Here is a 57671-nt window from a genome sequence, read left to right as displayed (position 1 = left end):
CTCTGACAGCTGAACAAATTAAAGATATTTGGAGGCAACATCCATACGCACAAATTGCATTACGAACAGATAAATTCTTTGTTGTTGATATTGACCGCAACCATGATGGTGAAATTGATGGTATGAAATCAATAGAACAACAACCATCTGAATATTATCCAGAAACATTAATGCAAACTACCCGACATGGTGGTCAACAATGGTTCTACTTAAAACGTCATGATATGAAGGTAAATCAATTAATTGGTTATCTTCCTGGTGTAGATGTCAAAGCACACATTAATAACTATGTAGTGGTTGCACCGAGTGAAGGTTATAAATGGTTAAACAAACATGCTATTGTAACTGCTCCAAAATCATTAGTCATAAATATTAACCAGATGCGGGCCAGTAATCGTCGAAGTAGTCCCGATGATTTAGTCTTAAAGCCTCGTCAACGTAATTCAACCACTGATTTACTAGAAACAATTGCGAATGGTTTAGGCGATAAAGGATTGAGAAATAAAACGTTAGCAGGTTTGGTTGGAGCAATTTTATTTCGGGGAGTACACCAAAAAGAAGCTTATCAATTAGCTTTAATGGCAAATGAAAATACGCCCGATCCACTTCCGGAGGAAGAAGTAAATCGGACGTTTAGATCAATGGTAAAACGAGATATCAGAAATGGAGGTGCAAAGAGTGGCAACGAATAATATTGTAAAAAAGCCAATTCCGTTTGAATTAAACGGTCAAGGCAATCCTAAATCTAACAGTCTTAAAAATATTGGCTTGATTCTTTCCCAAGATTCCATTCTTCATGACACCTTCAAATACAATGAATTTGCTTATTCAATTGATGTTGTCCGAGATATTCCGGAATTATTCATTGAAAAAGGACAAATGGATGATAGTTATATGGCAATGATTCTTCGCTACATAGAAGACTCGTATAACATCATGTTTCAAGAGCGATTGCTCACTATGGGAATTACAGTAGAAGCTCGTCAGCACCCTTACAATCCAGTTAAAGACTACATGGAGCAATGCTATAAGGATTGGGATCACAAAGAACGAATCAAGGACTTTCTGCCAGTTTATTTAGGTGTTCCAACTAGTGAAGTAACAACACTTCAAACTAAATTGTTTTTAGTCGGTGCAGTCATGAAAACTTATAAACCTGATAGTAAGTTTGATTGGGTGTTTGACTTAGTTGGAGGACAGGGAGTAGGTAAGACCACACTGTTAAAAAAATTAGCACACGGCTGGTATACAGACCAGTTTACTGATTTCAAAGACAAGGATAATTACGCAAACATGTTGCGAGCTTTAATTGTTAACGACGATGAAATGACAGCAACAAATAACTCAGACTTTGAAAATCTAAAGAAATTTGTTTCAGCTGAGGAGTTAGAGTTCCGGCCACCCTATGGTCGACATACAATTCGCCGACCAAAGAATTTTGTCATGGCCCGGACAACTAATGAATCAACTTACTTAAAGGATAAAACTGGTGAACGGCGATTCTTACCGAATATGGCTGATAAAAGTCGAGCCGTTGCTAATCCGGTAACTGATTTAGATGATGAAGAAGTAGCAAGAATCTGGGGAGAAGCAGTAGCGCTTTACAAAAGCGGTTTTAGTTTCATCCTCAACAAAGAACAACAGAAACTAATTGAAGATAACCGGAAGTCATTCATGTACATTGATGAAACAGAAAACCAGATTGAACGGGTATTAAGTACCTGGTCTGATGACTGGATTGAAAGTTCTGAAATAGCTCAAGAACTAGGAGAAGATAATCTAGTCCGTAACCGTTCGCTAGCGAAGAAAATTAAGTATGTCATGGATAATCGTAACGATTGGAAAGCAGGATACAAGAAATTAAAAAATATCGTTCATAGAGGATATAGAAGAGTTAAAAGTTTACAGTAGTTGACACTGGTTTACAGTAAAAATCAAGTAGTGTAAACCCTTATAAACGTTGTCATATCAACACTTATCTATAGTAGGTTTACACTACTACACTATTTCTATAATAAAAAAATAATATATATATAGTATATAAGTACTATATAAAGTTGAAACTAAGTGTAAACCTGTAAACCATAGTCTAATGTGTTGAGAGAGTAAGGGTGAAGACACTTTTGCTAGTGTAAACTTAGTGTAAACCATATCGTAACGATTGGAAAGCAGGAAGTAAGAAAGTTAAAGGATTATCTCGTAGAGGATATAGAAGAGTTGCGACTAGTTGACAGTGGTTGCGACTAAAAATCGGTTAGTGACAACCCTTATAAACGTTGTCATATCAACACTTATAAGGTATAGGTTGTTACTACTACACTATTTCTATAATAAAAAAATAATATATATATATAGTATATAAGTACTATATAAAGTTGAAACTAAGTCGCAACCTCGCAACCGAGGGTTAATCCCTTGGGAGAGTAAGAACAAAGTGGTTTACAGTAGTCGCAACCTAGTGACAACCTGGAGGAATGAATTATGGAAGAAAAAATTTTACGTATGAAGTCAGGAAAAGTATATCGGTTAGAAGGCAAAGCACAAACCCCAATGGGGATGTCTATTGATCATCTTATTGATGAGTGGATCAATCATCCAGATAAGATAATGATCTTTGAAGATTCAGAACACCGTAACGTTTGGACTCGGCTTGGCAACATTGAGGACATTGAAAACTCTAATGACTAGTGAGCATAAAATTCAAAACGATATTCGGGTGGCATTGTCAAAGCATCATTGCACAGTGTTCCGGGTGAACGTTGGTAATGTTAAAACCGCCGATGGGAGATTTTTCAGCGCTGGTGTGCCTTCGGGACATCCTGATCTTTATTGCTTTAAGTGGTCAAACGGAAAAGTTTGTTACATTGAAGTGAAAAATGAAAAAGGTCGATTAAGGCAAGATCAGTTGGCTTTTCATCGGGTACTAATGAAACATCATATTATTCATTGCTGCGCTCGTAGTGTAAAGGACGCTATTAAAACTATTGATGAAGAATTAGTCGGCTATGGTTATCCTGACTGGAGGGCGTAATTATGAAGAGTTGGTTGGCTATGGTTTCAAAAACTATGGAGGAAGAATAATGACCAAAAAAGAAATTTTATTAGAACTTATTAGCCGTGTTTTAACTGGCGAGTACGAGCTATGTGAGGTTCGCCGGTCTAATCATTACGAATTACAAGAGTACGACTTTGTAATAAAAAAGGCCTCCTCGAAAGGAGACCGGGCTAGTAAAAAACCTATGACAAAAGAAGAATTTGATAGGCTTTAAAATCCTAATGTTGTGGAAATTAATAAAAAATCAAATGGATAAGCAAAATATTTCAGCTTATCGGTTAGCAAAAATTACAGGGCTTAGTTTGAATACTATGCAAAATTACAAGAATGGGCATGAGCCAAGCTTTACAAACATGGTCAAAATAGCCGATGCCTTGGGTGTTAGCTTGGATGAATTTAGGGAGAAGAAAAATGGATAGTGTGTTATATGCGTTTCTGTGGTTTGCAATTGTGCTGATCACAGTAACAACAATGAAATTTGCCGGTGGATGGGTGTTATTGCCGGTTGTGCTAGTAATTATTTTGGCATTCATTGCCGGGAAGATGCGAGAGGAATGGTAGTGAGGACAAACAAAGATATTGAATCAATTGAATATGGAGTGAAGGTAGGTAAGCGAAAATGATTTATCCAAAGATAATTAGGGGTTATAAAGCAACTCCTCATAAAATTGTCAGGAACATTGATGGCGAATGGTATAAATCATGGCCAACTAAAGAAATCTGGCCTGCAGGTAGCAATGTACCTGATGTTAATGGCGAATACGATGGTGGCTATGAATGTGCATATCGGTGGTTTCCAATTGGCAAAGATTATCCAAAGGGCGAATGGTATGAACTCAAGCCACATTTTTATGGTTGGTATGAAGATTTAAAACCGGGTCAAAAGCCTTTAAGTGCATATTATTGGCATATAGGGGAGCCTGAACCAACCTTTCACGAATACAAACACGTTGATGGAATTATAAAGCACGTTAAAACAACTTATAAAGAGTTACCTTTTTAGGGGGTCAGCAAAGATGAAGATTAAGGAATTTATCGAAAAAGTAAACGAAGTAGCGTATGCAAAAAAGGACGGTGACTGTATTTACATTTGCGATGGAGAAACTACTAGCTACCAAGACTATTATTTTTTGGCATTTTTAGTTACTTCAAAAAGCATGGACTTGGACTGGGAATGGAGATACTTGAGGTACACTGATGCCTGCAAGTTACGGACCATATTGAACCTCGTAAAAGAGTTACAGGATACTCCAGTCAAAGATCGTTTTTCTGAAAAGAGGTATTATTTGCGTTGGATTGATGACAAGGATGGTAACCAAAATTATATAGAATTTGATTCTAATATGGGTTGGTATATGTGGGGCGATAAAAATGCTACAAATACTTTTACCAACTCACAGCTAGAACAATTAAAGAAAGACTATCCACGTTTTGCATCCATAATTGATGTAATGAAAGAAGAGGTCAAAGACGATGATGGGGAGGAAGAATAATGAAAGTACATTATATTCATGCAACTGATCCAGAAAAATTTGATAAAAACGTAAATGAATTTATTAAGGATAAGAAAGTAATTGATATTAAGCCTTATCCTATGGTGGATACTAATATCACTGGTGGATTTGTAAATAATATTCTTAGAGACTTTTATCTTGATTGCGTTGTTATGTATGAGGAGGAAGAATAATGACAAAAGAAGAAATATTCAATGACTTTATCCAAAAAGTAAAGTTGGATAATTTTCAATAGAATGAATCGACTAGATGAGTTCATGGATACAGAAGAGTACAGACATCTGAGTGATAAAGAACAGCGCTTGATGATTATTCAGTACAACGCTATGCAAGTATACGCTGATGTACTTTTACAAAGAATTAATGAGATTAAGGAGCGACTGTAATGGTAAAATTAAAGAGCAAAAGCAAAAACCGCCGATGCAAGAAACGTCAACGGCGAGAAGAAAATAAATTAAAGCGGGAGGAAAAGAAAATGGCAATTCCTAAAAGGCTGTCTGAAGCAATGAATTCATTAAGTAAGAATAGCGAGTGGGGTGAAGCTACCGAAATGCCAGAAGATGTACTAGCACCCAGTGATTGGCGACTCCAAGAAATTATGAAGTTTCGCAAAAACTTGGAGTTACGAGAAGCTAGAAGGATTAAAGAATCCGAATGGCGAATTAAGCAGTATTTTCACAAGCACAATATTAATAACCCTTTTGCTCAAGCTTATATTTTGCGGAAAATTGAAGCTAAACAGTCTACTATTCTAGAGATTACAGGGCTATCAAAACCAGAATACTATCGTCACATAGGAGTGTTATTTCGTAACGCAGGTAGATACAGGCAACTAAGAATCACAGATGTAGAAGCGGCTTTGATGCAAGAAAAATTATCTGACATTTTGAAAGACACAAATAGCAAGGTTACAGAATAGATATGTGTTGTCTAACACTAACAATATGGTTGCATGTATTTGCATTCTATGTAACATAAAAAAGACGCTCTACTGTGAGAACGCCCTTGAGATATAAAAATAAGCAAAACTATTATATCACAAGGGGAGCGAAATATCGTGGAGTTATTTCCAGAATTAAATGAGAAGAAAACCATTCAAAATGTCCGTAACTTTTTCAATAATGATAAGAAATATCAAAAGATTCGTTTGAATGCTTGGAACGATGGGATCAAAGAGCAAAAAAATGATGTGACTGGTATTCATGGATCACGTAAAGGCAATGGATCAGAAAAGATGATGATTTACTATGCTGAATGTGCAAGAGCAAAGCGAGCCGTTGAGAAAGCGATTAGTGCTTGTAGCGTAGGAAGCCAAGACATACTCAATTGGCACTATGTTAAGCAATTGACAGTCGTAGAAACTAAACTTCATATTAATCATCACTTGGGGCATTCAACCTTTAAAAATGCTGATGAGGTAGCTTGTTTAGAGTTTGCTGAAGCTTGTGATCGAATCTCAATGCAAATGAATTGTAACCTCGAAATTCTCCCCTTATTTCTCGATTTTGATGACGATGACGAAAAAGCGGGAACAAATCAGGAACAAAACGGGAATAAAACAGGAACAAATTAGGAACTTTTCGGGAACAAAATGGGAAGTTCAAGGTGATATTATAGTATTGTCGAAAAAATAACGATAACTCCATGATAGTTTTAGATGTGCTTTAGATCGATAATGTTTAGAACTTGGTCTTGTTAGACTGTGTGGAATCCGGTAACCAAGCCGACGCGATGGTGGCAGAGACCATAATCCACGTTGAGACTATCATTTACAAGTTTTACGGTAACAATTAAATTTGGCTTGTACGTCTTAAAAATCTCCTTTAGATCATTAAATTTACATGCTACTCTGATAGTCTCGTAGCAACCGTGCTATAATCAGCAGAAGAGTACGTAATCTAACTCAACGGCTAACAGGTTACAACAATTAAGGACAACAATACCGTTACAGGAGTAGGCGGAAAACTACGACCGGGTGCGGTGATTGTGTGGTCCTAATTATGCGAATACGTAGATTAGATACCGAGTTAATTGCTCGTGGGGGCAGTTCCCAATGTTCGCAATTTATCACGGTTAAATTAACTATGATAGGAGATGAAAGCTCCTCTTTCGTAATTACATAGTACTTTTTTGTCCAGCCGTGATAGTAATACAGAGATGCAAAGAGTAACAAAATTCAAAAACGATTAGTGGATGCAAGCATTTCTGTATTATGCTGACGTAGCTCAACGGTAGAGCGTCACCATTGCTCCGTTTCAACGTGAAGATAACAGTTCAATTCTGTTCGTTAGCATTGTCCGCAATGACGTTAAACTATCTATTTTCACCTTAGGCTAGTCTTTAAGGCTGGCCTTTTGTATTATGATTAATCGGTTTTTTTCATATCAAATTGATATGAAATAACCAGATATGGTAATATATAGTTGTTAAAAGATGTAAGGAGGTTTTTAAAATGCAAGATTTCTTTAATTTAACAATAAAGACAGTTAATGATCTTATTATGCTTCCAAACATCCTTGGAAAAGTAATTGGGGTTAATCACTTTAAATCGCATAAGCCGTTAAACGAAACTTATGGAGGCTTCACTAATAGCGATTGGAAAAAGGTTGGAAATGATATGAAACGAGGATTAATTTCTTTTGGAAAAGAAGCAAGATCATAACTTACCTAAAACCAATAAAGACAATACGCAGAAACAAATTAGTAAAGATGATCAAGAAATAATTGATCAAGTAAAGAAATTACCACTTTCTGAAAAACAGCAAGAAGATATTATTGCTACAATGGAAATGTATAGTGGCCCTATTCCCCATCCTAAGATTTTGGCTGGATATCAAGCTCTTTATCCAAATGCTGCCAAAAAGATTATCGAGAATGGACTGGATGAATCACGACACAGACGTCACTTGGAAACCGCTCGTCAAAAAAGGCGAGGGCGTTTAGCTTGGGCATCAATGATATTATTAGTGATTGTTTGCTTAATTTTTATGATAGGATCATTTTATTTGATACTAAGAGGTCATCAAATAATAGGTTCAATATTTGGAGCAACATCGTTTTTAACATTGGTGGGATCATTTATGAGTAATATTAATGTGCTCTCTAGTAATGATGATATTGCTAAGCAAACTCAGGATAAAAATAATGATTAAGTCAGCTTAACGGCTGGCTTTTTTGTTTGGAGATAATTATGAGAAATTACAAGAACTGGGGCACTGTTAGCAGCGGTGCTGAATTGTATATGTTAGCTCATGCTGAACGCACTAGGAAACAATTGGCAAAGAAAAAGCCGACAGGTCAACGCTTGCCGGCTTTTAAAATACACAAAAATATTAAACACTAAGTTTTTCTTTTAGCGCAGTCGTCATTACTTCGCTAAAGTTAATACCATTTTCTTTACCTAATTCATTTAAGTAATTAGGAATGGTGATAGTCTTCTTAATTACTTTGTTATCATGCTTGCGCTTGTATTCTGAAACGTTAATGGTAACAAGAGTAACGGTTGCACCATCTTTAGCTTGAGGCAATTTGGTATTTGATTCAGGTAACTTATCTTCAAGGGAATAAGTACCAATGTAGTCTTTTGCCATTTCCATTGCATCTGCAATTGACTTACCTTCAGTCATTCCGTCAATATCTGGAATTTCGACAAAGTAAGGGTAGTCGCTGTTATCGTCTTTAGTAATGATAATCGGAAATACTTTAATGTCGTCCATAGTGATCCTCCTTAATTTTGGTACACAAAAGCTCGGCTCAATTAAGAGCCTTGCTTTACTACTTTAGGTTGAATTTTCTTATCAAAGCATTGTATAGCTTATCGCTAAACTTCGGGTGACGTGGCAGTTGGGTTTTAATTTTACCGTTTGACCAAATGTCGTGATTACCACCATGTCTAACGAAGTACCAGCCATTATCTTTGAATTTCTTTTCAACCTTGCGACGTTGTACCAAATGTTTCACTTCCCTTCAACACTTATTATAATACACGTATTCAATACGTGTGTCAATGCAATTATACATATTTTACACGTATTTTTTCAGAAAGGTGGTGTGGTGATATGCCAAGAGTTAGACGATGTAGGCAAACATAATGCAATGGTTAGCAATCATACTAACAGCACTGTTCGTAGCCGCTAAGTTAGTTGGATTAGTTACGTGGAGTTGGTGGTTGGTATTCTTACCATCATTAATCCTGGCTGGTTTGTGGTTGCTGTTCTTTATTGTAGCGTTTGTGGTAGCAATGATGGAGGATTACTGAGATAAAACAGGAGGAAATAACAATGATTAAAAAGAAGATTGGTTTCAAAGTATATGAAGATGATTGGTCTGAACGTCAACATAAAGACCCAATGAGTTTTGGAATGGAGAAATGGCTCAATGATTTAGCCGAACAATATGATGATGTGGAGGTTGTTGGCTTTCAACACGGTCAAAGCGTTGATGTACCTGTGACTCAACCTATTGTCTATGGTGATAGTAATAAACCTTATGAGACCGTTTATGTAATTGCTAAGGTAATTAAGTATGTCTAGGTTTAGACGTTGTAGGCAACCTGGCTGTCATGCAATGGTACAGTTCCCTAATCACTATTGTACTCAGCATTATGAACATGAAGCAGAGTATCTAGCTAACAGGCAACGATGGGCACGATCACATGACAAACAGTATCAACATAAGTACAACCATGTCACTCGATATCGTAACGATGTTAAGAGTGAACAGTACAACTTCTATCGAACAACAACCTGGGTAAGACTAAGACAACAAGCACTTGATCGTGACCACTACGTCTGTCAGTACTGTGGTCAACCTAACAGCAAGACTGTCGATCACATTGTACCGATTGAGTATGACAAGCAACTCAAAGATCATCTTGATAACTTAGCAACCATCTGTCGTAAGTGTCACCGATTAAAGACTGACTGGGAACGCTCATGGTACGGAACTGGGAAAGGCAATCAACTAAAAAACGTTCCAGAAATTTTAGAAGTTTCAAAAATCAAAAAGCTTTTTCCAAAAACAGAGTGAATAAAAACATCCCCCCCTTACCACTGGGCTTGGAAGAGCGCACACATTGGACTGTTCTTTCATGCAAGCGATAATTTTTAAATTTTTTGACCCGGGGGGGGGGGGGGCTAACCAGAGCAGAAAGGAGGGCATTGAATGGCTAAAAAGGTCTATTATCAGCAGAATAACGGGCATTTGCCGGCTACACCACCGCATTATTTAGGCACTTTAGCTAGTGCCTGTTGGCGTAAAATCGTGCCCTTTTTAGAATCAACTGGACGAGTTGAACGAATCGACGTTGGCTTAGTCGAACAATACTGTGCAAACTACGAAATTTATCGTAATGCATATCAGGACATTCAAGATAACGGGATCCAAGCGAAGATTTTTACTTCTTTGCAGGACTCAACCGGGAAAATTGTCGGTAAGGATTTTGCGGGCTTTAGAAAGAACCCGGCGGTGGCCACGATGAAAGATGCGTTGAATCAGCTCAACTCAGTCGGTATTCAATTAGGGCTGTCACCTAAGAGCCGACAAGAGCTGATGAGTATTGCTAGTCACAAGAAAGAAAAGTCAACGGCAGAACAGCTTAAGGAGGCCGGAATTGTATGATCGATTTAACGCAAAGCCATGACGTACTAGGGGCATATCACAGTATTGATTTTAATGGTATTCGTAAGAAATACACTGATCCAGCTACAAAGTATGCTTTTAAAGTGCTGAATGAGGAAGTTGTGACCGGCTATCTAATCAAATTGGCCGCTTTCCGACATTTACGAGATTTGCAAAGATCAGAAGAAGCCTCTTTTAGATACCACTACGACCTAAAAGAAGCGGAAAAAATTCTCAAATTTGCGGCTATAGCGCCTAACGTTGACACCGACAAGCCAACTAAGCTAATGGATTGGCAGCAATTTATTTTTTGCTTAATTTTTGGTTGGCGAGATGACCTAGGAACCAAACGCTTTACTCGTGTGATTTTATCTGTCGCTCGTGGCCAGGGTAAGACTTACTTAATGGCTATCTATATGACTTACTGCTTTTTAATTGAATCAATGGGACTGGCTAACCAAGATTTTTTGGTTACTGCATCAAACTATGATCAAACCGGTAAGCTATACGGATATATCAACCACATGTTGAAGCAGATTATTGCAACCCAACCTGTCTTTGCCACCTTAGCAAAAGAACAGGATATAGTGATCCATGATCATAGTGGGATTAACATGCGAAAGCCTAATAATAACTTGTGGCCAATGTCGATGAACGCGGACAAATACGATAGCAAGCATTTTACAACCGCAATCTTCGACGAGATTGGTAACGTGCCTACTCGTAAGGGCTCAGAGGATATTATGTCTGGGCAATCCAAGATTCCTAATCATCAATATATTGAAATTTCAACGGCTTATCCAGATCCGACATACCCTTTTCACAGTGACCAAAAGGTTGTTCAACAAATTATGGAGAAAGACTATAGCCGTGACGGTGATAGAATGCTGGGACTAATCTGGTCACAAGATAGCTTAGACGAGACCTTTAAAGAAGAAACATGGTACAAATCAAACCCACTGCTTTACCTTCACGGGCAAAAAGATGTGCTTTTAGAAGGGCTTCGTGATAAACGTGATTCAGATATGCTAACTGGGGCTATTCATGATTTTCAAAACAAGAGCCTTAACCTCTGGTTGCAGGAAGCAACTAATAGCTACTTGAAACTATCTGACATTGAACGAGCAATTATTCCGAGTTTTGATATTCGTGGTCGTGACGTTTATATCGGGTTTGACTACTCGATGTTCTCTGATAATACCGCAATTGCTTTTGTCTATCCTTATCAAGATGGGGATGGACGGCAAAAGTGGCACATTGAGCAACATAGTTTCATTCCTTGGGAAAAAGCCGGCTCAATTCAAGCTAAGGAAAAGCAAGATGGAATTGAATATCGTGAATTAGCTAGGAAAGGCTACTGTACAATTACCAGTCATCCACAAGGATTAATTAATGATGACCAGGTTTATCACTGGTTATTATCCTATGTTGAAGAAAATAACTTGCACGTAATTTTCTTTGGTTATGATGCTTGGGGTGCTACTAACGCAATTAAGCAAATGGATATCAACACTGATTTTCCGCTTGAAGCAATTCGGCAACGGACTAGCGAACTGAAAGACCCAACGAAGTTCTTGCAGAAGTTATTTGTTGAAGGCAACTGCAGTCGGTTAGACGATAAAATCATGGAAAAGGCGTTAATCAACGCTGAAATCTATGAAGACAAAATTGGAATTCAAGTCGATAAAGCAAAGGCAACTCTTAAAATTGACGTGGTCGATGCGATTATTGACGCACTCTACCAAGGAATGTATCACTTTGAAGATTTTGGGATTGCTAATGATAAGAGCCAGCAAGTCGATCGAATGACTGCAGAACAAGTTAAAAAATGGTTTGAAAGTAAGGACAGTGGTTTACTCGATGATTAAAGACATTTTTACAAGTATTTGGAAGTATTTTGATGTTATTTGTTTTCTCGGTGCGATGTGTTTTGCTATTTGGGGATGTTTCTTATTAAGTTTCATTGCTGGAATATTTAGTGTTGCTATTAGCTTGATAATACTTGGTTATCTATCGGAGAAGATAGCTAACCTTCATTGAAAGGAGGTGAATGATCTTGCCTTTATTTAATCAAAAGGTTAGTCCGGGATTATCAATTGCAGATGATACTGATGTTCTGCACTTCTTAAATCCTGATAATTCAGATAAGTATGTAGACGCTCGGACTGCTTTGAAGAACTCTGATATTTATTCAATTGTTTTTCAACTAAGTTCCGATTTAGCAAATGGGCAATTGCAAGCTAATATGCCACGAGCGCAAGGCATATTAAATAATCCAACTCAAACTAGCAATGCGCATGCTTTTTGGCAATCAATGTTCGCGCAACTACTGCTAGGCGGTGAGTGCTTTGCTTATCGTTGGCGAAACCAAAATGGAACTGATATGACATGGGAGTACCTGCGACCTTCGCAAGTGACTCCTTTTCTTTTGGAAGATGGTTCTGGATTAATCTACAACATTACCTTCGATGAACCTGAAGTTGGCGTGATGCAAGCTGTTCCACAGTCTGATTTAATCCACATTCGACTGTTATCGCAAAATGGTGGGAAGACTGGGATTAGTCCTTTAAACGCGCTAGTTAATGAACTACAAATTAAGGATGAGTCAAATAAGCTCACATTAAGCGCTCTGGGACGTTCTATTCTTGCTCCGGGTATTTTATCGATTAAGCACGGAGGATTGCTCAGCGATAAGGACAAGGCTTCTCGTTCAAGGAAATTCATGAAGCAAACGTCTGACTCAAAGAATGGGCCGATCGTTCTTGATGACTTGGAAGAATATACGCCGCTAGAAGTTAAAAGCAATGTTGCCCAGTTACTTAATCAAGTTAATTGGACTGGTGCTCAAATTGCTAAGGTCTATGGTGTTTCAGACTCTATCATCAACGGACAAGGGGACCAGCAATCATCTATTCAGATGATGGGTAATGCTTACGTTAAATCATTATCTCGGTATGCTAAAGCAATCACCGGAGAATTAAATAATAAGCTTAATGCCAACATCACTTTGGACTTACGTTCTGCAATTGATCCATTAGGCGATGAATACGCTTCTACAATTGCTAACTTGCAGAAGAACGGGACACTTGGTGCTAATCAAGCAGCTTGGTTATTGCAACAAGCAAACTATCTTCCAGACGACCTACCTGAAAAAGAACAACCAAAGGTACAAGTTCAACCGGTTCAGATGGTTTCTTCTGATGATAAGCAATCAACGAAAGGAGGTGATAACGGTGACCAAGATTAATGTAAAGGGTGCAGTTGTAAGTAACGATGATGCAGAGATCTACAACTGGTTGGGGTATGACAATGTTAGCCCTAATCAAGTAGAAGAAGCACTGAATAACAGTGATGGTGATGTTGAAGTCAATATTGCTTCTGGTGGTGGCAGCGTGTTTGCCGCTTCGGAGATCTATACCATGCTAAAAGCATACTCTGGCAAGGTGGTAGTTAACATCCAAGGACTAGCTGCTTCTGCCGCGTCTGTAATTGCAATGGCTGGTGATGAAATCAATATGTCGCCTACCAGTCAGATGATGATTCATAAAGCCTCTACTATTTCCATGGGGAATGCAGATGATTTTGCACACGATTCTAAGATGTTAGATGTTACCGATCAGTCGATTGTTAACGCTTATGAAGCAAAAACAGGAATGGATCGGGACGATATTCTCCAGTTGATGGCTAATGAAACTTGGATGACTGCTCAAGATGCAGTTGACAAGGGCTTTGCTGATAATATCTCGGCTGGTTCAGCACAACCACAGGTAGTTAATGCAATCGGGGCACCGGTTCTAAGTAATAATGCAATTAGTAAAGTGAAGAACCTTTTGGCTAAGGTACGTAGTGCTAAGCCAGAAAAAAAGGTGGAAACGCCTAAGAATACTGAAAAGAAGCCAGCTCCTAGTCTACGTGACCAGAAACTGGCAATTTTAATGGGAGATGAAATTAATGGAAATTAATAAGCTTAATGATGCTTGGATCGCTAAGGGCCAAGTAGTATCAGACTTAAACGATAAGTTAAACGCAGCTGTCCTTGATGATAACTTTTCCAAGGATAAATTTACCGAATTAAAAGAAAAACGGGATAACGCTAAGATTCAACGTGATGCCCTTAAGGCTCAACTTGATGAAGCCCGTGCCAACGAAGTTTTCCGCATGAAGGATGAAGACAAGAAGCCACTGGATAACAAGCGACTTGATTTGAAGGACAAGTTTGTACGGGACTTTAAGGATATGGTTACTTCCGGTAAAACTAGCGCTGGCAATGCTGGCTTGACTATTCCAGACGACATCCAAACTACAATTCACACATTAGTTCGTCAGTACGCTTCATTGCAAAATTTGGTTAATGTAGAGCGAGTTACCACACCAACCGGTTCTCGAGTTTACGAAAAGTTCTCTGAAATCAAGCCGTTAGCCAACCTTGATGATGAAACTGCACAAATTGGTGACAATGACGATCCAGAGTTAACTACAATTAAGTACCTTATTAAGCGTTATGCAGGTATTACTACTGTTACTAATACTTTACTTAAAGATACTGCCGAAAACATTCTTGGATGGCTTTCAACTTGGATTGCTCGTAAGGTAACCGTTACTCGTAACCAAGAAATTTTAAAGGTCTTAGATACTGCTTCTAAGAAGCCAACCGTTGCTAATTTTGATGATATTAAGGATTTACAACTTAATACCCTCGATCCAGCAATCATTGCTACTTCAAGTTTTGTAACTAATCAATCTGGTTTTGCTGTATTGGCTAAGGTCAAGGATGCACAAGGTCAATACATGATTCAACGTGATGTTACTAATCCAGAACAATATCGAATTGGTGGAAAACCTGTCACTGTAGTTGCAGACCGCTGGTTACCTGATATTTCAGGTTCTCACCCACTTTACTACGGTGATTTTAAGCAAGCTGTAACTTTATTTGACCGTGAAGACATGTCATTACTCTCAACTAATATCGGAGCTGGATCCTTTGAACATGATGAAACTAAGATTCGTGTTATTGACCGCTTTGATGTTGAACCAATTGATGGCGAAGCTTACGCAGTTGCTTCCTTTAAAACAGTTGCTAACCAACAAGCAACCACTCCAGAAGCTTCTGGTGCAACTAGTCAAAAGTAGAGGTGAATGAAGAATGAGCGGTGAAAATCAATCAGCGTTAGACCCTTTAGTGCCTCGTGTACGGGATATGCTTTACTTAGATGATGACAGCGATGATATGTTACTTAATTCATACATCAAGGCCGCTCAATCGTTCATTCATAACGCTATTGGCGATGATGTGAACGGCTTCTATGATGATGCAACAGTGTCATCGCTGGTTGAAGTTGCTGTAATGTCTCTAGCAGGAACGTATTATCAGAATCGGTTAGCTATCTCTTCGACCTCCAATTACGTTGTTGATTTAACAGTTAATAGTATTATTGGTCAATTACGAGGATTAAGAGATAGTTTTGCTGAAAAGGAGGATAAAGATGGCGTCTAATTATCGTTATTCTCTGTATCGGATGCGTCATAAAGCTAAATTTGGTGTTCCTGCAGAAACTGAAAATGCGATGGGAGTAACTATCCCTGGATTTAAAGAGCTTTTTACATTGCATTATGCAAAGATTCAATTAACTTTTAACCAGCGATATGGTGCATTAGGAACATCACTACAAAATAAGATTATTATTGCGGTTCGTCATAATCCTAAGATAAAGCAGCCAATGTTTGTAAAGCTTTCTGAAGATGAAAAGTATGAAATTGTTGATATTTCTACTAACAGTGATGATTACATTTCGTACGATTTACTCACCCTCCAAAAAACAGATAAAGTAGGTGGTTCAAATGGCCGAATATGAAGGTATGGATGACTTCCTACAAATGTGGTTGAAAAAGGTTAAGCTTATCTCTACCGAGTTAACGCCGAAGCAACAAGCAAAAATCACTAAGGCCGGTGCCGACGCATACATGCAGAAACTTCGGGCTGTCACTCGTGAAAAGCACTATTCATCTCATAAGGATAAAACCTATGGTCACGCGGCTGATCACATTACTAATCAGGCTAAGGATGTTGACGGAAACGTTACGGGTGTATCATCAATTGGCTGGGATAATCCCTATCATGCGATGAATATGACGCGCTTGAATGACGGAACACGAAAAATTCGTGGAGATCATTTCATAACTAACCTTCAGCAATCTGAAGAAGTACAGGAAGATGTGCTTAAGGCTGAGTCAGCAGAGTATCAAAAATTAATACAAAAAGAAGGCGATGACTTATGATGCCAACCAAACGAGCGAAGGCACTAATTGAGTCAGCGTCTTTTTCTATGCTCAACAAAATCTATACTTACAACATTCCTGAAAGCGAAACGGATAACGTTGACTCCACCATTTGTTTAATTACCGATGTCAGAACAGATCCGGCACTTTCGGGGAATCTTGATTTCCATGCGTTTAATCAAGAGGTTGAAGTACAGATTTTTTATGCATTGAATGCTTCTGATCCAACTGAATTTGAATCACAACTTCAACATCTTTTTATTCAAAACGGCTGGAGTGAAATAGGCAACCATGGTCATACATTTGACCCGGATACAAAGCAACTAACAGTAACTTACTATTTTGATTATTTTGAAATTGAGACTGCTAAATAGCGGCCTTTTTTAGTTTAAAGAAAGAAGGAAAATAAATGCTTATTCATGGTATTAAGAAAGCATGGGTAGGTCTGAAAACAGCGGATGGTAGAAACTTGGCCACCGGTGATTCAGGTTTATCACAAAACGGTATCTATGAACTTGACCACAACGTTTTAGGCGTAGCTAGTGCTGAATTAAAAGGACTAGACGGCTCTAAACTTGAAAAGATTTCAGGTAACAACACCGTTCAATACAGTTACGCTGATCCACTTAACCCTCAAGCAACTATTTCTATTAACAACATGCCAATGGAAGCTCTAGCAAAATTGATAGGTATGGAAAAGCAGGGAACTGGTATGCAAATGGCTGATACTAAACCAGTTGGTTTCTTTGTTGTTCAGGCGCCGTCTATGACAACTAACGATTCAGTTTACTTTGCTTTTCCATCTGGTAACTTTCTGATGGGTGACAAGAAGTTGGATACTGATACAGATACTAAGAAGACACCGGTAACAGATCAGCTTACTTTTGCGGCTATTGATGATCCTAATATCAATGACTTGTATCGAATTTACTCAACTGCAGATCCAGACTGGAAGGACGAAGACACAATGTTTAAGGAACTATTTCCTAATTACACTGCTTCTGCTTCAGCAGCGCCCACTCCAGCAGCGTCTGCTCACAATGCTTAATCATTTATCTTAATTAAATAATTTATCTGGACTAATTTAGTCGCGTAAGAAATACACAGTAACTTTAACGTCGCGGCTTTATTGGTCTTTTTTGGAGGTTAAAGTAATGAAAATTCACGTTGATAAGTTAAAGAAGACTTTTGATGTTAAGACAACTAATAAAGTAATGCGGTCAGTTTATCAATTTCAGTTAGATTCAGCCAAACTTGCAACTAGTCAGGGCAAGGATGGAGTCAGTATCTTTAGCGACGCGATTGCCTTAATTGACCGAATGGAAAGCTTTCTGGTTAAGACACTAGGCCTTTCAAAACAAGATGCTGAGAAATTAGATGATTACTTCAGCTCAGAAGATGTTCAAAAAATGGCTAACTATGTAGCAAGCCGGTTAATGGGGATGTCAGACAAAGAGATTAAAGAAGGCACCGATAACGCCGAGGAAACTGACTCAAAAAAATAAATTGGAAGAAGCGTATTTGGGAGTTGCAAAATGCGCTTGAAGACTTTGACGTAAACGAGAAAAACATAATTACTAACCTGCACTGGTCGATTGAACAATTTGATAACGCAGATTACTACGAGCTTTCACGGATCTTACAAGCGAAGGAACGGAGTGAACGTCCTGTTGACCCAATTACTTCAATTATTGGAATCCGTGCCGCACAAGCTCAACGAAGTCACAAATGATTAGTCCAGATAATCACTTAAAAGAAAGGTAGATGATTCTTATATGGAAAAAGTTCAAGCTAGAATGGCAACTGAGGTTGCTCTTGATTTAGTACAAGCTTCTACTGCTATTAAGAATCTAACTTCAGTGGTTTCATCATCGACTAGCGCTTGGAAAGCACAAGAAGCCTATTTACGTTCAGTTGGCGATTCTGCTGGTGCTGCTCGAGCTAAATATACCGGCTTGGGCGAAGCAATGGATGCACAACGGCGAAAAATTGAAGCGTTACAAGATAAGCAACGTTCAATGACTTCAATGACTTCTGAGAGTGCAGCAAAGTATCTGAAATTAAAGGAGCAGATCGATGCAACTCAAGAAGCAATGGGTAAGCTTGATACTTCAACTGAGGCTGGTAAAGCGGCTGAAAAGAGTATGCAAACTACGATTGAGCAGCTAACCGCTCAACAATCAAAGTTAAAGGTCGGAACTGCTGACTCTGCTCGTCAATATCTTAATTTTGGGAAGCAGATTGACCGTGCTAATGCTAAACTAGCTTCGATGCGCGCACAACAACAGCGTGCTGCTCAACAAATGGATATTGAAGATTCGGGCGTTAGAAAGCTTTCATCTTCAATGCGTGTTCAAGAAGGGCTAGTAAGTGCTACTGTTGAACGATTAAAAGCTCAAGGTCAAAGTTACCAAGCACTTCAAACTTCCTTAAACGGTGCTCGTCAAAAACTTAGTTCCCTAACTGAGATTCAGCGTCGGGAGATAGTTCTTCTTGATCAGACCAAACAGCGTTTTGGAGAAAGTTCTGAGCAGTATGCTAAACAAGCCACTGAGGTACAGAAACTGGGTACCCGAATTAGCGAGACTCGGCAACGAATTAACGAACTAGATGGTCAACTTGGTAAACAGCCTACAGCTTGGAATTATGTACGGAATAGCATTCTGGGTGTAGATTCAGCTGAAAAGCGAGCCAAGGACAGTGCTATTAACTTTGGAACTGTTTTAAAAGCCAATATTTTTGGTGGTTGGATTCAAGCCGGTTTTTCAACACTGACCGCACAGTTTAAGAGCATTATTACCAATGGTACTCAAGCTGCCCAAGTCGGTGCAGCAATGGCAGCTCGGTGGAAAAACATTGGTGTTAGTGCTGGTGGAATAAAACAGTTATCTAATCAAGTTACTGATTTGAAAACTAATACTAACTTAACTGCTCAATCGGTTAACGCCTTACAAACCCGTTTTTATGGAATGACACATTCCATTAGTCAAACCAGAACGTTAACGCAAGGGGTCGCAAGTTTATCAGACCAATTGAAGCTTTCTGATCAACAAGCTAATGCTTTTGCTGGCGGTTTATCACGGGTTGAAAGCTCTGGTAAAGTCACAAGTTCATCTTTGGGGCGCTTGGAAAAGCAAGCACCTGGTTTAACGGCAGCTTTAGCTAAAGCATCTGGCATGTCACAAGCTTCGTTTAAAGCCTTGGTTTCATCTGGGAAAATGACTAGTGACCAGTTCAATCAGTTGCTAGCTAAAGCTTCTAAGGACTATGATCAGAACTCAAAAGCTTTTGGGCAAAGCTCTGGTGGTGCTTTGCACAAGCTGCAACAAGAATGGGCAACCACTCAAGCCAAATTGGCAAAACCATTGCTTAAAGTATCCTCAACTGGGTTGAATGAACTGAGTGATGCACTTAACAATAAGCAAACTCAACAAGGCTTGCAGATACTAGCTAAAGGGTTAGCTGATTCGGCGGTTAATGCGGCTAAATTCATTGGTTTCTTAGCTCAGCACCAGAATACTGTTAAGATTTTTGGTGGGGCACTTCTTGGGCTAGCTGTAGCCTTTAAGGGGATGCAGGCAGCTTTAATTGCTAAAGATACCATTAGTGGTTTTGTCAAGATGGTTGGTAAAATTCCACGACTTCATACCACTAAGATTAGAGTTAATGAAGCTAATTCTACTAAAGACCTGCAAAACTTCTCAAGACGAGTAGATAGAATTCCGAGAAGTAAGACTACTACTGTTCGAGCTAATACAACCGCAGCCACTAACAATATTCAAAAAGTTGGCACTACGGCTAGAATTGCATCAACTACCAGTAAACTGAGCTTTGCAACGATTGGTACTGCTGCAAAAACAGCAGGTACAACTATTTCGCTTGCTTTTCGTGCTAATCCATTAGGCATGATTGTTACTGGTGTACAATTAGCAATCGCTGCTTTTCAGCTACTTTATCAGCATTCAGCTAAGTTCCGTAAATTTGTTAACGGAATTGTATCTGGTGCTCGTAAGATAGCTGGTAGAGTTGGCCGTTGGTTTGGCAATATGGCTAAAAGTGCTGGTAAAAACATTAGCAACATGGCTCTTTCTGCTAAGCGCGGTTGGAATAATATGAATCGTACTTCTCAGAAGTCAAGCCAGCGAGAAATTAGACTTCATAACCAAATGGCTCAACGCAATCAACGGTCTGCTCAACAAATGTGGAATAGATTACGCCGTTCCTGGCTGCAAGGTTGGAATCTAAACACTCGATTAACTCGTCAAGGGGTTCAACAACAGATTCAACAGCACAGAACAATGTCTACAAGGATTGCTGTATTTAACACGCAACTGTGGAATCGTTCAAGGCAAGCATTTACTAAAGGCTGGAATGATCTGCATAATTCGACTATAAATGGTACGAATAACATTAATAATGAATTTAACCGAATGAAGGATGCTGTAGGTCAACGAGCTCAACAAGCAATGAATGATGCTAGGAACCATTTCCGACAAGGATATTCGGATATTAGATCTAATACATCTGGTTGGCGTGGTGACATGGCTAATATTTGGAGCGACACTCGTGGAAAGATTGGTAACATTGCTGATAATTTACGTGGGGATGCAACCAATAAGTTTTCCGATATGCACTCTAAATTGAATGATCTAACCAATGGCGGCCTAGGCAAAATGGAGGACACTTGGCACGATCGATTAGAATCTATTGCAGGTGTCGTATCAAGTTCAGGTAAACATATCTGGCAACAATTCGTTGATTTACTAGCAAGCTTGGCAAGGCCTTTTAAAGATTTGATTAATGACATTGCTAAGGGTATTAATTGGGTTCTTGACCACGTTGGTGGCGATGGTAAGTTAGGTGAATTCAACTTTAGCTTTGGCAGTTATGCAACTGGTACACCTGATGGAGGAATCTTGCATGACCAATTCGCTTTACTAAATGATGGGAGCGGTCCTCATTATCAAGAGATGGTCCACCGTGCTTCGACTGGTGAAACCTTTATGTTACCAGCCAAGCGTAATATGCTTTTACCTTTACAAAAGGGAGATGAAGTTCTTGACGGTGAACGTTCTCATAAGTTGGCTACGATGATGCAAATGCCAATTCCACATGCAAACGGTGCAATTGGTGATTTCTTTAGTGGCCTATGGAACGGAGCCAAAGAACTTGAAGATATTGCAGAAGACGCTCTAAAGGACGTAGTTGGCTTTGGTAAATCACTTTTTACTCACTTTATTGCTGATGTAACCCCTAAGAGTACTGATTCGCTTAACAGTGGTTTGAAGTTTAATTTGCCTGGATTCTATGCTGAACACTTGAAAAATTGGATAAAAAAACAATTAGAACAAATGGAGGATGATAATAGTGGCTCAGTAACTGCTGAAATGATTAAGAAAGCTGCAGCAAAGATGAAAGTATCTGTTTCAGCAGGTGATATTAGTCATATCCTTAATGTTGTCCAACATGAATCCAACGGTAAAGCAAGGAGTGTTAATAATTGGGATATAAATGCTCAAGAAGGTCATCCATCTAAAGGGGTCCTTCAATTTATTGATGGAACTTTTAATAAGTACGCTGTTAAGGGGCACCATGATATTTGGAAACCATTCGATCAAATTTTAGCGATGTTCAATGACTCTACTTGGCGCTCAGACCTGACTTTAGGTGGATGGAGTCCAACCGGTGCACCTCGTGGATTTGCTAACGGTGGTATTGCAACCACTCCTTCAATTTTTGGAGAAGCGGGTGCTGAAATGGCTATTCCACTAGACACAATGAAGTCCACACGGGCTTGGCAGTTAATGCGTCAGGTAGTTGATTATTACGCTGGTAGTTCTAATCAGAGCACTCAAGTAGTTAATCAGACTGACTTAACCCCACTTGAAAAACGTTTTGATGCAGCATTGGCACAGAACCAACAGCTTATTAGTTTAATTGAGCAACTAATTGGTGTGACTGATTCTGCTAACAACCCAACTGCACGGTACCGTCGAACTCAACGTGATATTAATTTGGCTCAAGCTCAATCGTTAACAGGAATTTAAAAGAGGTGATTATGTGTGTCGGGTAAAGACTTGAATATTGTTGGCTATAAATATAACTACCCAAAGCTTTTCATTAAACCACCTAATGGGGATGAAATAGATGCAGAAACTATTACACCAGGTCTTCACTTCCTTGATGATGACTCAGACCCGATTTTAACAACAACATATACTACCGATGCGGGCGTAGATGGTTCTGTATATTCAACATCACAAATAAGTAAGAATGTAATCAATGCACGTTTCTATCTCAAATACGGCGATTGGTATGATTACAAAATGAAGAAGCACGAAATTGCTCAATTCTTCATGCAAAAAGGACTCTATCGTATTCGTAGTGATGCGGAACCGGGTATTGTTAAGTTTGTACGAGCTGGCAACTTTACGATTAAAAATCCTGAAGATCGTAGTCATGTAGTTCAATTTATGATCCCGTTTGAAAATCCATCCGGTGTCAAATGGTCGTTACCATATAGTGATGATTTAATGACTTATGATCAGAACTTATGGCAATATGGGATGAATTTACCTAATGGAATAGATTTGAAATATCATTTTGTAAACCAGCATTATTTTAAGATTTGGAATGCAAGTGATGTTATGATTGATCCAGCGCAACGGTATGGTCTTAAAATAATTGTCACAGGGCAGACTGGGAAATTTGATATGGTTAATCAAACTACTGGTGATGAGATAGTCTATGTTAATGGTCTGCAGCCAAGCGATCAATTAGTTTGGGATGATATGTATTGTTATTGCAATGGTGAACTATGTACCGATGCAACTAATTTAGCATGGATGCGATTAGCTCCTGGTTGGAATAATTTCAAGATTTATGGCTATAACAAAGTGGATATAAGATTTCATTTTCGCTTTGTTTATCTTAATTAGGAGGTGTGTCAGATGACAATATCTGTTTTAGAAGCATTAGAACAACATCGTTATGTATACTTTGGCTTTGAATCACACCCCACAAAAAAGGAGCCTTGGCAGGCAACGCCAATCATGGCTTATTCAGATAACCTAGTCAGTTGGGAAGTTATAACTCGCTTAAAACAACTAGAAGGCTTACGCGACGGATTCCTAATTAAGATAGAAGATCGATATTACATTATCGGGACTGGTGCCCTCTATGTGACAACGGATTTTTATAATTTCGAAAAACTTGACTACCTAAAAGGTGATCCTTCTTATAAAAATTTGTGGGCGCCAGAAATATTTAAAGATACAAATGGAAAGTATCATATTGTTTACTGTGCAGGGGATGCCGATTCCGGGATCCTAAATGATTATATTGCTGACTTTGATCCGCAAACTAACAAAATTACAAATGAGGGCCAAGCTATTACGTTTGTTGACGGAGCAATTGATAATAGTTATCGGATTGATCCCGACATCTGCTTGATAGATGGAGTCTACTATCTGACGATTGGCGGTAACTATATATTTAGCTCAAATAATTATCTTGGCCCTTATCAAAAGTTTCCGGTTAACTTTGCACCTACGCCTCAAAAGTATAGTAATCATAGTAGTGGTATTGCTGGTTGGGTTGAAGGGCCTAATATGTTTGTTGATGGTAATAGCGTCCGACTATTTGCAGATCAAACTGAAGGGAATGGACTAGTATTCCGCTCATCGACTATTGATGATATGTTTAACTGGGCTGATACAGAAAAGACTCGAGCAACATTCAAAATGCGACACGGATCTATTTTGGTTAATGACGAAGTCACTGCCCAAGTTCCAGCTGAGTTTAACCTTGCGCCAAAGTTTAATCCTCAAATTACAATTCAAGGAATCCATACTACTAAACCGGTGCCGCTAACGTGTTTTCTTAAATCATCTTTTCAAGTTCAATATGAGAACAACCAAACTAATCAACTCCAGTTTGTTGCTTATAACGATGGCAGTCCATCATTCGCGTTGATTGCTAATGAATCAACTATCGAGTTTAATAACGATCTATATATCATCAAAAACATTGAACAAGATCGGACAGGAACTTCGCTGTATACCGTCACGGCTATGCAATATGTTAATAGTGAGATTGGTCGTGTTTTTCAAAAAAATGTTCGTAGTGGTACATTAACTTATTCTATTGATGAAGTACTGGATTTCTTTTTGAACGATGAAACTGCTAATCCATTTGGCTTTTCATATCATGTGTTTGGAGACTTTTCAAAACAGCAAATTGAAAATCTAGGTGGATGTTCCGGAAAAGATATGATTAGTAAGATCATCTCAACGTGGCCTGGAACAATTGTTAAACCTTTAGGAAAGCGAGTAGATGTATATTCATCTGACCAGTTTTTAAGAAACTATCAACGGCGAGTTGTATATAATCACGATTCAACTAATATGAAGCTGATTGAAGACAGTACGGTTATTGTTAATCAGATCACTTGTGTTGGTGGTTCGTATTCAACCGATGATTCAACAGGTGGTAATTCTGTAGCTGGAAGTGCAGATAGTTCTACTATTATTACTGATGGTGAAGAGCAAGTTGAAAGTGGTCAAGATAACACTGCAGCCTTTCAAGCAGATGCTAAAAAATATTTGGGTGTTCCATATGTATGGGGTGGTCACAATAAAGCTAACCCATTTGCAGGGATGGATTGTTCTGGTTATGTATCACAGGTTTATCATGACTTTGGAATTGAAATTCCCGCATATACGATCGCAATGGAGAATAACTTCCGAGAAATTCCACGATCAGAAATCAAACCAGGGGATGTTGGCTTTTATGGTCCACACGGAGGAACTCATCATATTTGTTTGATTTTGGATAAGAATACACAAATTTATGAGCCAGAGCCGGGACAGAGTTGTAAGACAGCTACTATTGATAGTTTTCCGCCAGATTGGTATGGCCGTAATGATGAAATGCAGGCCAAGATTAGCACTAAGAAAATAGAATCTGTTCCTACTGAAAGCATTAAAACAGTAGAAACCTATAACGACGGAAGCTATACTCCAGAAACTACTACCCAGCAAACTCATTATTATTTTCAACCATTTACTTTAACGGATGAACATTCAAAGGATGAATGGGGATTACACCCCGCTTCATCAATATTGCAAGATGACAGATTTAAGGATGCTAACGCTATGCGAGAATATGCACGTACGCAGTTAGTGTTGGAGCCATCTGTATCAATTGAAATTGTTTTGAATACTAATGAAATGCCAATTCCGGGTGAACAAGTATATTTAACAATTCCAGAAGTAGATGATCGAACTTTATTAGGCGAGACTGATACTCAACATGCTTACAATACTAAAGTTACTTTAGTTGGTTATACCTGGTACCCATACAATCCTTCACAAGGAACTGATAATATTTATCAGAATTTGCCAGCAACATTGTTACACTCACAAACGTCATTAACTAAACTTGAACAATTAGCAAATGCTATGTTTGATCGAATCCCACAAGTATTTTATGGGCAGCACGATCCATCGGCTAATCAAGCAGTTAAAAATGGTGCAATTTGGGTAAAACCGATTGTTGATCAAACTGCTTCTTCAAATAATACTGATAAAGATTTAACGATAGGAGGTGAGACATAAAATGGCAGAAAATAGTCAGCTCTCAGACGAAACGAAAAATAATTCAACAGATACTTCATCAACTGATGCTTCCTCAGCGGTGATTGGAAATCATGAAAATGCTGTTGTCCCTCATAAAATTAGCAATCATGACAAATTGGTCCAAACAATGGTCATGGTTGACGGTGAATGGATTAATGTTAATGATACTAATGACCAAGCCAATATGAAGGAGGATATGCACAAAGTTAATAAGAAAGTTGTTGAAGCGCAAAAAGGAATTGTTGAAGCGAAAAATGCAGCCGATTCAGCGGTCAAATATGCTGATTCGGCTGTTAGTGCTTCTAAGGCTAATAGTGACGCAATAGTGGCGCAAAGTTCAGCTATTAGTGAAGCCAAAGCAGCAACGGATAGTGCTACAGCGGAAGTTCAGCAATTGAAAGCTAATGCTGCCAGTGATGCCGCTAGTATCAGGGCTGACGTGGCTGCGGCCAGCAAAACACTGACGGGGCAAGGCAAACAGATTGCTACAATCAATACAACATTAGACGGGCTGAACACTAAGTATGAGGGTTTTTCCGATAATCTGAGTAAGTTAAGCGGTACTGTTGCCACCAACTCAACTCAGATTGACCAAAATAAAAATTCAATCGCCCTCAAAGCCGATCAAGCGGCGGTCAACAGCCTGTCTGGCAAAGTAAACCAGAACACGGCTCAGCTTAAAGTACAAGCTGACCAGATTAGTTCCAAGGTATCAAGTGAGGACTTCAATGCGTTAAGTAACAAAGCCATGCAAAACCGTGGAACTGTTAAAGCCCCCGACTTCAATACACTTACGCAAGCAGGCTACTACACGGTTATCAACACGGGTAGTGGTAAAAATTATCCAGTTACTAACTGGGGAACGCTTGAAGTTAGCGGCCAGGCAGCTGACAGCAATGGCCGACTTAATCAAAAGTACGTTACCGACAATAACGGTGGAACATACGTTCGGCAATATAACACCAACCTTAAAACGTGGACTGCTTGGGTCAAAAGTGCTAACCAGAACGACATTGAAACACTTAATGGGAAAATTTCTAAAAACTCTACTGCTATCGATCAGAACAGTAAGTCAATTGCGCTTAAGGCTGACCAGACTGTAGTTGATACGATTAAGAACACGGCTACACAGAACAGCTCACGGCTCGACACGATGGCTAACGAGATCCAGTCGAAAGTCACCAGCACGGATGTGAACAACATCATTAACGGCAAAGGTTATACGACATCGGACACAGTACAATCACTAATTACGCAGGAATCGGTAAAAATTAATGAAAACATTACTAATCTGACTAACACTGTTAATGGCAATAATGGTGGTGGAGTTAATTTAGTTTCGGGAACTATTGAAGATATAGTTGTAGATGATACAGCAAATACCGGTACACAAGGTTGGCGCTTTGATGTGTTCCCTCTCAATACTGAACTAAAGGTCGGTGATAAAGTAACTGTTTCAGCTGATGTTGTTTTAACTGGAAAAGGTGATTTATCAAAATGGGGTATGTCGCTTTGGAGTAAAGACGTTGCTGATATACGAAGCAATCAGTACAGCGCAGACGTAGGAAAAGGATCTACTGTCACATTAACTGTCACATCAATTTCCGATATAAGCAAGCCCACAGCATTATTAATATATTGTGGGCAAATTGGTGATACTGAAGGAAAGAAAGCAGTATTCCACCACCTTAAGGTTGAACGGGGCACGGTTGCTACGCCGTGGACGCCTGCACCGTCTGACAATGCTAGTGTTACCCAACTTCAATCTGTCACCGCTTCAATCGATGGTTTGCAGTCAACAGTAACAAATTACCAAAATGATACTTCGACAAAGTTTACACAACTTTCAGATTCAATCCAGTCGAAGGTTAGTCAAGGTGATTTCAACAGCAAAGTTACACAACTAGCAAACGATATTAACTTACGGGTAACTAAAGGTGACTTAATCAGTCAGATCAATCTTGAAGCCGGTGGTGATGGCTTGATCAGCATTCAGAATGGTAAGGGTAAACTGATGCTCGATGCCGATTCCGTCGTCTTTGGTAACAAAGCTTTTATTCCTAGTGCTTACATCACTAATATTAATGCCGATAAAATTACGACTGGGACATTAGATGTTTCTAAATTAAATGTAAAGAATTTCAGTGCTGACAATATTTCTGGCGGTACTTTGAGTGGAGTAGTTGTTAAAACCGGTGCTAATGATCGCTATTTTCAAACTTCAAAAGACAATATCTATTGGGTGCGTAATGGTAGTATGTCTCTTGTTGGAAATGACACCTACCTAAATTCTGCTAATGGATTAAACATTGCTGATAAGAAGAATATTCAGTTAACGACTTGGGGTGGAGCTACAGTTAATAAGGATGGCTCCATCACAAATAATTCGGGAAATAGTGGACACCCTAAGATTGTTATTGATGATGAAGGAAAGTATAATCCTGATGACATTTATGGATCAGCTTTTGCTGGCGGACCTGGTGATAGCGAAATAGTTCAATGGGTTGGCAACAAAGAATATACAGCCCTTACTCGAGGAAAAGGATTTATCGTTCACCTTAATGATGGCAACAATAAATCAATTTTTTCCATCCAAAAAGATAATGAGGTCGGCTTCTATGTTGGCCAGGGGGAAAATGGTAATCAAGTAAACGTTTATGGCGCGAAAAACTCTGCGGTTAAGACATCACAAGGGGACGTAGCTGTTTCAGCTTATGAAACTGCTGAATATTATTTTGGTGACATTGGCGAAGGGCAAACTGGTTCTAACGGGGTTGCCTATGTTGGAATTGAAAAGTTATTTAATGAAACTGTTAATACTAATATTCCTTACCAAGTGTTCTTAACTGCTTATGGTCCCGGAAATCTATGGGTTTGCCAGCGTGAGCATGATCGTTTTGTCGTTAAGTCTGATCAACCTAATATTAAATTTGGTTGGGAAATCAAAGCTAAGCGAAGAGGGTATGAAAATACTCGTTTACAGAAAATAAATTAATTAGAGGGACAGGCTAAGGGCTTGTCTTTTTATTTAGGAGGAATTTTATTATGGATAATTTAAAAGTTGAAGCAAATGATGTTATTGCGGAATATCGTGCTAAAAACAGTCAACTCGAATTTGATAATACGGTTTTACGACTTCAAGTTAAGAAATTGCAAAACAAGATTAGTGAACTGACTGCGTCTAAGAAGAATGACGTTAAGAAAGCAAATAAATAGGAGGTAATTTATTATGACAATGAATATCTATCGTAATCGTCTTAGTTATGACTTTGACTCACAAGGTAATACTACAGATGCAATGGTTGGCTTTAGTGGCCTAAATGACCAAGGCGAAACAACAATGGCAACAATTAAAGTTACCCAAGACATGCTAGGTGAAGGAAAAACTTTTGATAATGTATCAAACAAAGATATTACGGAATTAGCTAAGAAGAAGTGGGTGGAGTATCTCCAACCAGAATCAAATTCAACACAACAATAGGAGGGATAGCCGATGGCTGACTTTCCACGAATAGATATATGGGATGAACCGAGTCCTTTTCAAAACTCACAAGCCTACGAGCAGAAGAACCATAACTGGGCTGTTCTACGAAACTATGGTAATTATGTTAGTTCGTACTTAAAAGGTATTACTGATGCCTGGGAAGTTCGTTGGGCGGCTCAGATTAATAAGACTCCTCAGCCGAGCGAGATTATAGATGCAAGAGTAGATGTCTTGGGGCATACGTATCCAACATTAAAGCAGCACCTTGATGCAATGGAAGTTAATTCAGTTGAAGCTGAAGTAGATACCAAGCATTACGGAGATCGAACGACTTCTTGGGCCAACTTGAAGATCCTTGACTTGTCACAAAACAGTACTGGCTTGTCTTATCGATTAATCGGTTCTGTTAATGCTTCAATTCCACAATTGGGATATGCTGAATGTTTTATTGATGATCTGCAAACACAAACAGCTTAGGAGGCGATAGAATGGGGTTCTTACCAACGAGAGTAAAACTCTTTCAAAAAGATGAAAAGAAACGAAGACATCAAGTCTTTCCTGAGACTGACCTTAATTCAATTGTTGATTTTAACGAATATCGCACTCAGATGTCTGAGGTTCTAGACGATTTGCAGCACCAAATCTGGGAATTACAACGAAAAGTCAATCGTTAGGAGGCTGATATACAATGGCAAATAAAGTCTATATTAAAGATAAAGATGGTAATGATTTACTTGTGGCAACTGATTGGTCAATTATTAATGGTAAGCCAAATAATTTAGCGACAACCAATCAACTACCAACATTAACGGGTCAACAACGGGACGGCATTCAATTTGTCAATGGCGCTTATGATTGGGATCATGTTAACAACGGTTGGAACTGTTGTTACCGAATTGCAGACCTAGGCGGATTTAAGTTAGTAGAACTACGATTAATGTTTGCTTTAAATAAAGACGTCACAGGTGGTTTAGCTCATGCAATCAAACTACCTAATATTATTAATCCTGATCAGAATATTGAAACGTGGTATGCAACTAATATTGAGGGGACTTATGTGCACCATTCTGGAACTGATGTTGATATTGAAGTACATTCTGGAAAGTATCCGGCTAATACATTAGTTAGTTACTACAATCATTACCTCACAACTAACTAAGAGGTGGTGATAACTTGGTACATTTAACAATTGAAGATGCGGCCAGCATTTTAAGCATTGGGTTAGTTCTCTGGGGTGTGTTGAAATTTGGTCTCACTGGTCCATTGGAAACCGCCATTAGAGAATTGCGCCAAACTATTAACCAAATGAACACTGATAATAAAGAACGTGATCGTGGAATGAAAGAAATTCTTAACAAATTAGCAAAGCATGATATTAAGTTAGCGTCACATGAAGAACGGTTAAACATCTTAGAGGAGGAACATCGTCATGAAAATGATTAATGATATTGCATATTGGTTTATTTCTTCGGGCACTGCAACAGTGCTTTTTATTTTTGCTTGGAAATACCTTAAACCGGTTTTAGAGGTTAAAAAACTTCATGCAAAAACGCTTCAAGAAAAAGAAGTATTAGATGTTCTTGAAAAGCTTGCTGATACGACTGTCACAAGTTTAGTAAGTAATCAAGCTTTAACTGGTCACGACAAATTCAAGGAAGCGACTAAGATTGTTGGCGGCACATTGGCTGATAAAGGTTTTAATGTAAACCAAACAACCGTAGAACATGCTATTCAATCAGCTTATGAGAAGAGTAATTTAACGCCGACCAATCCCCAATCTGACCAGATTAAAACCGGTGTAACAGTTACTAATGTAACTATTCCAACAGATAAGATTGAGGATATTTCAGCCGGACAAATTAAGACTGGTGTGATTACAAATGACTAGATCACTAGTAATTGATGTTTCTGCATATCAACCACAAGCTACTTACTATGAGTTTTGGGAGAAATGGAAAGCACGTGGCGTTAGGGGAGCAATTATTAAGCTTTCTGAAAGTACTTATTGGCGTAACCAATATGGTGCCGGACAGATTGTGGCAGCCAAACATGTCGGTCTTAAAGTCAGTGGTTATCACTTTAGCCGTTTTATTGGCGATGGCAACCGTGCACGCTTAGAAGCCAATACGGCTATTGCTACAGCTAATACGATGGGCCTTGAACATGGTAGTGCATTAGTCCTTGATTATGAAGAACGTGCAGGCTACCAATCAGCAAACACTTTAGCAGCAATCATTTTCTGTAATGCGGTTAAACAAGCTGGCTTTATTCCCGTATTCTATTCATATTCGGGGATGCGTGACTTATGGGACTATGAGGCAATTTATAAGGCAACAGGTGCCAAACTTTGGATTGCATCTTATCCGACAATGGCAGGAGTTACTCAGCCAGATTATGAGTACTTCCCAGCTATTAGTACTCATACGGACGCTTGGCAGTTTAGTAGCAATGCCTGGGGCGAACAAATTGATATTAGTGTAGATTTTACGGGAGTGTTTACAATGGAAGAAAAAGTAACAAGTGGTGGGAATTTAGATTTTGTCCGCTTTGATGGTAATAAGTTAATTATTAGTGGTTGGTTTGCCTCTGTGCAAGCACAAGGGAAGCCATATGCGTTTGCTATCTTAACAAATGAGCAGGGGAGCCAAGAGTATGGTCGTGCTCAAGTTAATATTACTAGTCGACCAGATGTTCCTAAAGTTTATCCAGACATTCCAAATGGAGTTAATTCAGGCTTTAATGCAAGCTTTGATTATACTAACCAAATGAAGGGCAAGAAGTTGCATTTGATTTTTCGCTATACAGATGACGCAGCTGGCAATGGAAACTTTGTTGATTATGTATCATTGTTAGACTTAACAAAGAGTGCCGCTAATCTTGATAATGTTGATACGGTAGTCTTTAGTAATAAGCTTCAAGTTAGCGGCTGGTTCGCTTCTGATATGTCATTAGGATTGGGTCGTCATTTCTTGATTCTATACGACAGCGCCGCACAGCATGAATTGCAACGGATTAAGTATGATCCTGCTAGTCGTGTGGATGTTCAACAAGCTCACCCAGATATTTTTGATAGCGAGTTATCTGGATTTAGTGGCCAGTTTGATTATTCTTCTGATTTAGTTGGCCATCAGTTGCAAGTGATTGCTCGTTATTCGGATAATGAGCAAGGTGAGGGGAATCATATTGATTATTGGTTTGACCCAATTAAAGGCCCAACAATGCCAGTGCTAGATGGTAAATCTGAAACAGAAGTATTAGTTCACGAATTTTCGGCAACAAAAGCTGATAACAATTTGATTAGCTTAAAATTTAAATAAAGTAAAATTAGCCCTAGTAGCCTTATTGGTTACTGGGGCTTTTTTTAGATGCAACGACGCAGAAGTCTGTGTGGAAAATGTTCTTGAATCTTCTTTACTTTGTATCGACATTTCTGGAAGTATCGACAAAAAGCAAAGAAGCTTGTATAATAAAAGGTGCAGTAGCATAAAGCTATTGCTTGGAGGTATATTTTAAGGAGGTTTGCATCGTGACTGCACAAAAAGGAGTTCTTACCCTATCAAGGTGGGGCAATAGTTTATCTATACGAATACCAAAAAAAGTATTAGATGTTCTAAAATTAACTAATGATGATAAAGTTTTATATCAAGTAAAAGATAATAAAATCATTTTGACACCAGAGAAAAAGGAAAGCCCATTAAGAAAAATGTTTGATGGTTTTGATGCAGAAGCATATTTCAAAAATGAGCCTAAAAATAAAGAAATTGACTGGGGTAAGCCACAAGGTAAAGAAATATTTTAATTGCTGGAGCCAGTACGCTTTCGGCGAAGGCAATAAAATATTTCTTAGAAAGGAGATTTCATTATATGGAATCTTATAAAGACTTACATCAAGGGCAAATCATCAAGATTAATCTTGACCCAACTGAAGGACATGAACAAAGTGGATATCGTCCCGCTTTAGTAGTATCAAACCATGATTTTAATCAGCTATGTGGTGGTATGGTAAAAATTATGCCAATCACATCTAACGAGAAGTATTTCCCGTTGCATGTAAAATTACCAAAGCTTGATAACATTCATGGTGTTGTTGAATTGCAACACGAGCGCTCCCTTGATTTAAGCTTTCGACCTTTCAAACTTGTTGACGAAGTTCCAGAGGACTTTTTAACAGATCTTTTAAAAAAGAATTCTGCTACATACTAAAAAATCCATCAGCTATTAGGTGTGATGGACGAGAAAGACTATATACTTGTGTGACAACTTAAGTATATAGTCTTTTTTTGTGTACGTAAAGAAAACAGATGTTTACTTACCTTCTTTGATCAATCATTGCAATTGTAGCTGATTTATTTGGAGAATGATATAATACATATTAACGAAGTGGTTCAAAATTAAAACGGCATCTCTCATTTGAGGGGTGCCGTTAAATTGTACATCTAAATGTACATCAAAAAATGATATAGTAATTTAAGATAATCACATATAATAGGAAGAACTGGCATTGAAATATAGTAATTCAACGTAATTTTAGGTACTTACCCCCACCGGAGGCATATTAGTGCTTTCGTACAAAAGTGTCAGCTAAGCTAATGAAATAGGAGAAAGCTTGTTGTTGCAGGCTTTCTCCTATTTTTTAGTTTAAATTTTGATTTTAAAGAAATGGTATAAAATGGTGCAAATTTGTATGGCTCTACAATATCTGGTGTTGATATAGAAATATCACTTTCTATACCAATACTAGATTTTTTGTTTTTAAACTAAAAAAGAGGCATGCCCTCTGATACAATGAAATCGCCAAATCACATAGTAAAGAAGGTAACCTCCATGGATAATGATACAAGGACTCTCTTCAATTTAACAGACCCTCATTTAAATTTTCCTCATCATTGGCTTAAATATAAATCAATGGTGGATTATAGAATGAAGTTAGCCACCCAGTTGGTGGTAAATAAAAAACGCCATTCGGCGTGACATCAGGTATCATATTAAGTGAACCAAACCTATATGAAAGGATGTCCGTCAAATGACGCACTTAAATGATACCATGTCTACTAGTTTATTGACTACTCATAAAAAGAATGCTCATCTTACTAAAGAAGAACGTGTGATGATTGCGACTTTAAAGTCGCAAGGACTTTCCAATCGCGCAATTGGTCGCCAATTAGGAGTTAATCATCAAACAATTAATAACGAGCTCAACCGTGGTACGGTCCGCCAACTTCGTCGTCAAAAATCTAATGGTAAGATTTACGAATATTCTTACTACATCTATAGTTATGAAGCTGGTCAGGCCACATATCTTGAACATCACCGCCATTCTGGTCATCGTCGCTTATATTATTCTTCAAAGCAATTTTTACGATTAGCTGATCAGCTAATGCTTGGTGAGTTTGACGACCACCATTACTCCCCACAAGCGGTTATTTATAAGGCTCGAGATTTAATGAATGATGGCACCCTGATCCCAAAGTCGGTTGTAACTTTATATCAATGGATTAATGAGGGTGTGCTTCGTACGTCCAATTTAGACCTCTTTGAAAAACCTAAACGTAAGCATCATCGAACTCATCCGCAAGCTAAAAGGTGCTTAGGGCCTAATATTGCTCAACGACCTCAAACTGCGGACCAACGGTCCGAAATTGGCCATTGGGAACTAGATACAGTTCAGGGACAGAAAAACGGTAATGACAGTGTTGTACTAGTAATGACTGATCGCCTTTCACGAGTTAATATCACGAGTAAAATTGCTGGTAAAACTGCGCATGCAGTAAATCAGTTCTTTATAAATTTACGCCAGAAAATGGGCACAGATGCTTACTATCACATCTTTAAGACAATAACCTCTGACAACGGTTCAGAATTTAGTGAGTTAACACAAGTTCACGATCATGTTTTCTATGCTGATCCGTATTCCCCTTGGGAACGTGGATCCAATGAGATCAATAACCGGTTTCTCCGCAAGGAGATTACCAAAGGTGAAGCTATAAATAACTATAGTAGTGCTCAGATCATAGCGACTAATGATTGGATGAATCACTATCCACGAGCTATGTTTAATGGACATTCGTCAATGGATATCTATCGTAAGGCCTTCTACCAAGAGATATCACAGCTCCATCAACCAATAATCAATTGGTCAGTATTATTTATTTGAGTCCAGTGGCTAACTTATTCTTGAAATTTAGGAATATAAATCAATTAAAAACGTTCGGGTGGCACAAATATCCTGTACCCTTTCTTATATCCCGCGTGCTTGTCCAAATTGTGGCGTTATTAATCGTGGACAAATCTTAAAATATGGTTTTTATCAAGCTAAATACAAATATGGACAATTTAGGGCTCAACCATTAATGTTGCTTGTTAATACTCAACGTTTTCAATGTCCTGACTGCCATACAACATTTAATGCGACTAGTTATCTTTTTGAAAAGCAACGAACAATTAGTCGTGATTTAAGGCGTGAAATTATTCTTCGGTTAACGCGAATTCAAACAATTAAAGATATTGCCCATGATTTGTTTATCAGTGAAGCTTCGGTCCAGCGGGTCCTTTTGGACCTCGCTGATCAATACAAGCCGAATTTAAACTATCTACCGGAAACACTATGTATTGATGAATTTAAATCAATGCGGAGCGCTAAAGGTAAGATGAGTTTCATCGCTGTTGATGGTGATCGGAGTTGCTTATTTGAACTCCTTGAAGATCGGCGATTACGTAGTTTATTTAAGCATTATCAACAGTTTACACGTGCTGCCCGTTGCCGGGTAAAATATCTGGTAATGGATATGAACGCTGCTTATGATCAACTAGTTAAAACCGTTTTTCCTTGTGCTCAAATCATCTATGATCGCTTTCATATTGCCAAACACCTTAATGATACGATGAATCATGTGCGAATTCATGTCTTCAATCGTTTGCGAAAAGGTGATTCTGCGGAGCAGAAACAAGCTCGGCGCCTTAAACGTTATTGGCGGCTATTTCTTCAAGATCGGGAAAATTTAAGTACAAAAGTTTATTACGAAGGACGTTATTTTAATCGCGTTGTTAATTCCATTATGATCTTAGACTTAATGTTAGCGTATGACCAAGAGTTAAGAGCCACCTATAATTTTATTCAATCCTTGAAGCGTGCTTACAATCAACGTGATTTTACAACTTTCTTTCAATTACTTAAACTCCGGCCAGACAGTGTCAGCCATTATACAATCCACCGTTGTCAAGTTTTAGCGCGCTATAAAGAGGGAATTAAGCGTGGCTTTGAGACGAAGTTCTCAAATGGTCGAACCGAAGGGATTAATAATCGAATTAAAACTATCAAACGAGTTGCCTGTGGTTATCGTTACTTTACGGCATTTAAAACGCGGATTTATTTAATTATTGGCCACCAAATTCAAACTAACTAAAAAGAACCGCCACGAATGACGATTCTAACTAGACCAATTTAATTGGCGAAAATTCATATTTGCGTATCAACACTACTTGACGTAGAGCCTTTTTATTTATGGCATTCTGTTTGGACTTCTTTTGACCATGGTAAATAAGCCTCAAGTCCTTCGTCCTTGCGGTTTGGTAAGTGATCAAAAAGATACTTAAAGTATTTGTAGATATTTAAATGGTTCTGGTTTGCAGTTGCCACCAAAGTATAGAAAATGGCATTTGCCTGAGCTCCGGCAGTACTTTTCGCAAATAAGCTATTCTTTCGAATAAGAGTTGATGGACGAATCGCTCGTTCAACAGGATTATTTGTTAATGGTACTCGGCCATCTTCAAAAATTCGATACACTCGTGTTTTTAACTTTAAAGCATTGTTAATGGCGGCTCTTAAACGTCCTTGAGGAAAGTTAATGTTTTCTAAATAGGCATAGAACTTATCCATCAAGGGTTTTACGTGCAACCGACGTTGCACTAGCTTTTCCTTATGAGTGTGATATGCTAATTGTTTCTCTTCGTGAAAAACTGGTCGCATTAGTTGTAAAACTTGGTATGCTTTGGAATTCTTCAATTGTTCCTTTTTCAATAAACATGTAATGCGGTAAAATTCACGTCGAATATGAACTAAACATGACCCGAACTTTGCTTGAGGATATAATCGATCACTATATCCGCCATAGCCATCACACATAATAACTCCACTATATTGCTGACCAAGAATTTGTCCAACAGTTTTGCCAGCTCGGGTATTATAGTAATGAAACATGGTAATTTGATGTTTACTGAATTCTTTCGTTGATCGCGTTACCCAAAAATAGCCATTTCCATTAGATTCAGCAATTACTTTAAATGGTGTTTCATCCATATGAATTACCGGTTCTTTTTTGACTAATCCTTGTAAATAATCATACAGTGGTTCAAGGTAAGTTTGACTAACTTTAATGATGTTCGCCGCCAATAATCGGGCATCAACTTGTAAGCCGATGGCTTGCCAAAGCTTAATTTGACGATGAAACGGTAATGCAAGATTAAACTTCAATTCTGCTACTTTTGCTAAAATAGTACTCGAAAAGTAACTATGCGGTAAAAGACTTTGGGGCATCTCGCTACTAATTAATACCTCGCTACCATTAGGATTAATACACTCATCACACTTATATGTTTCTTGAATCAAGTTCACACAATATAATTCAGCTGGCTTTAACCGAGCTTCTCGACTATAAATGTGTTGACCTATTCTTTTCATTAATTGATGACAGTGAGGACAGTTAGTATCTTTTAATGAGATGACTTCGTTAACCTGTGGTAAGCCATCTAAAAAAGTGGTCCGCTGACCAGATTGCTTTGCTTTCCGGTGACGCACCACTTGCTTTATTTTCTTTTCAGTCACTTTCGTGACTGAAATATCAGGATCTTGAAGTTGATCCATTTCTTGCTCACTAAATAATGATTGTTGTCCATTCACTACGGACTCCATTATTTCAGTTTTTTTCCCAAATATTTGGTTCCGCTGAAGTTTAATGATTGTCATTAATTGAGCAATTTTTTCATTGGCATCAGCTAATTGCTGTTTAAGTTCTTTGATTTGTTCTTCTGCTGTTTGTTTCATGGTACGTCACCTCCTTTGAATTATTCTTTGGTAATTATATCAAAGAATTCTTCTTTTAAATAGAGGTAACTCAATAAAAGCTTCCCGGCTGAACAGTTTGAATTTTACGAATTGGTAATGGGTTCAGTCCTTGCAATAACCAGTCGAGCTGTTGAGCGGATAATTCTTTGGCTTCATTACTGTTTCTCGGCCAAATAAGGTGGCCATTTTCAAACCGTTTATAGAGCATAATAAAGCCCTCACCATCCCAAAATAATCCTTTAAAGCGATCACTACGTCCACCGCAAAATAAAAAAAGCGAATTGCTATATAATTCTAGTCCATAGCTTTCGGCAATCACCATTACGAGCCCATCAATGCCCTTTCGCATGTCGGTTTTGCCGCAGACTAAATAAATATGATCTGGATCATGCCAATTAACGAGCATAACGAATAACCACTTTGGCGATATCTGAAGCTAAAATAGAATTAGTTCCCTTAAAAATAGTTAATTCGACTTCATTTACATTGATTTTTACGGCAGGGCGTGCGGTAAAAACATGCTTCTTAAAATCACTTGCTTTATTTTTGAAAACTGGGGTAATAATTTCATTTTGTTCTGTCATACATAAAAATCTCCTTACTGATGATAGTCTCAGTATAGGAGATTCGGGGTAGCCAGAGCTAGACGTACTGTTATTGACTGCTTACTTTTGAATGGCGTCTTCCTTTATCATCATGCCAAGTGACACGTGCTTGCCATTTTCCGTAAACTTTCTTTATTGAAGTCATACTTGTCCCTCCATTATTAAATTGTGTATAATGAAAGGGTTGATAGAATTTGTTTGGATGCAATTAATATCAACCCTTGGTCCACTGACAGTTGCAGCTGTCAGTGGGCTTTTTTAGTTTAAATAGCTTTTTACGTCATCAATTTAGTTGGACGATTAATTTTTAGCTTTTATTTAGTCTCTTTAATTGATTGATTATTTCTTGGTTTTGCTTAATAGTTATCCAATTTTGCTGTTTGATCATTCGTAATTCATGAAAAAGGGCTTTTGTATCATTACTTGTAAAAGTAGGATAGGCACCCGTTAATTTTTCAGCAACCGCTATATCTTTTATAGATTCGAGAACCTCGTCATCTAAACTTTCTAAACGATTTTCTTTAATATATTTATCTTTGTCTTTAGCAAATCCATCTTTACCGTTGAAAATACTCATTTTTACTTTCATCCCATCTTTTCAATTTTTACGTTTTTGCGGAGATTAAATCTATACCCTTTATATGCGAAAATTAAACCACGCTTTACACGATAATTATCTATCGCATCTATTAAATATAAATATTCTACATCTACATTACAATAATCAGAAATGTCTTCTAAGTTCCAAATATCATGCTGATAACAATAAATTAATTTATCTAAACTTACTGCTCTCATCATTGCTAATGAACGGGCTTTATGCTCTTGCTTCCGACCATCTGGGGTATCCTTGGTAACAATATCTCTGGCCGTCGTATTATAGTGAGCAATTTCTTCTTGAAGAATTTCGTACATCTTTATATCAGAATTTGCCCGATTTAAATAAACATTCGTATCAATATTTAACCCAGTTAAATTATCTGGCATATTTTTTGGGGAAAATTAATAGTAAGATGCGGATATTCACTAGCTAATCTTCGTAAGTATACATGATTATCAATTCTGAGCTTTCTTAAGATTTTCAATAAAATTAATAAGATGATTATAGCATATCATTGATTATACTTTTTTCGTCAAAAGTGTAATAAAGTATTAACTGTTGAAACGAGGTGCAATTATGCCTAATGAATTAGTGCCATTAAATATCAAACATTCTATCCTTGATTTACGTGTACGAGCTGGTATGTCATAAACTCAAGCTGCCAATAAACTTGGTATTTCAGAGCTTGCTCTAAGGAAATGGGAAAATGATTTTAGCGTACTTTCATACAAAGATATGTTACGTATTTCTAAATTGTATGGCGTACCATTAGATTATATTTTTGGGCCTAATAACGCTTTTAGCGAAATAAATTCATAAAAATACCTATGTAGATGAAGAAGATTACCAAGTAATTTTTCAATCTGTACTGTTATTGACTGCATACTCTGTTTTCTGTTAAAATACCCCATCCTTTAAAGCATAACTAAAGCTAGTCTCTTTTTTCTTGTCTGTTAAGTTTTTTCTAGGTACTATTACATAGATGGAGGGATTTTTAAATGATTAAAGTTCGTCAAATATCTACAAAGTCAAATGATTTCAAAAATATCAAGCGGGTTTATAATACCGTGTTTCCACAAAATGAACTTTTACCATTATCTTTACTTAAAATGCGTGCTAAAGCAGGAAAAGCAGAATTTTGTAGCATCTATAATGAAGAGGGAAAATGGGTTGGCTTTTTCTACACAGTCTACAACAAGCGCATCGCCTATATTTTCTTTCTGGCAATTGATCCTCACTATCATGGACAGGGCTTGGGTAGTGCGACGCTAACCGCGATCAAAGAACGATATACTGGAAAGCAGATTACACTTAGCGCTGAACGCCCAGATCCTCAAGCACCTAATAACGAACAGCAACTCAGATGGCATCGTTTCTACGCCAAAAATGGTTTTGGCAAAACGGGTCTTTATACCGTTGAAAAGGATAATGAAAAATTTAATCTTTTAAGTATACAATCAAGCGTGAATCCACAATTTTACCAACAGTTGATGGATAATTATCTGACTAAACATCGCCGCCATTATTTACCATATAAGATTGTTAAAGAGTAAAAAAATCCCCACTACCTGCATGAGTAGTGAGGATTTTTTTAGTCTTTCCGATCTTTAATTTTGAATGATAAGAGCAGTGCTACCACAATTAAGATAATTGCAAAGTAAATGCCATAGTGGAAACCATTGGTAAAGCGAACAGTTTCAGATCCACTAATAGAAGAACTCCCCCAAGCTAAGCAACTAGTAGCTAGGGCTGTTGCAAGAGCACCGATAACCTATTGCATCGTATTCATGATTGTACTGCCGTCTCCGGATTCGAATCCAGAAAGCGTACTTAGAGCACTAGTTTGTGCGGGAGACATTGCTAAAGGACAACCAATCATTAAAATAACATGCGCGCATACAACGTAGATAATGGGACTATGCGGTGTGGTAAACGCCAGCATCAAAGCACCGAATAAGGCAAGGACAAAACCAATTAAAACTGGACGTTTAGCTCCAATACTATCGTAAAGGCGACCAGCAATTGCAGAAGTAGCTGCATTAATAATTCCACCAGGGAGCATTACTAGTCCAGTAAGGGCAACCGAAACTAAGAGCCCTCGTTGATAGAATAACGGTAAAAGATACATCGTCGACAGAATAATTCCAAAGTCAAGCATCACGATTGAAGAACCAATTGTGAAAGCCGGATACTTAAAAATATGAAGATTTAAAATTGGCTCTTCCAGATGAAGTTGGCGATGGGTGTAAAAGATTAAGACAATAATTCCGATTATTAAAGCGCTGAGAACTGTTGGTGAGGTCCAACTATCTTCACTAGCCAAACTAGCACCAATAACAAGTCCTGAACAACCTACTGCCGATTCAATAATTGAGAGTATATCAACATGCGGCTTAGTAATTTCACCAACATTTTCTAATGAAGTGATAGCAAAGATCAAGGCAATAAATAAAAACGGAATAAATAACCAGAAGATCCATTGCCATGATAACTTAGCAAGAATTAGCCCGGTTAAAGTAGGACCGATTGCAGGTGTAAACATAATTACGAGGGCACATATTCCTAGAACCGCTCCAATTTGTTTCGGTGGGAAGATTTGCATTACCACTGCAAACATTAGTGGAAGAATTAAGCCTGTTCCGATCCCTTGAATCATTCGCCCAATCAACAAAATAGTAAAATTATGCGCTAAGGCAGAAATACAAGCCCCAACCATGAAGTCAATTAATGCAAAAATAATGACTTGGCGGGTCGTAAACCATTTAGTAATAATACTGGACAGTGGCAAGATAATCCCAATAATTAACATATATCCAGTAACTAACCATTGAATTGTTGATGTACTTACTTGAAAAGCGGTCATCAATTTTGGCAAGGCGATGTTTAATGAAGTCTCACTAAACATTCCGACAAAAGCTCCCAGCAGCATACTAACCATCATTAATCCTGGGTGCGCTGCTTGCTTACGAGCTTGTAAAGCATTTTCCATAAATATAAAAACTCCTTTTACCCTAAAAATTGCACAAGGATTAGTCTAGCAAATCGTGCTATCTGCTCGTAAGTTATTTTTTAATAACTAATAATCTTAAGTATATTGATTAAGATTATTAAGTTAGGTTTAGCGTTTTCAAATTCGAGCTTTTCGGGATAAAAAATTCTATTCAGTGATAATAGGAATTTAAAAATAAATGATTTAAAAGGTCCCGCAATAATCTCAAAATAGCGTCGTTGCTTGTATCCTCATTTTATTCCTGGTAGATCAGAACAGAATATTTAAATAAATAATTTGACCACAACATATAGTGTTTCAAATGTCAATACTTCCTATAAGTTGTATTTTGAGCTATGATAGATAACGTTAATTACGAGAGGGGAAATAAAAATGAAAGTGCAAATAATTGATAAGAAGGATCTTAAAAGTTTGACAAGTATTCAAGTAGTTAAACGTGATGGAACAGTTACACCATTTTATTCCTACAAGATTAACCTTGTTTTAAATGCGCTCAATGCTGACGAGCAGACTAGCCAAAGTGTTTATGTTACCTTATTGGATGCCTTACTTAATCAAACAACTGTCACTACTAAAAAGATTGCGGATCTCTTTGTTCAAGGACTGGTCAAGGCTAATCATGAAGAATTGGCAAAAGTTTACCGTGATTATCGCCAGCATGATGAAGAAGCATTTGCCGAAGCTACTAATCCCCAAAATAAGTTAGAGCAGCTTTTCGACCGAAACTCACGGATTGTTCACGAAAATGCTAATAAAGATAGTCATGTTTTTAATACGCAACGGGACCTTGAAGCCGGAGTCGTGAGCCGTGCATTGGGATTACGGATGCTTCCTGGTATTGTAGCTAAGGCGCATCTTCGTGGTGATATTCACTGGCATGACCTTGACTATTCACCGGTAACGCCTGAAACTAACTGTTGTTTAATTGACTTTGATGAGATGTTTAAGCATGGATTTAAGATTGGTAATGCTTGGGTTTCTTCACCACGCTCGATTCAAACAGCAACTGCGCAGATGTCGCAGATTATTGCTAACGTGGCGTCTCTGCAATATGGGGGATGTTCTGCTAATCGGATTGATCAATTATTAGAACCATATGCAAAGCTAAATTACGAAAAGCATATGAAGGATGCCGAAGAGTGGATAGTACCAGAGAAACGAGAAGAATTTGCTCGTGAGAAGACAAAAAAGGATATTTACGATGCAATGCAGGCTTTAGAATACGAGATTAATACCCTTTATTCTAGCCAAGGTCAAACTCCATTTACGACCATTAACTTTGGCTTAGGGACAAGCTGGATTGCCCGGGAGATCCAAAAAGCCATTTTGAAGATCCGGATTAAGGGTCTTGGTAAGGAACATCGTACAGCTATTTTTCCTAAATTAACTTTTACTATTAAACGAGGCTTAAATCTTGACCCTGAAGATCCTAATTATGATATCAAGCAACTAGCGCTTGAGTGTTCAACGAAGCGGATGTATCCAGATCTTTTGATGTATGACAAGATTAAGGAATTAACGGGGAGCTTTAAGACACCAATGGGTTGCCGTTCGTTCTTACAGGGATGGACAGATCCAGAAACTGGCAAAGAAGTAAACTCAGGCCGGATGAATTTAGGGGTAGTGACAGTCAACTTGCCACGGATTGCCCTGGAGGCTCATGGCGATAAGCAACTATTCTGGGAAATTTTTCAAGAGAAGATGAATATTTGTAAGATTGCCTTGGATTACCGGATTAAGCGTACTAAAGAAGCTAAGCCAGAAAATGCTCCCCTTCTTTATATGTATGGTGCATTTGGTAAACGGCTAAAGAAGACTGACAGTGTCGATGAAGTCTTTAAGAATAGTCGGGCGACCGTTTCACTAGGTTATATTGGTTTATATGAAGTATGTACGACTTTCTATGGGTCAAATTGGGAGCATAATAAAGAAGCGCATAACTTTGCGATTGCAATTACTAAGGCAATGCATGATTTATGTGCTGAATGGGAAAAAGAAGAAGGATACCATTTTAGTCTCTATTCCACTCCTGCTGAATCGTTAACAGATACATTCTGCCAAGATGATTTGAAGAAGTTTGGGCGAGTTGAAGATGTAACAGATAAGGAATACTACACAAATAGTTTCCACTATGATGTTCGTAAACATCCGACACCTTTTGAAAAGTTATCATTTGAAGAGGCTTTTCCTAAATATGCGGCTGGTGGTTTTATTCATTATTGCGAATATCCTAACTTACGCCAAAATCCAAAAGCTTTAGAAGCAGTTTGGGACTGGGCATATGATCATGTTGGTTATTTGGGAACAAATACTTCAATTGATCAGTGCTTTAAGTGTGGCTTCAAAGGTGAATTTGAAGCAACTGCTCGCGGCTTTAAGTGTCCGCAGTGTGGGAACCATGACCCAGCAACCTGTGACGTTGTTAAGCGGACATGTGGTTATCTTGGTAACCCTCAGCAGCGGCCAATGGTTCATGGACGGCATGAGGAAATTATTCACCGAGTTAAACATATGAATGCTGGAATGATCAAGAATGCAGCTAAATTTGAACAACAGCGGCAAATGGATAATAAGGTTCATGCTCATATTACTGGTGATCAAATTTAATTAATTATCAAAAGGCCAGTTGCCCGTAAAGCTACCGGCCTTTTATTATATAGGAGGAAAAAGAAATGGCAGAAACACGATTACCCCGCAATCCTAAGCCGCAAGAGTGGTTAGCAAAAGGTCATTCATTACAATATATTGCAGACTATAAGCCCTTCAATTTTGTTGACGGGGAAGGGGTCCGGTGTAGTTTATATGTTAGTGGATGCCTTTTTAACTGCCCCGGATGCTATAACAAGGCGGCGCAGAATTTTTATTATGGACAGCCATATACCCAGGATTTAGAAGACCAGATTATCGAAGACCTTTCGCAGAGTTATGTTCAAGGATTGACTTTATTGGGTGGCGAACCATTCCTTAATACTCAGGTTTGTCTGAAGTTAGTTAAACGGGTTCGGAAAGAATTCGGTCACGAAAAGGATATTTGGTCTTGGTCTGGTTATACTTGGGAGGAATTAATGAAGGAGTCGAGCGATAAACTTGAACTTCTACACTACCTCGATATTCTAGTCGATGGTCGATTCTTGCTGGCTAAAAAGGATCTTACCCTTCAGTTTAGAGGGAGTTCTAACCAACGAATTATTGATGTTCCGCAATCTCTTCAAACGGGGAAAGTGGTTATTTGGGATAAGCTTGTTCATTAGAGGAGAAAATGATGGCAAAAATTTGGAAGAAAGAGCCAGCATGGTTAGAGAAAAAGCGTCAACTAGCAGTTATACTGCAATCACGATTCCCGACTTTACCTGGTCAAGAAGAATGGGAAGATCCCTGGCAAAAGAGAACAACTGGTGTAAGTAGGGGTTGGCTTTCTTTACAGGAAGACAGCCTAACAGCGATGCCTCTTGAACAAGCGATTAATGAATACTCAACACTATTACAAGAAAATCTAATGGAGAAGGCCATCTTTTGGCAGGATAACCAGTTAGCGGCCATGCATCTTGCAAATATTGACTGTGGACAGTTTATATATTTGCGTCCACAAATTACTCAGGAGCGTCCAATTGTCTTTAGTCCCCATCTTAACTCTGCAAACACCCATAATATTATTGTCATCAGTGCGGGGGCGAATGCGGTAATTGAAGAACGGATGGTTAATGATACGTTATTACCATCATATGAAGGGACGGAGATTTTAGTCGGAGCTAACGCGCACGTTACGTACCGGCAGGCAAATCGCTCAACTAGTAAAAATATCTATCGGACAATCCATGCATACCAAGCCCATGGTTCAACGCTGCAGTTTGAAGTAGCGAGTCAAGTTCAAACTAAAGCTACTGTTGATCTTTATAGTTTTCTGGATGGTCAAAATACTCAGTGGACCCCCACAATTGCTTTAAGCGGAACACAGCAGTTAACCGCAATGGTTGATGGTTTTGGTAAGGAAACTTCTGCCACTCTTACCCAATATCGGGATTCAGAAATGGTCACTGGAGCACCTTTTAAAGTAAAAGCCGGCGAACCACTGCCAATTAGCGAAGATATCCATCCATTAAAAGAATTAGCTAGTAGTGAGCGTTGGCTAAAACAAATAATGACTGCTGAATAGGGCTAAAGTTAATTACAGCAATGTTACAATAAAACATTAATAACGAAAAATAAGTCGTTGAAATTCTTCTTTATAAGAAAAATTCAGCGACTTATTTATTATTATGTTACAAATTTTGGCCAATTCTGGGGAAAAGTTAGTTAGACCTAAGTTACTATCAGGACGTGGCCGAGGTTGATTTGCTTGACAGACTATTAAAATTTTTATTACAAAGTATTACGAAAATCAACTGAATTGATATTTCGGAGTAATCCGCATGTAATTTTTGGGGAGTATAGTAATAGGTGTTGAGAGATATGAGGACTCAACAACTTAAACTAATAAATAACTAATTAATAAAAAAGTATTTTATGAAAAGGATGGGATTTTTCTTTATGAAGTTAACTAAAAACATCGCGAAAATCACTGCTGCCGTTGCAGGTGCTGTTGCCTTGGGAACATTCGCTACTGCAACTACTGCTAATGCTGATTCTGTTTACACGGTGCAAAGTGGTGATACCTTATCAAGTATTTCCTATAAGTTAGGCCATGACTTAACTTATGTTGACTCTTTAGCTTCAACTAATCAAATTGCCAATAAGAACTTAATTCATGTTGGTCAAAAGTTAGTAATTAAAGATGACGGTGAAGTAACCCAAGCAACTGCTCAACAAGCTGCTACCTTACCGGAAGCATCTCAAGCTCCAGCATCAGCTAGTGTTGAAAGTCAACAACCTAGCCAAGCTCCGGTGGTTGCTAGTCAGGCTCCTGTAGCAACAAGCCAATCATCAGCTGCACCGGTTTCTGTTCCTGCTCAATCACAGGCTCCAGTACAATCTCAAGCACCGGTTCAACAACCAGCACCAGTTCAATCAGTAGCTCCACAACAATCAACTGTTTCAGCTGCTGTACAACAAAGCTACAGTGCACCAGTACAAGCACAAGCTACTAGTTCAAACTACAGCTCAAATGTTAGTGGTAATGATGCTGCTGCTAAGGCTTGGATCGCAGCTCGCGAATCAGGTGGTAGCTACAGTGCTCGTAACGGTCAATACGTTGGTAAGTACCAATTGTCAGCATCATACTTAAATGGTGACTACTCAGAAGCTAACCAAGAACGAGTAGCTGATCAATACGTAGCTAACCGTTACGGTTCATGGAGTGCTGCCCAATCATTCTGGCAATCACATGGTTGGTACTAAAATTTAATAATTAATTGTTAAAGTAGGAAATTGTCTCAATAAAGGGATGATTTCCTATTTTTTTGTAAAATGAAAAAAAGTTAATATTATTTTCATCCTAAATTTCAAGAATAAGTTAGCCACTGGACTCAAATAAATAATACTGACCAATTGATTATTGGTTGATGGAGCTGTGATATCTCTTGGTAGAAGGCCTTACGATAGATATCCATTGACGAATGTCCATTAAACATAGCTCGTGGATAGTGATTCATCCAATCATTAGTCGCTATGATCTGAGCACTACTATAGTTATTTATAGCTTCACCTTTGGTAATCTCCTTGCGGAGAAACCGGTTATTGATCTCATTGGATCCACGTTCCCAAGGGGAATACGGATCAGCATAGAAAACATGATCGTGAACTTGTGTTAACTCACTAAATTCTGAACCGTTGTCAGAGGTTATTGTCTTAAAGATGCGATAGTAAGCATCTGTGCCCATTTTCTGGCGTAAATTTATAAAGAACTGATTTACTGCATGCGCAGTTTTACCAGCAATTTTACTCGTGATATTAACTCGTGAAAGGCGATCAGTCATTACTAGTACAACACTGTCATTACCGTTTTTCTGTCCCTGAACTGTATCTAGTTCCCAATGGCCAATTTCGGACCGTTGGTCCGCAGTTTGAGGTCGTTGAGCAATATTAGGCCCTAAGCACCTTTTAGCTTGCGGATGAGTTCGATGATGCTTACGTTTAGGTTTTTCAAAGAGGTCTAAATTGGACGTACGAAGCACACCCTCATTAATCCATTGATATAAAGTTACAACCGACTTTGGGATCAGGGTGCCATCATTCATTAAATCTCGAGCCTTATAAATAACCGCTTGTGGGGAGTAATGGTGGTCGTCAAACTCACCAAGCATTAGCTGATCAGCTAATCGTAAAAATTGCTTTGAAGAATAATATAAGCGACGACGACCAGAATGGCGGTGATGTTCAAGATATGTGGCCTGACCAGCTTCATAACTATAGATGTAGTAAGAATATTCGTAAATCTTACCATTAGATTTTTGACGACGAAGTTGGCGGACCGTACCACGGTTGAGCTCGTTATTAATTGTTTGATGATTAACTCCTAATTGGCGACCAATTGCGCGATTGGAAAGTCCTTGCGACTTTAAAGTCGCAATCATCACACGTTCTTCTTTAGTAAGATGAGCATTCTTTTTATGAGTAGTCAATAAACTAGTAGACATGGTATCATTTAAGTGCGTCATTTGACGGACATCCTTTCATATAGGTTTGGTTCACTTAATATGATACCTGATGTCACGCCGAATGGCGTTTTTTATTTACCACCAACTGGGTGGCTAACTTCATTCTATAATCCACCATATTATTTTCATCCTAATCTTAAAAAATATATTATAATAGAGTTATTCAAGTGATGAAAGGATGAGATCCATGTCAAAAGAGAGTCAGATTATTGATACAAAATCATTATATGTAAATCCTGACCGCGGTGTTGCAACGTTAAACTATAGTCAAAATTACTTTACTGATATTCCTTCATTAATTAATAGTGATGAAGTAAAGGAAATTGTCCGTTTATATTTAGCTTCACGTAACCCTGATAATGATGATGATGCTTTTGATAATGCCACTGTTAATAAGTTTGTTGATATCTTAAAGAAAGTTCTTTTTGATGATGATAGTGTATTTGATGAATATGACCCTAAAGATATTCTTGAGAGTGTTGAAGAATTATACTCATACTATCGTTCACTATTACGGGTATCGGTAATTAATCTTAGTGATAATAAGATTATCGGTAACGAGTTCCGGACTATTGATACTCAATTCAACGACTTAGTGCGTAAAGCATACCGGATCCTCGAAGAAAAGCTCCAAGGTTTTGAAAACCGGACTTATCGACAAGTTAATGCGGCAACTAACGCAACAATTTTAGTTCAACAACAAGATTGGAAAATTCCAGCTGGTTATGAAGAATTAAAGGATATTGATTTTATTAATACCGTGATGCTTCGTCCACCAATGATGATGCACACTAAGAGTAACAAACGGGAAGGGGTCTTTTCTGAAGTAAAAGATAACCCGATCGAACGTTTCCGTGGTGAACGTGGTAAGTGGTATTGTTACCCAGCAAAGATTGGTGAAAGTTTAGCCTTTATTTACTTCAATGTTGATTACTTGGTAAACGGAATTGCTCTTTCAAACTTATTTGAAATTGCATCCCCTGATGAGATTAAGGGGCAAAAACCTGATATGATTCTTCTTTTCGGTCTAAAAGAAACAGAAGGCATGGTTTCTCATTACTATCGTGACGAAAAGAATGATTTGTGGGTTGGTGAAGTACCTTACACAGATAAGACTACTTACTTTGGTTACATGAAGAAGATGTGCTTGACGCTCCATAACCTTCATCAAATTTACAATGGTCGCCTGCCAATTCACGGGTCCATGTTGAAGATTAAATTTACTAATGGTAAAGAAAAGAATGTTGTTTTCTTCGGTGATTCAGGTGCCGGAAAGTCAGAATCAATTGAAGCATTGCAAGAATTAGCTGACGATAAGATTGTCAGCATGGAGACAATCTTTGATGACATGGGAAGCTTTACCCTTACTGATGGTGAACCAGGGGTATATGCTCAAGGAACAGAAACTGGTGCCTTTGTTCGTCTTGATGATTTGAGTAGTGCCGTGGCCTTCAATAACATGGACCGTGGTGTTTACCTTAATCCTGAACAAAAGAATGCTCGGGTTATTATTCCTGCTGATACCTACGAAAATGTAATCAAACATCACCATATTGATATGTGGCTATACGCTAACAATTACAGTGATGAAGTTGGTATTCATCGTTTTGATACAAAGGAAGAGGCAGAAAAAGTATTTATTGCTGGACAACGGAAGGCCCTTGGAACAACTGATGAAGTTGGAATGAGCAAGACATTCTTTGCTAACCCATTTGGCCCAGTTCAAGAACCAGAATTAACTAAGCCGATTATTGACAAGGTCTTTACAAAGCTATTTGACCAAGGTGTATACGTTGGAGAAATCTTTACTCACCTTGGTAATGACAAGTCAAAGGATGCTTTGAAAGAATCAGCTCAAGAATTGCTTGATGTTTTGATGAATAATTAAGATTACGATTAAGACAATTTTGTCATCGCCCTGTAACAAACAGTCCGTTACAGGGCGATTTTTGTATCGTCAAGAAAAAATGAGCAGTTTTTTTGAATAATTTTTACATGAGATAATTCTAGTTATAATTTTACAAGTTACTCAAAAACTATTAAATCAACGTTTAAGCGACTATAAAAAAATCAGCGAACGTTTGTTACAAAAAATTACAGAAATAACGAAATTTGATAAGTCCTAGTAACCCGCTCGTAACCCTAATCCTGTATAGTAGTTATTGTTGAAATGAGTTATTTGATTAATTAAGAGAAAAGGATGGATTGAATTTATAATGAAGTTATCTAAGAAAGTAGCCAAGATTACAGCAGCGATTACTGGTGCAGTTGCATTAGGAACAGTAGCTACTGCAACGACTGCAAACGCCGACAGTATTTACACGGTGCAAGCAGGTGACACCCTTTCTGGGATCTCTTACAAATTAGGTCACGATCTAACTTTTGTAGATACATTAGCAAACAACAATAATATTGCTGATAAGAACTTGATTTACGTTGGTCAACAATTAGTAATCAAGGATGATGGTGAAGTTGCACCAGCTACTCAAGAAGAAGTTGCTACTTTACCAGCCGCAAATGTTGCACCACAAGCAGATACACAAGCTACAACTGCTGAAAATCAAGCACAACAAAACCAACAAGTACAATCAAACCAAGAAGCACCAGTTGCTCAACAACAAGTACAAACTCCACAAACACAAAATGTACAACAACAATCTAGTGCTCAAGCATCAACTGGCTATAACTCAAATGTAGCTGGAAATGATGCTGCTGCCAAGGCTTGGATCGCAGCTCGCGAATCATGTGGTAGCTACAGTGCACGGAATGGTCAATATATTGGTAAATACCAATTGTCAGCATCATACTTAAATGGTGACTACTCAGAAGCTAACCAAGAACGAGTAGCTGATCAATACGTAGCTAGCCGTTACGGTTCATGGAGTGCTGCTCAATCATTCTGGCAATCACACGGTTGGTACTAAAACAAGATTTAATAAAATAGATAATCAACAAATTTCAAACATACGATAAAAGAGGTTGGAAAAATTTTGGTTTTTCCAACCTCTTTTCGTTTAACTATTATAAAATTTAGCTCGGTTTTCTTATACTTCAACATTAGCAACAAGTTCAATTGGACAGTGACTTGAACCTTTGACATCTGAAAGAATCTTGGCTTCTTCAATTCGTTCTTTCCATACATCAGAAACTAAGAAGTAGTCGAGACGCCAACCTACATTTCGTTCCCGTGCGTCATAACGATAACTCCACCAGGTATATGCACCATGCAAATTAGGGTGGAGATAACGGAAAGTATCCGTCAAGCCAGCATTAAGTAATTTACCAAAATCAGCTCGTTCTTGTTTTGTAAAGCCGGCTTTATGATGATCTTCTGTCGGCTCTGCTAGGTCAATTGGTTGATAGGCAACGCTCATATCACCGCCAATGATTACTGGCTTACTACTTTGCAAATTAGTAACATAATCAAGGAAAGCGCGATCCCAGTCGAGACGATAATCAAGATGTTGCAGCTTTTCACCTGAAACTGGGACGTATACATCAATCAAATAGAAGTTTGGATATTCGAGCGTGATTAGTCGCCCTTCTTTATCAAAAATTGAATTATTCATTCCGTATATAACGTTTTCTGGCTTATATTTAGTGAAAATGGCGGTACCAGAATAACCCTTCTTTTCCGCATAATTCCAGTATTGGTAATAATCAGGAATTTGAATCGGTTCTTCGCCTTTATCCAATCGTGTACGTTGTAGACAGAAGAAGTCAGCATCTTGGCGCTTAAAATCTTCGACAAATCCATGATTAATGGCTGACTTCAAGCCATTGACACTCCAAGAAATAAATTTCATGTTAATCCTTCTTTCAATTTAACCAAACCATGTCTCTGTAATAATTGTACAAGGAATTTGATTTTTCATTAAGTAATAAGACTCTTTTTGTGATTTTTGATACAAAAACTGTTGTAGATGTTAAATAAAAATATTCATATTGTATATACGAAGATATCAACTTTAAGAATAAACGATGCAATATATTAAGGGGATCGCCTACTTATATCGAAAGCGTTTATATAATATTATTTATATACAAAGTTACGTTTATCACAAAATTGTCAAAGAGTCACAACTTAGAGGAGGGTGTCTAATGACTTCAAAGTATGAAACAGAGTCGAAAGGTTACACGATGACAACCGTAATGCAGGAAGCTGCACGATGTTTATTATGTCATGATGCACCATGTTCACAAGCTTGTCCAGCACATACTAATCCAGCAAAATTTATTCGAAGCGTTCTTTTTCGTAATGTCAAAGGGGCAGCTGAAACAATTCGGGAAAACAATTCGGGAAAACAATGCGTTAGGATCAATCTGTGCGCGTGTTTGTCCAACTGAACGTTACTGTGAAAAGGCATGTACCCGGGCTAAAATCGACGGACCAATTGATATCGGTGGGATTCAACGGTATGTCACTGATATGGAGCGAAAGATGAATATGAAGATTCTTAAAGCCGGTAAGCCAAACGGAATGAGTATTGCCATCATTGGCAGTGGCCCATCAGGTTTACAAGTAGCCACGACTCTCCGTGAAAAGGGCTATGCAGTTGATATCTATGAAAAAGCTGCTAAGGCTGGCGGTTACTTGACCTACGGCATTCCTAAGTATCGGTTGCCGGAAGAAATTGTGGATTATGAAGTTCAACGAATTGTCGACCTTGGTGCGCACATTATCTATAACACAACTGTCGGAAAAGATATTTCAATGGATGACCTTAAAGCTCGTTACAATGCAGTAATTGTTGCTATTGGGACAAGTGAAGCAAAGATGCTTCCAATGTTTGAACACAATATCTGTACTGAATCAGCAATCTCATTCCTAGCCCGGGCAAAAGAAAGTAAGGGTAATTTAGAAGATCTTCCGCAAAATGTCCTTGTTATTGGTGGTGGGGATGTTGCAATGGATGTTGTAACAACCTTAAAGAAGCTTAACGTTCCTTATGTTACCGATGTTGTTTATGAGCAGTTTGATGAATTCAAAGCTTCTAAAAAGGAACTTGCCGGTGCTCAAGAAGCTGGTGTAACAATTGTTGATGGTTACGTTCCAAAAGAAGTTCATCAGAATCGTGCTACCTTTACTCACCGGAAGATTAAGAGTGAATTAACTATTACTGCTGATAAGATCATTTTAGCAGTTGGTCAAAAAGCGAATGCAGAAGGACTAGACATTGACTTACAGCATAATGATATTCCATTCCGTGAACCACGATTCCGGACAAAAGATCCCAAAGTTTTTGCGACTGGTGATATTGTTGCCGGAGATAAAACCGTTGTGGTAGCAGTACAGAAAGGAAAAGAAGTAGCAGAAGAAATAGACCGGTTGTTAGGAGGACAAGAAAATGATTAAAAAAGATTTATCTGTAGACTTTTTAGGCGTTCATTTTGAAAATCCATTTTGCTTGTCGTCCTCACCTGTTGGGAACTGTTACGAAATGTGTAAGAATGCATATGATGCTGGTTGGGGCGGTATCGTATATAAGACTTTATCACCAACACACTTTAAGATTGATGAAGTTTCTCCCCGGTTCAACGAATTAGCCAAGGAAGACATGCATTTTGTTGCCTTTAAGAATATGGAACAATTATCAGAACACCCCTTGGAGCAGGACTTGGCTGATATGCGACGGTTAAAAGAAGAATATCCCAATAAAGTCTTGATTGCTTCAATTATGGGTGAGACATTGGAAGATTGGACCAACCTGGCTAAGTTAGTAACTGAGGCAGGGGCTGATATGATTGAATTGAACTTCTCTTGTCCACAGATGACTTCTCATACCATGGGTTCAGATGTAGGAACTAATCCAGAATTATGTAAGAAGAATTGTGAAGCTGTTAAACGCGGGACTAACCTTCCAGTTCTTGCGAAGATGACACCAAATATTACGACGATGGTTCCGGTTGTTAAGGCATGTCTAGGAGGAGGGGCAGATGGCTTCTCCGCAATCAATACTGTTAAATCAATTGTTGATGTTGATCTAAAGAAGAAGGTTGGTTTACCAAATATTGATGGTAAATCTTCTGTTTCTGGATTATCTGGGAAAGCCGTTAAGCCAATTGCTTTACGTTTCTTACAACAATTACGGTCAGCAGCAGGCCTTGAACAACTACCGATTTCTGGAATTGGGGGAATTGAGACCTGGGAAGATGCTGCTGAATTTATTCTTTTGGGTGCTACTACTCTCCAAGTTACAACTGCGATCATGGAATATGGGTATCGGATCATTGATGACCTTACTAATGGTTTAATGCATTACATGGAAGAACAGCATGTAGACCACCTTCAAGATCTTGTCGGCTTAGCTAATAAGAATATTATTCCTACTAACCAGCTTGACCGAAATTACAAGGTTTATCCTAAGATTGATTGGAATAAGTGTATCGGTTGTGGCCGTTGTTTTATCTCATGTCAAGATGGTGCCCACCAAGCTTTAACTTGGGATGATGAAAAACGGCAACCAGTTTTTGATAAGAGTAAGTGTGTCGGTTGTCAACTTTGTGCACTTGTTTGTCCTGTGGGGGCTATTAAGTTAGGCCTTGTTGAGATTAAGCCGGGTCACAAAGGTAATCCAGCAGAAATCGATGTAGGATCTCAACGTCTTCATCGCTATCACCCGGTAAAGGCTAATCAAGAAAATTAATTATTAGTTTTCCTCATATTATGAAAAAATCAGGGACTGTGACATAAGTTAAGTTACTTTCATAAAAAGCAAATACGCAGTACAACAATGGCCTCCAACGTCCGGCAAAAAAGCCGAACATTGGAGGCCTATTGTTGCTTGCGGGGGCTCCCAGAGGCTAGCTTCGCGTCGAAAAACGAAGTCACAAGTGACTTCTGTCTCGCTCCCTCGATTTTTAGCTTTATTATGTCACATTGTAACTCTTAAATTACTGCGAGGGGTACTTTTTTATTTGGTGATGGGAACTCTTTTTGTAAAGCAAGTAACTCATCATCACTTAGTTCAATGTTACCAGCTGCAACATTTTCTTCAGCATGTTTTGGGCTGCTGCTCTTTGGAATAGCAAGGACATTTCCAATTCTTAAGACCCATGCAAGCATGATCTGACTAACGGTCACATGGTGGTTTGCGGCAATTTCTTTTAGTAGCGGATTCTCGGTTAACTTTCCCGATAAACTGTCTCCTTGTACAAGGGGAGAGTAGGCTATTAATGGAAGCTGATGTTGTTTCATTAAGGGAAGGAGGTCAAATTCAATTCCGCGACTATCGAGATTATAGAGATCTTCGTTGGCAACACAATCAGTGCCTTTTTTTAGGCGCCATAATTCTTCAAGATCACTGACATCGAAGTTTGAGACTCCCCATGCTTTAATCTTTCCTGCCTTTTTAACTCTCTCTAATTCGTTGACTGTTTCTGCTAACGGAATCCCACCTCGCCAGTGTAAAAGGTAAAGGTCAAAATAGTCTGTTCCTACGGCAGCTAAACTTTGGTCTAAACTATGCTCAAGTTTTGTCTTGCTGGCATTTGAAGGAAGAACTTTATCAATTAAGAATAGCTTTTCCCGACTATATGGTTTGATGGCCTCAGCGACAAGCGCTTCGGAACGACCATCGCCATACATTTCCGCAGTATCAATAGCTTGTGCACCAGCGTCAATTGCAGTTTGAATGGCTTTAATTTCTGTGGACCGATTGACGAGAGAATTTCCCATATTCCATGTTCCGATTCCAATTGCAGGCATTGAAACATTATTGATTGTGACTTTTTTCATCTTGCGCGGCTCCTTTCTATTTTCCTACTTCTATTATATTCTTTTTAGTCAATGGTCCCTAGCATATTAGTTGCATTTTAGCTGAAAGCGTTTAACATAGACAATGAATAAGAAAGAAAGGAAGCATTTTTTATGGCTAATGAATTACAAAACCGTAATAATTTATTTGATAGTTTGATGAACATGCGTAACTGGATGAACGATGATTTCTTCTCTAACTTAACTCCGGTTGCTGATCACATGAAGACAGATGTTACAGAAGATGACAAAAATTATACCGTAAAGATTGACATGCCTGGATTTGATAAGAAGGATATTCACATTAATTATGCTAATGATATTTTGACAGTTACTGGTCATCGGGATACCCTTGATGATGATGGTGATAAGGATGGCAATGTTCTGCATTCTGAACGTCGGTATGGCCAAATGAGTCGGCAATATCGTTTGCCAGATGTAAATAAGAAGGATATCAAA

General features: G+C 38.3%; 66 protein-coding genes, 1 tRNA gene and 3 pseudogenes (2 of these 70 cut by a window edge). 59 read left to right on the top strand and 11 right to left on the bottom strand.

Annotated features, from left to right (window positions below; translation table 11 throughout):
* From SH603_RS07865 to SH603_RS07795, 16 genes are all read left to right on the top strand, one after another.
* On the top strand, positions 1–692 hold the 3' portion of the coding sequence (locus tag SH603_RS07865) for a bifunctional DNA primase/polymerase (RefSeq protein WP_321533782.1). It extends 103 nt beyond the left edge of the window; 692 of the gene's 795 nt are visible here — the last part of the coding sequence; its start codon lies beyond the left edge, outside the window; the stop codon is at positions 690–692.
* Complete coding sequence (locus SH603_RS07860; protein ID WP_321533781.1) at positions 679–1911, top strand: VapE domain-containing protein; 1233 nt, start codon at positions 679–681, stop codon at positions 1909–1911. The genes SH603_RS07865 and SH603_RS07860 overlap by 14 nt, the downstream gene beginning before the upstream one ends.
* Before the next feature lie 570 nt (positions 1912–2481).
* Positions 2482–2688, top strand: a complete 207-nt coding sequence (locus SH603_RS07855; protein ID WP_321533780.1) for a hypothetical protein — start codon at positions 2482–2484, stop codon at positions 2686–2688.
* Positions 2681–3031: a VRR-NUC domain-containing protein gene (locus tag SH603_RS07850; protein ID WP_321533779.1), complete on the top strand. Its 351-nt coding sequence runs from the start codon at positions 2681–2683 to the stop codon at positions 3029–3031. The genes SH603_RS07855 and SH603_RS07850 overlap by 8 nt, the downstream gene beginning before the upstream one ends.
* A 49-nt stretch (positions 3032–3080) precedes the next feature.
* Positions 3081–3269, top strand: a complete 189-nt coding sequence (locus tag SH603_RS07845) for a hypothetical protein (protein ID WP_321533778.1) — start codon at positions 3081–3083, stop codon at positions 3267–3269.
* A 34-nt stretch (positions 3270–3303) separates the two neighbouring features.
* Positions 3304–3474, top strand: coding sequence for a helix-turn-helix transcriptional regulator (locus tag SH603_RS07840; protein WP_321533777.1), 171 nt, complete (start codon positions 3304–3306; stop codon positions 3472–3474).
* On the top strand, positions 3467–3616 hold the full coding sequence (locus SH603_RS07835; protein WP_169493649.1) for a hypothetical protein: 150 nt from the start codon (positions 3467–3469) through the stop codon (positions 3614–3616). The genes SH603_RS07840 and SH603_RS07835 overlap by 8 nt, the downstream gene beginning before the upstream one ends.
* A 58-nt stretch (positions 3617–3674) precedes the next feature.
* A complete protein-coding gene (locus SH603_RS07830) occupies positions 3675–4058 on the top strand; it encodes a hypothetical protein (RefSeq protein WP_321533776.1) in 384 nt (127 codons plus the stop codon).
* Between the two features lie 13 nt (positions 4059–4071).
* Positions 4072–4548: a hypothetical protein gene (locus tag SH603_RS07825; protein WP_321533775.1), complete on the top strand. Its 477-nt coding sequence runs from the start codon at positions 4072–4074 to the stop codon at positions 4546–4548.
* The gene (locus tag SH603_RS07820) at positions 4548–4742 is read left to right on the top strand and encodes a hypothetical protein (RefSeq protein ID WP_321533774.1); all 195 of its coding nucleotides are present in this window, start codon (positions 4548–4550) and stop codon (positions 4740–4742) included. The genes SH603_RS07825 and SH603_RS07820 overlap by 1 nt, the downstream gene beginning before the upstream one ends.
* Positions 4743–4805: 63 nt before the next feature.
* The gene (locus tag SH603_RS11365) at positions 4806–4955 is read left to right on the top strand and encodes a crAss001_48 related protein (protein ID WP_419182117.1); all 150 of its coding nucleotides are present in this window, start codon (positions 4806–4808) and stop codon (positions 4953–4955) included.
* Positions 4955–5488: a hypothetical protein gene (locus SH603_RS07815; RefSeq protein ID WP_321533773.1), complete on the top strand. Its 534-nt coding sequence runs from the start codon at positions 4955–4957 to the stop codon at positions 5486–5488. Before SH603_RS11365 ends, SH603_RS07815 begins: the two co-directional genes overlap by 1 nt.
* Before the next feature lie 138 nt (positions 5489–5626).
* On the top strand, positions 5627–6142 hold the full coding sequence (locus SH603_RS07810) for an ArpU family phage packaging/lysis transcriptional regulator (RefSeq protein WP_169477357.1): 516 nt from the start codon (positions 5627–5629) through the stop codon (positions 6140–6142).
* A gap of 641 nt (positions 6143–6783) precedes the next feature.
* Positions 6784–6862, top strand: a tRNA-OTHER gene (locus SH603_RS07805).
* Positions 6863–7021: 159 nt separating this feature from the next.
* On the top strand, positions 7022–7231 hold the full coding sequence (locus tag SH603_RS07800; RefSeq protein ID WP_153704213.1) for a hypothetical protein: 210 nt from the start codon (positions 7022–7024) through the stop codon (positions 7229–7231).
* On the top strand, positions 7209–7721 hold the full coding sequence (locus tag SH603_RS07795; protein ID WP_153704214.1) for a DUF2335 domain-containing protein: 513 nt from the start codon (positions 7209–7211) through the stop codon (positions 7719–7721). The genes SH603_RS07800 and SH603_RS07795 overlap by 23 nt, the downstream gene beginning before the upstream one ends.
* Positions 7722–7901: 180 nt before the next feature.
* On the opposite strand, the gene SH603_RS07790 is transcribed toward SH603_RS07795, so the two are convergent.
* Entirely contained in the window at positions 7902–8285 is a 384-nt protein-coding gene (locus SH603_RS07790; protein WP_169472566.1) for a type II toxin-antitoxin system HicB family antitoxin, read from the bottom strand.
* Positions 8286–8343: 58 nt separating this feature from the next.
* Positions 8344–8529: a type II toxin-antitoxin system HicA family toxin gene (locus SH603_RS07785; RefSeq protein ID WP_242079307.1), complete on the bottom strand. Its 186-nt coding sequence runs from the start codon at positions 8527–8529 to the stop codon at positions 8344–8346.
* Between the two features lie 320 nt (positions 8530–8849).
* Here SH603_RS07785 and SH603_RS07780 point away from each other — a divergent pair, with 320 nt between their 5' ends.
* The 32 genes from SH603_RS07780 to SH603_RS07630 all read left to right on the top strand — a co-directional run bounded on the left by SH603_RS07780 (position 8850) and on the right by SH603_RS07630 (position 36989).
* Complete coding sequence (locus SH603_RS07780) at positions 8850–9101, top strand: hypothetical protein (protein ID WP_321533772.1); 252 nt, start codon at positions 8850–8852, stop codon at positions 9099–9101.
* Entirely contained in the window at positions 9094–9597 is a 504-nt protein-coding gene (locus SH603_RS07775; protein ID WP_321533771.1) for an HNH endonuclease signature motif containing protein, read from the top strand. Before SH603_RS07780 ends, SH603_RS07775 begins: the two co-directional genes overlap by 8 nt.
* Before the next feature lie 135 nt (positions 9598–9732).
* On the top strand, positions 9733–10188 hold the full coding sequence (locus tag SH603_RS07770; protein ID WP_321533770.1) for a phage terminase small subunit P27 family: 456 nt from the start codon (positions 9733–9735) through the stop codon (positions 10186–10188).
* Positions 10185–12056 carry a terminase large subunit gene (locus SH603_RS07765; RefSeq protein WP_321533769.1) on the top strand — a complete coding sequence of 624 codons (1872 nt, stop codon included), beginning with the start codon at positions 10185–10187 and terminating at the stop codon, positions 12054–12056. Before SH603_RS07770 ends, SH603_RS07765 begins: the two co-directional genes overlap by 4 nt.
* On the top strand, positions 12049–12228 hold the full coding sequence (locus SH603_RS11360; protein WP_419182116.1) for a DUF1056 family protein: 180 nt from the start codon (positions 12049–12051) through the stop codon (positions 12226–12228). Before SH603_RS07765 ends, SH603_RS11360 begins: the two co-directional genes overlap by 8 nt.
* 16 nt (positions 12229–12244) lie before the next feature.
* Entirely contained in the window at positions 12245–13435 is a 1191-nt protein-coding gene (locus SH603_RS07760) for a phage portal protein (RefSeq protein ID WP_321533768.1), read from the top strand.
* Positions 13389–14150 carry a head maturation protease, ClpP-related gene (locus SH603_RS07755; protein ID WP_419182115.1) on the top strand — a complete coding sequence of 254 codons (762 nt, stop codon included), beginning with the start codon at positions 13389–13391 and terminating at the stop codon, positions 14148–14150. The genes SH603_RS07760 and SH603_RS07755 overlap by 47 nt, the downstream gene beginning before the upstream one ends.
* Positions 14140–15318, top strand: a complete 1179-nt coding sequence (locus tag SH603_RS07750) for a phage major capsid protein (protein ID WP_321533766.1) — start codon at positions 14140–14142, stop codon at positions 15316–15318. The genes SH603_RS07755 and SH603_RS07750 overlap by 11 nt, the downstream gene beginning before the upstream one ends.
* A gap of 13 nt (positions 15319–15331) precedes the next feature.
* The gene (locus tag SH603_RS07745) at positions 15332–15682 is read left to right on the top strand and encodes a head-tail connector protein (protein ID WP_016497244.1); all 351 of its coding nucleotides are present in this window, start codon (positions 15332–15334) and stop codon (positions 15680–15682) included.
* Entirely contained in the window at positions 15672–16040 is a 369-nt protein-coding gene (locus SH603_RS07740) for a phage head closure protein (RefSeq protein WP_321533765.1), read from the top strand. The genes SH603_RS07745 and SH603_RS07740 overlap by 11 nt, the downstream gene beginning before the upstream one ends.
* A complete protein-coding gene (locus SH603_RS07735) occupies positions 16027–16464 on the top strand; it encodes a hypothetical protein (protein ID WP_321533764.1) in 438 nt (145 codons plus the stop codon). Before SH603_RS07740 ends, SH603_RS07735 begins: the two co-directional genes overlap by 14 nt.
* Positions 16461–16838, top strand: a complete 378-nt coding sequence (locus SH603_RS07730; RefSeq protein WP_169472577.1) for a DUF806 family protein — start codon at positions 16461–16463, stop codon at positions 16836–16838. The genes SH603_RS07735 and SH603_RS07730 overlap by 4 nt, the downstream gene beginning before the upstream one ends.
* 35 nt (positions 16839–16873) lie before the next feature.
* A complete protein-coding gene (locus SH603_RS07725) occupies positions 16874–17512 on the top strand; it encodes a phage tail protein (RefSeq protein WP_321533763.1) in 639 nt (212 codons plus the stop codon).
* A 106-nt stretch (positions 17513–17618) separates the two neighbouring features.
* Positions 17619–17969, top strand: coding sequence for a phage tail tube assembly chaperone (locus tag SH603_RS07720; protein WP_321533762.1), 351 nt, complete (start codon positions 17619–17621; stop codon positions 17967–17969).
* A 23-nt stretch (positions 17970–17992) separates the two neighbouring features.
* Positions 17993–18196: a hypothetical protein gene (locus SH603_RS07715; RefSeq protein WP_169472580.1), complete on the top strand. Its 204-nt coding sequence runs from the start codon at positions 17993–17995 to the stop codon at positions 18194–18196.
* Between the two features lie 43 nt (positions 18197–18239).
* Positions 18240–22511: a tape measure protein gene (locus tag SH603_RS07710; protein WP_321533761.1), complete on the top strand. Its 4272-nt coding sequence runs from the start codon at positions 18240–18242 to the stop codon at positions 22509–22511.
* Positions 22512–22526: 15 nt separating this feature from the next.
* A complete protein-coding gene (locus SH603_RS07705) occupies positions 22527–23402 on the top strand; it encodes a phage tail domain-containing protein (RefSeq protein ID WP_321533760.1) in 876 nt (291 codons plus the stop codon).
* A 12-nt stretch (positions 23403–23414) separates the two neighbouring features.
* The gene (locus SH603_RS07700; RefSeq protein ID WP_321533759.1) at positions 23415–26081 is read left to right on the top strand and encodes a phage tail protein; all 2667 of its coding nucleotides are present in this window, start codon (positions 23415–23417) and stop codon (positions 26079–26081) included.
* A 1-nt stretch (position 26082) separates the two neighbouring features.
* On the top strand, positions 26083–29097 hold the full coding sequence (locus tag SH603_RS07695) for a gp58-like family protein (protein ID WP_321533758.1): 3015 nt from the start codon (positions 26083–26085) through the stop codon (positions 29095–29097).
* 50 nt (positions 29098–29147) lie between these two features.
* A complete protein-coding gene (locus SH603_RS07690) occupies positions 29148–29318 on the top strand; it encodes a hypothetical protein (RefSeq protein WP_321533757.1) in 171 nt (56 codons plus the stop codon).
* A 13-nt stretch (positions 29319–29331) separates the two neighbouring features.
* Positions 29332–29583: a hypothetical protein gene (locus SH603_RS07685; RefSeq protein WP_321533756.1), complete on the top strand. Its 252-nt coding sequence runs from the start codon at positions 29332–29334 to the stop codon at positions 29581–29583.
* Positions 29584–29595: 12 nt separating this feature from the next.
* Positions 29596–30063, top strand: a complete 468-nt coding sequence (locus SH603_RS07680; RefSeq protein WP_321533755.1) for an alpha-amylase — start codon at positions 29596–29598, stop codon at positions 30061–30063.
* Between the two features lie 11 nt (positions 30064–30074).
* Positions 30075–30260, top strand: coding sequence for a hypothetical protein (locus tag SH603_RS07675; protein WP_321533754.1), 186 nt, complete (start codon positions 30075–30077; stop codon positions 30258–30260).
* A 14-nt stretch (positions 30261–30274) separates the two neighbouring features.
* Positions 30275–30745 (top strand): hypothetical protein, encoded by a 471-nt coding sequence (locus SH603_RS07670; RefSeq protein WP_321533753.1) that lies wholly within the window; start codon positions 30275–30277, stop codon positions 30743–30745.
* Between the two features lie 14 nt (positions 30746–30759).
* Positions 30760–31029 (top strand): hypothetical protein, encoded by a 270-nt coding sequence (locus tag SH603_RS07665; protein ID WP_321533752.1) that lies wholly within the window; start codon positions 30760–30762, stop codon positions 31027–31029.
* On the top strand, positions 31016–31474 hold the full coding sequence (locus SH603_RS07660; protein WP_321533751.1) for a phage holin, LLH family: 459 nt from the start codon (positions 31016–31018) through the stop codon (positions 31472–31474). The genes SH603_RS07665 and SH603_RS07660 overlap by 14 nt, the downstream gene beginning before the upstream one ends.
* Complete coding sequence (locus tag SH603_RS07655) at positions 31467–32903, top strand: GH25 family lysozyme (protein WP_321533750.1); 1437 nt, start codon at positions 31467–31469, stop codon at positions 32901–32903. The genes SH603_RS07660 and SH603_RS07655 overlap by 8 nt, the downstream gene beginning before the upstream one ends.
* Positions 32904–33112: 209 nt before the next feature.
* Complete coding sequence (locus tag SH603_RS07650; protein WP_169472593.1) at positions 33113–33385, top strand: AbrB/MazE/SpoVT family DNA-binding domain-containing protein; 273 nt, start codon at positions 33113–33115, stop codon at positions 33383–33385.
* Between the two features lie 65 nt (positions 33386–33450).
* Positions 33451–33789 (top strand): type II toxin-antitoxin system PemK/MazF family toxin, encoded by a 339-nt coding sequence (locus SH603_RS07645; RefSeq protein WP_321533749.1) that lies wholly within the window; start codon positions 33451–33453, stop codon positions 33787–33789.
* Positions 33790–34410: 621 nt separating this feature from the next.
* Complete coding sequence (locus SH603_RS07640) at positions 34411–34557, top strand: hypothetical protein (protein WP_321533748.1); 147 nt, start codon at positions 34411–34413, stop codon at positions 34555–34557.
* A 52-nt stretch (positions 34558–34609) separates the two neighbouring features.
* Positions 34610–35740 carry an IS30 family transposase gene (locus SH603_RS07635; protein ID WP_321533747.1) on the top strand — a complete coding sequence of 377 codons (1131 nt, stop codon included), beginning with the start codon at positions 34610–34612 and terminating at the stop codon, positions 35738–35740.
* A gap of 58 nt (positions 35741–35798) precedes the next feature.
* Positions 35799–36989, top strand: coding sequence for an ISL3 family transposase (locus SH603_RS07630; RefSeq protein WP_321533746.1), 1191 nt, complete (start codon positions 35799–35801; stop codon positions 36987–36989).
* Positions 36990–37081: 92 nt separating this feature from the next.
* Here SH603_RS07630 and tnpC read toward each other — a convergent pair whose 3' ends face one another.
* The 5 genes from tnpC to SH603_RS07605 form a co-directional block, all read right to left on the bottom strand.
* Positions 37082–38626, bottom strand: a complete 1545-nt coding sequence (gene tnpC / locus SH603_RS07625; protein WP_321533745.1) for an IS66 family transposase — start codon at positions 38624–38626, stop codon at positions 37082–37084.
* Between the two features lie 70 nt (positions 38627–38696).
* Positions 38697–39053, bottom strand: coding sequence for an IS66 family insertion sequence element accessory protein TnpB (gene tnpB / locus SH603_RS07620; protein ID WP_134989312.1), 357 nt, complete (start codon positions 39051–39053; stop codon positions 38697–38699).
* Positions 39043–39231, bottom strand: a complete 189-nt coding sequence (locus tag SH603_RS07615) for a hypothetical protein (protein WP_003667696.1) — start codon at positions 39229–39231, stop codon at positions 39043–39045. Before SH603_RS07615 ends, tnpB begins: the two co-directional genes overlap by 11 nt.
* Positions 39232–39559: 328 nt before the next feature.
* Positions 39560–39829: a hypothetical protein gene (locus SH603_RS07610; protein ID WP_134989310.1), complete on the bottom strand. Its 270-nt coding sequence runs from the start codon at positions 39827–39829 to the stop codon at positions 39560–39562.
* A gap of 8 nt (positions 39830–39837) precedes the next feature.
* On the bottom strand, positions 39838–40239 hold the full coding sequence (locus SH603_RS07605) for a hypothetical protein (protein ID WP_169470816.1): 402 nt from the start codon (positions 40237–40239) through the stop codon (positions 39838–39840).
* 280 nt (positions 40240–40519) lie between these two features.
* Here SH603_RS07605 and SH603_RS11355 point away from each other — a divergent pair.
* Both SH603_RS11355 and SH603_RS07600 read left to right on the top strand, forming a co-directional pair.
* Positions 40520–40672, top strand: a pseudogene (locus SH603_RS11355) (helix-turn-helix domain-containing protein); the annotation flags it as partial.
* Between the two features lie 179 nt (positions 40673–40851).
* Positions 40852–41406: a GNAT family N-acetyltransferase gene (locus tag SH603_RS07600; protein WP_321533744.1), complete on the top strand. Its 555-nt coding sequence runs from the start codon at positions 40852–40854 to the stop codon at positions 41404–41406.
* A gap of 38 nt (positions 41407–41444) precedes the next feature.
* On the opposite strand, the pseudogene SH603_RS07595 reads toward SH603_RS07600, so the two are convergent.
* Positions 41445–42842, bottom strand: a pseudogene (locus SH603_RS07595) (DHA2 family efflux MFS transporter permease subunit).
* 393 nt (positions 42843–43235) lie between these two features.
* On the opposite strand from SH603_RS07595, the gene nrdD reads away from it, so the two are divergent.
* From nrdD to SH603_RS07575, 4 genes are all read left to right on the top strand, one after another.
* The gene (gene nrdD / locus SH603_RS07590) at positions 43236–45470 is read left to right on the top strand and encodes an anaerobic ribonucleoside-triphosphate reductase (RefSeq protein WP_321533743.1); all 2235 of its coding nucleotides are present in this window, start codon (positions 43236–43238) and stop codon (positions 45468–45470) included.
* A 65-nt stretch (positions 45471–45535) separates the two neighbouring features.
* Positions 45536–46114 carry an anaerobic ribonucleoside-triphosphate reductase activating protein gene (gene nrdG / locus SH603_RS07585; protein ID WP_321533742.1) on the top strand — a complete coding sequence of 193 codons (579 nt, stop codon included), beginning with the start codon at positions 45536–45538 and terminating at the stop codon, positions 46112–46114.
* 8 nt (positions 46115–46122) lie between these two features.
* Positions 46123–47016 carry a SufD family Fe-S cluster assembly protein gene (locus SH603_RS07580; protein WP_169472950.1) on the top strand — a complete coding sequence of 298 codons (894 nt, stop codon included), beginning with the start codon at positions 46123–46125 and terminating at the stop codon, positions 47014–47016.
* Between the two features lie 374 nt (positions 47017–47390).
* Positions 47391–48197: a LysM peptidoglycan-binding domain-containing protein gene (locus tag SH603_RS07575; protein WP_169472949.1), complete on the top strand. Its 807-nt coding sequence runs from the start codon at positions 47391–47393 to the stop codon at positions 48195–48197.
* Between the two features lie 128 nt (positions 48198–48325).
* On the opposite strand, the gene SH603_RS07570 is transcribed toward SH603_RS07575, so the two are convergent.
* Positions 48326–49456: an IS30 family transposase gene (locus SH603_RS07570; protein ID WP_013923736.1), complete on the bottom strand. Its 1131-nt coding sequence runs from the start codon at positions 49454–49456 to the stop codon at positions 48326–48328.
* Between the two features lie 187 nt (positions 49457–49643).
* Here SH603_RS07570 and SH603_RS07565 point away from each other — a divergent pair, with 187 nt between their 5' ends.
* Together SH603_RS07565 and SH603_RS07560 are read left to right on the top strand one after the other, a co-directional pair.
* Positions 49644–51344: a phosphoenolpyruvate carboxykinase gene (locus SH603_RS07565; RefSeq protein WP_169477605.1), complete on the top strand. Its 1701-nt coding sequence runs from the start codon at positions 49644–49646 to the stop codon at positions 51342–51344.
* A 328-nt stretch (positions 51345–51672) separates the two neighbouring features.
* Positions 51673–52380 carry a LysM peptidoglycan-binding domain-containing protein gene (locus SH603_RS07560; RefSeq protein ID WP_169473153.1) on the top strand — a complete coding sequence of 236 codons (708 nt, stop codon included), beginning with the start codon at positions 51673–51675 and terminating at the stop codon, positions 52378–52380.
* 120 nt (positions 52381–52500) lie between these two features.
* On the opposite strand, the gene SH603_RS07555 is transcribed toward SH603_RS07560, so the two are convergent.
* Complete coding sequence (locus tag SH603_RS07555; protein WP_153705930.1) at positions 52501–53262, bottom strand: exodeoxyribonuclease III; 762 nt, start codon at positions 53260–53262, stop codon at positions 52501–52503.
* 295 nt (positions 53263–53557) lie between these two features.
* On the opposite strand from SH603_RS07555, the pseudogene SH603_RS07550 reads away from it, so the two are divergent.
* Together SH603_RS07550 and preA are read left to right on the top strand one after the other, a co-directional pair.
* Positions 53558–54812, top strand: a pseudogene (locus SH603_RS07550) (FAD-dependent oxidoreductase).
* Complete coding sequence (gene preA / locus SH603_RS07545) at positions 54805–56103, top strand: NAD-dependent dihydropyrimidine dehydrogenase subunit PreA (RefSeq protein ID WP_321533741.1); 1299 nt, start codon at positions 54805–54807, stop codon at positions 56101–56103. Before SH603_RS07550 ends, preA begins: the two are co-directional and overlap by 8 nt.
* 242 nt (positions 56104–56345) lie before the next feature.
* Here preA and SH603_RS07540 read toward each other — a convergent pair whose 3' ends face one another.
* Positions 56346–57194: an aldo/keto reductase gene (locus SH603_RS07540; protein ID WP_169470806.1), complete on the bottom strand. Its 849-nt coding sequence runs from the start codon at positions 57192–57194 to the stop codon at positions 56346–56348.
* 132 nt (positions 57195–57326) lie between these two features.
* On the opposite strand from SH603_RS07540, the gene SH603_RS07535 reads away from it, so the two are divergent.
* On the top strand, positions 57327–57671 hold the 5' portion of the coding sequence (locus tag SH603_RS07535) for an Hsp20/alpha crystallin family protein (protein ID WP_134907614.1). 87 nt of this gene lie beyond the right edge of the window; the window shows 345 of its 432 coding nt (coding positions 1–345); the start codon lies at positions 57327–57329; the stop codon falls past the right edge of the window.

It is taken from the genome of Limosilactobacillus reuteri, from assembly GCF_034259105.1.
GTDB classification, from domain to species: domain Bacteria; phylum Bacillota; class Bacilli; order Lactobacillales; family Lactobacillaceae; genus Limosilactobacillus; species Limosilactobacillus reuteri_G.
This window is presented reverse-complemented; position numbering and strand designations above follow the sequence as displayed.

Excerpts from the sequence above, each read along its gene's own strand:
- SH603_RS07855 (WP_321533780.1), top strand. The coding sequence starts at position 2,482 with ATGGAAGAAAAAATTTTACGTATGAAGTCAGGAAAAGTATATCGGTTA.
- SH603_RS07850 (WP_321533779.1), top strand. The coding sequence starts at position 2,681 with ATGACTAGTGAGCATAAAATTCAAAACGATATTCGGGTGGCATTGTCA.
- SH603_RS07845 (WP_321533778.1), top strand. The coding sequence starts at position 3,081 with ATGACCAAAAAAGAAATTTTATTAGAACTTATTAGCCGTGTTTTAACT.
- SH603_RS07840 (WP_321533777.1), top strand. The coding sequence starts at position 3,304 with ATGGATAAGCAAAATATTTCAGCTTATCGGTTAGCAAAAATTACAGGG.
- SH603_RS07835 (WP_169493649.1), top strand. The coding sequence starts at position 3,467 with ATGGATAGTGTGTTATATGCGTTTCTGTGGTTTGCAATTGTGCTGATC.
- SH603_RS07830 (WP_321533776.1), top strand. The coding sequence starts at position 3,675 with ATGATTTATCCAAAGATAATTAGGGGTTATAAAGCAACTCCTCATAAA.
- SH603_RS07825 (WP_321533775.1), top strand. The coding sequence starts at position 4,072 with ATGAAGATTAAGGAATTTATCGAAAAAGTAAACGAAGTAGCGTATGCA.
- SH603_RS07820 (WP_321533774.1), top strand. The coding sequence starts at position 4,548 with ATGAAAGTACATTATATTCATGCAACTGATCCAGAAAAATTTGATAAA.
- SH603_RS11365 (WP_419182117.1), top strand. The coding sequence starts at position 4,806 with ATGAATCGACTAGATGAGTTCATGGATACAGAAGAGTACAGACATCTG.
- SH603_RS07815 (WP_321533773.1), top strand. The coding sequence starts at position 4,955 with ATGGTAAAATTAAAGAGCAAAAGCAAAAACCGCCGATGCAAGAAACGT.
- SH603_RS07800 (WP_153704213.1), top strand. The coding sequence starts at position 7,022 with ATGCAAGATTTCTTTAATTTAACAATAAAGACAGTTAATGATCTTATT.
- SH603_RS07790 (WP_169472566.1), bottom strand. The coding sequence starts at position 8,285 with ATGGACGACATTAAAGTATTTCCGATTATCATTACTAAAGACGATAAC.
- SH603_RS07780 (WP_321533772.1), top strand. The coding sequence starts at position 8,850 with ATGATTAAAAAGAAGATTGGTTTCAAAGTATATGAAGATGATTGGTCT.
- SH603_RS07775 (WP_321533771.1), top strand. The coding sequence starts at position 9,094 with ATGTCTAGGTTTAGACGTTGTAGGCAACCTGGCTGTCATGCAATGGTA.
- SH603_RS07770 (WP_321533770.1), top strand. The coding sequence starts at position 9,733 with ATGGCTAAAAAGGTCTATTATCAGCAGAATAACGGGCATTTGCCGGCT.
- SH603_RS07765 (WP_321533769.1), top strand. The coding sequence starts at position 10,185 with ATGATCGATTTAACGCAAAGCCATGACGTACTAGGGGCATATCACAGT.
- SH603_RS11360 (WP_419182116.1), top strand. The coding sequence starts at position 12,049 with ATGATTAAAGACATTTTTACAAGTATTTGGAAGTATTTTGATGTTATT.
- SH603_RS07755 (WP_419182115.1), top strand. The coding sequence starts at position 13,389 with ATGATAAGCAATCAACGAAAGGAGGTGATAACGGTGACCAAGATTAAT.
- SH603_RS07750 (WP_321533766.1), top strand. The coding sequence starts at position 14,140 with ATGGAAATTAATAAGCTTAATGATGCTTGGATCGCTAAGGGCCAAGTA.
- SH603_RS07745 (WP_016497244.1), top strand. The coding sequence starts at position 15,332 with ATGAGCGGTGAAAATCAATCAGCGTTAGACCCTTTAGTGCCTCGTGTA.
- SH603_RS07740 (WP_321533765.1), top strand. The coding sequence starts at position 15,672 with ATGGCGTCTAATTATCGTTATTCTCTGTATCGGATGCGTCATAAAGCT.
- SH603_RS07735 (WP_321533764.1), top strand. The coding sequence starts at position 16,027 with ATGGCCGAATATGAAGGTATGGATGACTTCCTACAAATGTGGTTGAAA.
- SH603_RS07730 (WP_169472577.1), top strand. The coding sequence starts at position 16,461 with ATGATGCCAACCAAACGAGCGAAGGCACTAATTGAGTCAGCGTCTTTT.
- SH603_RS07725 (WP_321533763.1), top strand. The coding sequence starts at position 16,874 with ATGCTTATTCATGGTATTAAGAAAGCATGGGTAGGTCTGAAAACAGCG.
- SH603_RS07720 (WP_321533762.1), top strand. The coding sequence starts at position 17,619 with ATGAAAATTCACGTTGATAAGTTAAAGAAGACTTTTGATGTTAAGACA.
- SH603_RS07710 (WP_321533761.1), top strand. The coding sequence starts at position 18,240 with ATGGAAAAAGTTCAAGCTAGAATGGCAACTGAGGTTGCTCTTGATTTA.
- SH603_RS07700 (WP_321533759.1), top strand. The coding sequence starts at position 23,415 with ATGACAATATCTGTTTTAGAAGCATTAGAACAACATCGTTATGTATAC.
- SH603_RS07695 (WP_321533758.1), top strand. The coding sequence starts at position 26,083 with ATGGCAGAAAATAGTCAGCTCTCAGACGAAACGAAAAATAATTCAACA.
- SH603_RS07690 (WP_321533757.1), top strand. The coding sequence starts at position 29,148 with ATGGATAATTTAAAAGTTGAAGCAAATGATGTTATTGCGGAATATCGT.
- SH603_RS07685 (WP_321533756.1), top strand. The coding sequence starts at position 29,332 with ATGACAATGAATATCTATCGTAATCGTCTTAGTTATGACTTTGACTCA.
- SH603_RS07680 (WP_321533755.1), top strand. The coding sequence starts at position 29,596 with ATGGCTGACTTTCCACGAATAGATATATGGGATGAACCGAGTCCTTTT.
- SH603_RS07675 (WP_321533754.1), top strand. The coding sequence starts at position 30,075 with ATGGGGTTCTTACCAACGAGAGTAAAACTCTTTCAAAAAGATGAAAAG.
- SH603_RS07670 (WP_321533753.1), top strand. The coding sequence starts at position 30,275 with ATGGCAAATAAAGTCTATATTAAAGATAAAGATGGTAATGATTTACTT.
- SH603_RS07660 (WP_321533751.1), top strand. The coding sequence starts at position 31,016 with ATGAAAATGATTAATGATATTGCATATTGGTTTATTTCTTCGGGCACT.
- SH603_RS07655 (WP_321533750.1), top strand. The coding sequence starts at position 31,467 with ATGACTAGATCACTAGTAATTGATGTTTCTGCATATCAACCACAAGCT.
- SH603_RS07645 (WP_321533749.1), top strand. The coding sequence starts at position 33,451 with ATGGAATCTTATAAAGACTTACATCAAGGGCAAATCATCAAGATTAAT.
- SH603_RS07640 (WP_321533748.1), top strand. The coding sequence starts at position 34,411 with ATGGATAATGATACAAGGACTCTCTTCAATTTAACAGACCCTCATTTA.
- SH603_RS07635 (WP_321533747.1), top strand. The coding sequence starts at position 34,610 with ATGACGCACTTAAATGATACCATGTCTACTAGTTTATTGACTACTCAT.
- tnpC (WP_321533745.1), bottom strand. The coding sequence starts at position 38,626 with ATGAAACAAACAGCAGAAGAACAAATCAAAGAACTTAAACAGCAATTA.
- tnpB (WP_134989312.1), bottom strand. The coding sequence starts at position 39,053 with ATGCTCGTTAATTGGCATGATCCAGATCATATTTATTTAGTCTGCGGC.
- SH603_RS07615 (WP_003667696.1), bottom strand. The coding sequence starts at position 39,231 with ATGACAGAACAAAATGAAATTATTACCCCAGTTTTCAAAAATAAAGCA.
- SH603_RS07610 (WP_134989310.1), bottom strand. The coding sequence starts at position 39,829 with ATGAGTATTTTCAACGGTAAAGATGGATTTGCTAAAGACAAAGATAAA.
- SH603_RS07605 (WP_169470816.1), bottom strand. The coding sequence starts at position 40,239 with ATGCCAGATAATTTAACTGGGTTAAATATTGATACGAATGTTTATTTA.
- SH603_RS07600 (WP_321533744.1), top strand. The coding sequence starts at position 40,852 with ATGATTAAAGTTCGTCAAATATCTACAAAGTCAAATGATTTCAAAAAT.
- nrdD (WP_321533743.1), top strand. The coding sequence starts at position 43,236 with ATGAAAGTGCAAATAATTGATAAGAAGGATCTTAAAAGTTTGACAAGT.
- nrdG (WP_321533742.1), top strand. The coding sequence starts at position 45,536 with ATGGCAGAAACACGATTACCCCGCAATCCTAAGCCGCAAGAGTGGTTA.
- SH603_RS07580 (WP_169472950.1), top strand. The coding sequence starts at position 46,123 with ATGATGGCAAAAATTTGGAAGAAAGAGCCAGCATGGTTAGAGAAAAAG.
- SH603_RS07575 (WP_169472949.1), top strand. The coding sequence starts at position 47,391 with ATGAAGTTAACTAAAAACATCGCGAAAATCACTGCTGCCGTTGCAGGT.
- SH603_RS07570 (WP_013923736.1), bottom strand. The coding sequence starts at position 49,456 with ATGACGCACTTAAATGATACCATGTCTACTAGTTTATTGACTACTCAT.
- SH603_RS07565 (WP_169477605.1), top strand. The coding sequence starts at position 49,644 with ATGTCAAAAGAGAGTCAGATTATTGATACAAAATCATTATATGTAAAT.
- SH603_RS07560 (WP_169473153.1), top strand. The coding sequence starts at position 51,673 with ATGAAGTTATCTAAGAAAGTAGCCAAGATTACAGCAGCGATTACTGGT.
- SH603_RS07555 (WP_153705930.1), bottom strand. The coding sequence starts at position 53,262 with ATGAAATTTATTTCTTGGAGTGTCAATGGCTTGAAGTCAGCCATTAAT.
- preA (WP_321533741.1), top strand. The coding sequence starts at position 54,805 with ATGATTAAAAAAGATTTATCTGTAGACTTTTTAGGCGTTCATTTTGAA.
- SH603_RS07540 (WP_169470806.1), bottom strand. The coding sequence starts at position 57,194 with ATGAAAAAAGTCACAATCAATAATGTTTCAATGCCTGCAATTGGAATC.